The 55,845-nt window shown below is 73.3% G+C and carries 53 protein-coding genes and 2 pseudogenes (2 of these 55 only partly in view); 28 read left to right on the forward strand and 27 right to left on the reverse strand.

The annotated features are described in order from the left end of the window. The 3 genes in view from FE374_RS00965 to FE374_RS00975 are tightly spaced (each overlapping or abutting the next) and all read right to left on the reverse strand, a layout consistent with a single transcriptional unit that may run on beyond the window. Positions 1–630 carry the 5' portion of an ABC transporter permease gene (locus FE374_RS00965; protein WP_223173604.1) on the reverse strand. It extends 162 nt beyond the left edge of the window, so 630 of the gene's 792 nt are visible here — the first part of the coding sequence; it begins with the start codon at positions 628–630; the stop codon falls past the left edge of the window. Further along, positions 623–1,516, reverse strand: a complete 894-nt coding sequence (locus tag FE374_RS00970; RefSeq protein WP_139926831.1) for an ABC transporter permease — start codon at positions 1,514–1,516, stop codon at positions 623–625. Before FE374_RS00970 ends, FE374_RS00965 begins: the two co-directional genes overlap by 8 nt. After that, positions 1,516–2,622: a polyamine ABC transporter substrate-binding protein gene (locus tag FE374_RS00975; protein WP_223173605.1), complete on the reverse strand. Its 1,107-nt coding sequence runs from the start codon at positions 2,620–2,622 to the stop codon at positions 1,516–1,518. Before FE374_RS00975 ends, FE374_RS00970 begins: the two co-directional genes overlap by 1 nt. 206 nt (positions 2,623–2,828) lie before the next feature. Between FE374_RS00975 and FE374_RS00980 the strand changes: the two genes are divergently transcribed. Genes FE374_RS00980 through FE374_RS00995 form a run of 4 tightly spaced genes read left to right on the forward strand, consistent with a single transcriptional unit; the run spans position 2,829 to position 7,142 of the window. Continuing rightward, complete coding sequence (locus FE374_RS00980) at positions 2,829–3,464, forward strand: TetR/AcrR family transcriptional regulator (protein ID WP_139926833.1); 636 nt, start codon at positions 2,829–2,831, stop codon at positions 3,462–3,464. Between the two features lie 56 nt (positions 3,465–3,520). Beyond that, positions 3,521–4,864, forward strand: a complete 1,344-nt coding sequence (locus tag FE374_RS00985) for a glycosyltransferase (RefSeq protein WP_139926834.1) — start codon at positions 3,521–3,523, stop codon at positions 4,862–4,864. After that, positions 4,861–6,150 carry a hypothetical protein gene (locus FE374_RS00990; protein WP_223173606.1) on the forward strand — a complete coding sequence of 430 codons (1,290 nt, stop codon included), beginning with the start codon at positions 4,861–4,863 and terminating at the stop codon, positions 6,148–6,150. Before FE374_RS00985 ends, FE374_RS00990 begins: the two co-directional genes overlap by 4 nt. Continuing rightward, positions 6,147–7,142, forward strand: coding sequence for an SIS domain-containing protein (locus FE374_RS00995; protein ID WP_139926835.1), 996 nt, complete (start codon positions 6,147–6,149; stop codon positions 7,140–7,142). The genes FE374_RS00990 and FE374_RS00995 overlap by 4 nt, the downstream gene beginning before the upstream one ends. Positions 7,143–7,180: 38 nt before the next feature. Here FE374_RS00995 and FE374_RS19010 read toward each other — a convergent pair whose 3' ends face one another. Continuing rightward, positions 7,181–7,900, reverse strand: a complete 720-nt coding sequence (locus tag FE374_RS19010) for a hypothetical protein (RefSeq protein WP_168205532.1) — start codon at positions 7,898–7,900, stop codon at positions 7,181–7,183. A 190-nt stretch (positions 7,901–8,090) separates the two neighbouring features. Between FE374_RS19010 and FE374_RS01005 the strand changes: the two genes are divergently transcribed. From FE374_RS01005 to FE374_RS01025, 5 genes are all read left to right on the forward strand, one after another. Then, the gene (locus FE374_RS01005) at positions 8,091–10,022 is read left to right on the forward strand and encodes a histidine kinase (protein WP_139926836.1); all 1,932 of its coding nucleotides are present in this window, start codon (positions 8,091–8,093) and stop codon (positions 10,020–10,022) included. Next, a complete protein-coding gene (locus FE374_RS01010; protein ID WP_139926837.1) occupies positions 10,019–10,663 on the forward strand; it encodes a response regulator in 645 nt (214 codons plus the stop codon). Before FE374_RS01005 ends, FE374_RS01010 begins: the two co-directional genes overlap by 4 nt. A gap of 199 nt (positions 10,664–10,862) precedes the next feature. Beyond that, on the forward strand, positions 10,863–11,090 hold the full coding sequence (locus FE374_RS01015) for a hypothetical protein (protein WP_139926838.1): 228 nt from the start codon (positions 10,863–10,865) through the stop codon (positions 11,088–11,090). Positions 11,091–11,105: 15 nt separating this feature from the next. Continuing rightward, positions 11,106–12,281, forward strand: coding sequence for a winged helix DNA-binding domain-containing protein (locus FE374_RS01020; protein WP_139926839.1), 1,176 nt, complete (start codon positions 11,106–11,108; stop codon positions 12,279–12,281). A gap of 132 nt (positions 12,282–12,413) precedes the next feature. After that, positions 12,414–13,388 (forward strand): SDR family oxidoreductase, encoded by a 975-nt coding sequence (locus FE374_RS01025; protein ID WP_139926840.1) that lies wholly within the window; start codon positions 12,414–12,416, stop codon positions 13,386–13,388. Positions 13,389–13,429: 41 nt separating this feature from the next. Here the strand turns inward: FE374_RS01025 and FE374_RS01030 are convergent, their stop codons facing one another. From FE374_RS01030 to FE374_RS01045, 4 genes are all read right to left on the reverse strand, one after another. After that, positions 13,430–14,635 carry an AI-2E family transporter gene (locus FE374_RS01030; protein ID WP_223173607.1) on the reverse strand — a complete coding sequence of 402 codons (1,206 nt, stop codon included), beginning with the start codon at positions 14,633–14,635 and terminating at the stop codon, positions 13,430–13,432. 49 nt (positions 14,636–14,684) lie between these two features. Next, a complete protein-coding gene (locus FE374_RS01035) occupies positions 14,685–15,887 on the reverse strand; it encodes an MFS transporter (protein WP_139926841.1) in 1,203 nt (400 codons plus the stop codon). A gap of 69 nt (positions 15,888–15,956) precedes the next feature. Next, positions 15,957–16,613 (reverse strand): response regulator transcription factor, encoded by a 657-nt coding sequence (locus tag FE374_RS01040; protein WP_139926842.1) that lies wholly within the window; start codon positions 16,611–16,613, stop codon positions 15,957–15,959. Continuing rightward, the gene (locus tag FE374_RS01045) at positions 16,610–18,703 is read right to left on the reverse strand and encodes an ATP-binding protein (protein WP_139926843.1); all 2,094 of its coding nucleotides are present in this window, start codon (positions 18,701–18,703) and stop codon (positions 16,610–16,612) included. Before FE374_RS01045 ends, FE374_RS01040 begins: the two co-directional genes overlap by 4 nt. Before the next feature lie 177 nt (positions 18,704–18,880). Here FE374_RS01045 and FE374_RS01050 point away from each other — a divergent pair, with 177 nt between their 5' ends. The 3 genes from FE374_RS01050 (at position 18,881) to FE374_RS01060 (ending at position 23,815) form a co-directional block, all read left to right on the forward strand. After that, entirely contained in the window at positions 18,881–19,669 is a 789-nt protein-coding gene (locus FE374_RS01050; RefSeq protein ID WP_139926844.1) for a hypothetical protein, read from the forward strand. Between the two features lie 109 nt (positions 19,670–19,778). Continuing rightward, the gene (gene icmF, locus FE374_RS01055; RefSeq protein WP_139926845.1) at positions 19,779–23,120 is read left to right on the forward strand and encodes a fused isobutyryl-CoA mutase/GTPase IcmF; all 3,342 of its coding nucleotides are present in this window, start codon (positions 19,779–19,781) and stop codon (positions 23,118–23,120) included. A gap of 227 nt (positions 23,121–23,347) precedes the next feature. Beyond that, complete coding sequence (locus FE374_RS01060) at positions 23,348–23,815, forward strand: DoxX family protein (RefSeq protein WP_139926846.1); 468 nt, start codon at positions 23,348–23,350, stop codon at positions 23,813–23,815. 84 nt (positions 23,816–23,899) lie between these two features. Here the strand turns inward: FE374_RS01060 and FE374_RS01065 are convergent, their stop codons facing one another. Genes FE374_RS01065 through FE374_RS01075 form a run of 3 tightly spaced genes read right to left on the reverse strand, consistent with a single transcriptional unit; the run spans position 23,900 to position 26,099 of the window. Next, positions 23,900–24,436: an L-2-amino-thiazoline-4-carboxylic acid hydrolase gene (locus FE374_RS01065; RefSeq protein WP_139926847.1), complete on the reverse strand. Its 537-nt coding sequence runs from the start codon at positions 24,434–24,436 to the stop codon at positions 23,900–23,902. Beyond that, positions 24,433–25,263 carry a maleate cis-trans isomerase family protein gene (locus FE374_RS01070; protein WP_139926848.1) on the reverse strand — a complete coding sequence of 277 codons (831 nt, stop codon included), beginning with the start codon at positions 25,261–25,263 and terminating at the stop codon, positions 24,433–24,435. Before FE374_RS01070 ends, FE374_RS01065 begins: the two co-directional genes overlap by 4 nt. Then, positions 25,260–26,099: an ABC transporter substrate-binding protein gene (locus FE374_RS01075; RefSeq protein WP_168205533.1), complete on the reverse strand. Its 840-nt coding sequence runs from the start codon at positions 26,097–26,099 to the stop codon at positions 25,260–25,262. The genes FE374_RS01070 and FE374_RS01075 overlap by 4 nt, the downstream gene beginning before the upstream one ends. Positions 26,100–26,395: 296 nt before the next feature. Between FE374_RS01075 and FE374_RS01080 the strand changes: the two genes are divergently transcribed. From FE374_RS01080 to FE374_RS01095, 4 genes are read left to right on the forward strand one after another with little or no spacing between them, the layout of a single operon-like run. Then, positions 26,396–27,640 (forward strand): Zn-dependent hydrolase, encoded by a 1,245-nt coding sequence (locus FE374_RS01080; protein WP_139926850.1) that lies wholly within the window; start codon positions 26,396–26,398, stop codon positions 27,638–27,640. Between the two features lies 1 nt (position 27,641). Then, positions 27,642–28,415, forward strand: coding sequence for an amino acid ABC transporter ATP-binding protein (locus tag FE374_RS01085; protein WP_139926851.1), 774 nt, complete (start codon positions 27,642–27,644; stop codon positions 28,413–28,415). After that, positions 28,415–29,053, forward strand: a complete 639-nt coding sequence (locus FE374_RS01090; RefSeq protein WP_139926852.1) for an amino acid ABC transporter permease — start codon at positions 28,415–28,417, stop codon at positions 29,051–29,053. Before FE374_RS01085 ends, FE374_RS01090 begins: the two co-directional genes overlap by 1 nt. Beyond that, on the forward strand, positions 29,050–29,715 hold the full coding sequence (locus tag FE374_RS01095) for an amino acid ABC transporter permease (RefSeq protein ID WP_139926853.1): 666 nt from the start codon (positions 29,050–29,052) through the stop codon (positions 29,713–29,715). The genes FE374_RS01090 and FE374_RS01095 overlap by 4 nt, the downstream gene beginning before the upstream one ends. A 176-nt stretch (positions 29,716–29,891) precedes the next feature. Here FE374_RS01095 and FE374_RS01100 read toward each other — a convergent pair whose 3' ends face one another. Further along, positions 29,892–31,577, reverse strand: coding sequence for an alpha/beta hydrolase domain-containing protein (locus tag FE374_RS01100; RefSeq protein WP_139926854.1), 1,686 nt, complete (start codon positions 31,575–31,577; stop codon positions 29,892–29,894). A gap of 335 nt (positions 31,578–31,912) precedes the next feature. Between FE374_RS01100 and FE374_RS19425 the strand changes: the two genes are divergently transcribed. From FE374_RS19425 to FE374_RS19020, 3 genes are all read left to right on the forward strand, one after another. Further along, positions 31,913–32,782 carry an RICIN domain-containing protein gene (locus FE374_RS19425; protein ID WP_223173608.1) on the forward strand — a complete coding sequence of 290 codons (870 nt, stop codon included), beginning with the start codon at positions 31,913–31,915 and terminating at the stop codon, positions 32,780–32,782. Between the two features lie 25 nt (positions 32,783–32,807). Then, entirely contained in the window at positions 32,808–33,191 is a 384-nt protein-coding gene (locus FE374_RS01110) for a TipAS antibiotic-recognition domain-containing protein (RefSeq protein ID WP_139926856.1), read from the forward strand. A gap of 156 nt (positions 33,192–33,347) precedes the next feature. Beyond that, on the forward strand, positions 33,348–33,497 hold the full coding sequence (locus FE374_RS19020) for a hypothetical protein (protein ID WP_168205534.1): 150 nt from the start codon (positions 33,348–33,350) through the stop codon (positions 33,495–33,497). A gap of 55 nt (positions 33,498–33,552) precedes the next feature. Here the strand turns inward: FE374_RS19020 and FE374_RS01115 are convergent, their stop codons facing one another. Continuing rightward, positions 33,553–35,424: a DUF429 domain-containing protein gene (locus FE374_RS01115; RefSeq protein WP_139926857.1), complete on the reverse strand. Its 1,872-nt coding sequence runs from the start codon at positions 35,422–35,424 to the stop codon at positions 33,553–33,555. A gap of 341 nt (positions 35,425–35,765) precedes the next feature. Here FE374_RS01115 and rsgA point away from each other — a divergent pair, with 341 nt between their 5' ends. Then, entirely contained in the window at positions 35,766–36,869 is a 1,104-nt protein-coding gene (rsgA, locus tag FE374_RS01120; protein WP_139926858.1) for a ribosome small subunit-dependent GTPase A, read from the forward strand. Here the strand turns inward: rsgA and FE374_RS20355 are convergent. Then, a pseudogene (locus FE374_RS20355) lies at positions 36,866–37,428 on the reverse strand (DoxX family protein). The gene rsgA and the pseudogene FE374_RS20355 sit on opposite strands and share 4 nt — an antisense overlap. 143 nt (positions 37,429–37,571) lie before the next feature. On the opposite strand from FE374_RS20355, the gene cofD reads away from it, so the two are divergent. Both cofD and cofC read left to right on the forward strand, forming a co-directional pair. Continuing rightward, entirely contained in the window at positions 37,572–38,510 is a 939-nt protein-coding gene (gene cofD / locus FE374_RS01130; RefSeq protein WP_139926859.1) for a 2-phospho-L-lactate transferase, read from the forward strand. Continuing rightward, positions 38,503–39,168: a 2-phospho-L-lactate guanylyltransferase gene (gene cofC, locus FE374_RS01135; protein ID WP_230978415.1), complete on the forward strand. Its 666-nt coding sequence runs from the start codon at positions 38,503–38,505 to the stop codon at positions 39,166–39,168. The genes cofD and cofC overlap by 8 nt, the downstream gene beginning before the upstream one ends. On the opposite strand, the gene FE374_RS01140 is transcribed toward cofC, so the two are convergent. Both FE374_RS01140 and FE374_RS01145 read right to left on the reverse strand, forming a co-directional pair. Continuing rightward, the gene (locus FE374_RS01140) at positions 39,159–39,764 is read right to left on the reverse strand and encodes a nitroreductase family protein (RefSeq protein ID WP_139926860.1); all 606 of its coding nucleotides are present in this window, start codon (positions 39,762–39,764) and stop codon (positions 39,159–39,161) included. The two genes, cofC and FE374_RS01140, sit on opposite strands and share 10 nt — an antisense overlap. A gap of 67 nt (positions 39,765–39,831) precedes the next feature. Beyond that, positions 39,832–40,221 (reverse strand): VOC family protein, encoded by a 390-nt coding sequence (locus FE374_RS01145; protein WP_139926861.1) that lies wholly within the window; start codon positions 40,219–40,221, stop codon positions 39,832–39,834. Between the two features lie 69 nt (positions 40,222–40,290). On the opposite strand from FE374_RS01145, the gene FE374_RS01150 reads away from it, so the two are divergent. Together FE374_RS01150 and FE374_RS01155 are read left to right on the forward strand one after the other, a co-directional pair. Continuing rightward, positions 40,291–41,094, forward strand: coding sequence for a TetR/AcrR family transcriptional regulator (locus FE374_RS01150; protein WP_139926862.1), 804 nt, complete (start codon positions 40,291–40,293; stop codon positions 41,092–41,094). A 70-nt stretch (positions 41,095–41,164) separates the two neighbouring features. Beyond that, positions 41,165–42,778, forward strand: a complete 1,614-nt coding sequence (locus tag FE374_RS01155) for a S49 family peptidase (protein WP_139926863.1) — start codon at positions 41,165–41,167, stop codon at positions 42,776–42,778. Between the two features lies 1 nt (position 42,779). On the opposite strand, the gene FE374_RS01160 is transcribed toward FE374_RS01155, so the two are convergent. From FE374_RS01160 to FE374_RS20255, 4 genes and pseudogenes are all read right to left on the reverse strand, one after another. Continuing rightward, positions 42,780–43,607 carry a DUF4097 family beta strand repeat-containing protein gene (locus FE374_RS01160; RefSeq protein ID WP_139931198.1) on the reverse strand — a complete coding sequence of 276 codons (828 nt, stop codon included), beginning with the start codon at positions 43,605–43,607 and terminating at the stop codon, positions 42,780–42,782. 56 nt (positions 43,608–43,663) lie between these two features. After that, on the reverse strand, positions 43,664–44,194 hold the full coding sequence (locus FE374_RS01165; RefSeq protein ID WP_139926864.1) for a toxin-antitoxin system HicB family antitoxin: 531 nt from the start codon (positions 44,192–44,194) through the stop codon (positions 43,664–43,666). A 170-nt stretch (positions 44,195–44,364) separates the two neighbouring features. Then, the gene (locus FE374_RS20020; protein ID WP_269142052.1) at positions 44,365–44,496 is read right to left on the reverse strand and encodes a hypothetical protein; all 132 of its coding nucleotides are present in this window, start codon (positions 44,494–44,496) and stop codon (positions 44,365–44,367) included. A 38-nt stretch (positions 44,497–44,534) separates the two neighbouring features. Further along, a pseudogene (locus FE374_RS20255) lies at positions 44,535–44,888 on the reverse strand (alcohol dehydrogenase catalytic domain-containing protein); the annotation flags it as partial. A 128-nt stretch (positions 44,889–45,016) separates the two neighbouring features. Here FE374_RS20255 and FE374_RS01175 point away from each other — a divergent pair. Beyond that, complete coding sequence (locus tag FE374_RS01175; protein ID WP_139926865.1) at positions 45,017–45,715, forward strand: LysE family transporter; 699 nt, start codon at positions 45,017–45,019, stop codon at positions 45,713–45,715. Between the two features lie 6 nt (positions 45,716–45,721). On the opposite strand, the gene FE374_RS01180 is transcribed toward FE374_RS01175, so the two are convergent. Then, a complete protein-coding gene (locus FE374_RS01180) occupies positions 45,722–46,828 on the reverse strand; it encodes an App1 family protein (RefSeq protein WP_223173611.1) in 1,107 nt (368 codons plus the stop codon). 226 nt (positions 46,829–47,054) lie between these two features. Continuing rightward, positions 47,055–47,672, reverse strand: a complete 618-nt coding sequence (locus FE374_RS01185; protein ID WP_139926866.1) for a hypothetical protein — start codon at positions 47,670–47,672, stop codon at positions 47,055–47,057. Positions 47,673–47,831: 159 nt separating this feature from the next. Between FE374_RS01185 and FE374_RS01190 the strand changes: the two genes are divergently transcribed. The 3 genes from FE374_RS01190 to FE374_RS01200 all read left to right on the forward strand — a co-directional run bounded on the left by FE374_RS01190 (position 47,832) and on the right by FE374_RS01200 (position 50,535). Further along, positions 47,832–48,632, forward strand: coding sequence for an SDR family NAD(P)-dependent oxidoreductase (locus tag FE374_RS01190; protein WP_230978417.1), 801 nt, complete (start codon positions 47,832–47,834; stop codon positions 48,630–48,632). A 3-nt stretch (positions 48,633–48,635) separates the two neighbouring features. Further along, positions 48,636–49,907, forward strand: a complete 1,272-nt coding sequence (locus FE374_RS01195) for an enolase C-terminal domain-like protein (protein ID WP_139926868.1) — start codon at positions 48,636–48,638, stop codon at positions 49,905–49,907. Between the two features lie 70 nt (positions 49,908–49,977). Next, on the forward strand, positions 49,978–50,535 hold the full coding sequence (locus tag FE374_RS01200; protein ID WP_168205535.1) for an SGNH/GDSL hydrolase family protein: 558 nt from the start codon (positions 49,978–49,980) through the stop codon (positions 50,533–50,535). A gap of 4 nt (positions 50,536–50,539) precedes the next feature. Here the strand turns inward: FE374_RS01200 and FE374_RS01205 are convergent, their stop codons facing one another. The 5 genes from FE374_RS01205 to FE374_RS01225 all read right to left on the reverse strand — a co-directional run. Then, a complete protein-coding gene (locus FE374_RS01205; RefSeq protein ID WP_139926870.1) occupies positions 50,540–51,736 on the reverse strand; it encodes an MGH1-like glycoside hydrolase domain-containing protein in 1,197 nt (398 codons plus the stop codon). 6 nt (positions 51,737–51,742) lie between these two features. Continuing rightward, positions 51,743–52,669 carry a carbohydrate ABC transporter permease gene (locus FE374_RS01210; RefSeq protein WP_139926871.1) on the reverse strand — a complete coding sequence of 309 codons (927 nt, stop codon included), beginning with the start codon at positions 52,667–52,669 and terminating at the stop codon, positions 51,743–51,745. Next, a complete protein-coding gene (locus tag FE374_RS01215) occupies positions 52,669–53,628 on the reverse strand; it encodes a carbohydrate ABC transporter permease (RefSeq protein WP_139926872.1) in 960 nt (319 codons plus the stop codon). The genes FE374_RS01210 and FE374_RS01215 overlap by 1 nt, the downstream gene beginning before the upstream one ends. Positions 53,629–53,666: 38 nt before the next feature. After that, positions 53,667–55,076, reverse strand: coding sequence for an ABC transporter substrate-binding protein (locus tag FE374_RS01220; RefSeq protein ID WP_139926873.1), 1,410 nt, complete (start codon positions 55,074–55,076; stop codon positions 53,667–53,669). Between the two features lie 226 nt (positions 55,077–55,302). Next, a protein-coding gene (locus FE374_RS01225) for an SMP-30/gluconolactonase/LRE family protein (RefSeq protein ID WP_139926874.1) crosses the window boundary here: on the reverse strand, positions 55,303–55,845 show its 3' portion. Its footprint extends 309 nt past the window's final position; the window shows 543 of its 852 coding nt (coding positions 310–852); its start codon lies off the right edge, out of view; its stop codon occupies positions 55,303–55,305.

Consider the following 55,845-nt stretch of genomic DNA (forward strand, 5'->3'; position numbering starts at 1 on the left):
GGCCGTGAAGTAGGCGATGACGAACTCATCGAGCGAGAGCGTGAACACCAGCAGCGCACCCGCCACGACCGCCGGGGCGATCGACGGCAGCGTCACCCGAAGGAACGTGGTGGCCGCGTTCGCGCCGAGGTCGCGGGAGGCCTCCTCCAGCGAGGCGTCCGTACCGTTCAGCCGTGCGCGGACCACCGCGACGACGAAGGCGGTGCCGAAGACCGAGTGGGCGATGAGCACGCTCAGCGTGCCCGTGGGAATGGACGCGAGCGTGAAGAACGACAGCAGCCCGATCGCCAGAACCAGGTCCGGCAGGATCCCCGGCGCCATGGAGGCCGCCTCGAGCGCGGTGGAGCGCACGTGCCGGGCCAGGCCCACCGCGAGCATCGTGCCCAGCACCGTGGAGACGACCGTGGCGCCGACGGCGACGACGAGGGAGGTCCCGAGGGCCGCGATCAGGTCGCCGTTCCGCGCCAGCTCGCCGTACCAGCGGAAGCTGAAGCCGCCCCAGGTGAACGCCGTGCGCGAGGCGTTGAACGACATCCCGATCAGCACGACGATCGGCAGGTACAGGAACAGCCCGCACCCCGCCAGCGCGATCCAGAGCCGGCCCGTCCCGGTGGCCGACGTCCTACGCACGGCGACCACCGCCCTCGATGTGCCGCGCGATGCGGGACTGCACCAGGAACAGCACCACGAGCAAGATGATGAGGATCATTGCCAGCACCGCGCCGAAGGGCCAGTCCCGTGCCCGGAGGAACTGGTCGCGCACGAGCGTGCCCACCATCGAGACCTTGCCGCCGCCGAGCAGCTCGGGGATGACGAAGTTCCCCATGGTCGGCACGAACACGAGGATCCCGCCGATGAGCGCGGCCGGAAGCGTGAGAGGGAACGTCACCGTCCAGAACGTCCGGGCCCGGGTGGCGCCGAGGTTGGCGGAGGCCTCCAGCAGCTCGGGGTCGACCTTCGAGAGGGCGGCGTACAGCGGCAGGATCATCAGCGGCAGGTAGGCGTAGACCATGCCCACCACGACGGCGCCCCTCGTGTAGAGCAGCTCGACCGGCGCGTCGACCACGCCGAGCGCCACCAGGGCGTCGTTGACCAGGCCCTGGCTGTTGAGAAGGACGATCCAGGCGTAGGTCCGGATGAGGAAGTTCGTCCAGAACGGTACGACGACCAGCACGAGGGCCACCGTGCGCCACCGGGGCGGCAGCTTGGTGATCGCGTACGCCGTCGGGTAGCCGATGAGGAACGCGAGCACGGTCGCGAGCCCGGCTACGAAGAGGGAGTCGGCCAGGACCTTGAGGTAGATCGGCTCCAGCGCCCGGGAGAAGTTCTCGAGCGTGAAGGTCCACTCGACGCCTGAGAGACGGCCGCGGGTGGCGAACATGTAGGCCCCGACAAGCAGCACGGGGACCGCTACGAAGACCGTCAGGTACAGCAGGCCGGGCGCGAGGAGGAGGGTCGGCTCGAGCCGGGCGCCGCGACCGCGGCGGCGCCCGGGACGAGCTGGTGATGCGACCATCAGGACGCCGTGACCTCGGTGATGATCTTGGTGTACAGGGACGCAGCGTCACCGACGTCCGTCAACGCCTCACCCTCGAGCATCTCCGGACGGCGCTCGCCGAGGACGTCGTACGTCTTGAGGAGCTCGTCAGGGAGCAGGTCGAGGGCGGCCTGGTTCGGCACGTTGTAGAGAATGTTCTCGGCTGCCCAGGCGTGGTTCTCCGGCTTCAGCACGGTGTCGATGAACGCATACGCGGCCTCCTTGCTCTTGGAGGACTTGAGGATCGCCATGCCATCGACGAACAGGTCGGAGCCCTCCTCCGGGACGACGAACTTGATGTTGTCGTTCTCGGCGGTGCCGTAGTTGCACCAGCCGTCCCAGGCCTCCACCATGACGGCCTCGCCGCTGATGAGCCGCTCGTAGAAGGTGTTGTCGTCGTAGGCGAGCAGGTTGGGCTTGGCCTGCAGCATGAGGTCCTTGACCTCGGCCATCTCAGCCTCGTCCGTGGTGTTGGCGGAGAACCCGAGAGCCTTCTGTGCGGGCAGCACCGCCCATCGGTCGGTGCCCATCATGGTCACCTTGCCCTTGTACTCGTCCGCGGGCGTCAGCAGGTCGTACCAGCTGTTGGGGGCCTCGTCGACGAGATCCTCGCGGTAGCAGATCCCGGTGGTGCCCCAGGTGTAGGGCGCCCAGTAGGTCTCACCGTCGATCACGGCGCCATCGGTGGCCAAGGCGTCGAGCTCGCCCCAGTTCTCCAGGAGTGAGGTGTCGATCGGCTCAAGGAGGCCCTCCTTGGCGAAGGCCTCGAGGAAGGGTGCGGTGCCGAAGATGACGTCGAGGCCGTCGCCGCCGCCGGCGGTGACCTTGGCGACGAGGTCCTCGTTGGTGGCGTGGTGGGTGACCTTGACCGTCGCGCCGGTCTCGTCCTTGACGAGCTCGGCAATGTCCTCGGGCATGTAGGACTCCCAGTTGGACACCACGATGGTCTGCTGGGTGAGGTCGGCGTCGGGGTCGAGGGCGGCGGGCTCGTCAGCGGTGCCACCGCCGCAGGCGGTCAGCACGACCGCTGCGGTGGTCCCGAGAGCCGCGACGGCGGTGCTGCGCCGGAGGAGGGACTTCGTCACGGGGTTCTCCACATCATCGGGGTGGGGCGCGGCGCCAGTGCCAGGCCCTTGGCGCAAAGATTTGCATGTCGGTTCAAAGTTCGCAATGCCCTGACCGCCCCAATTTTTGCCCTTGGCGGGGAAGATCCTGAATTGCCCTTCAATTTCTGTTCGTCCCGTGCCATGCTCTGCGCCACGACTCATCCCCTCCAGAGATGGATCCGGTCATGCCCGTAGGCAGGAAGCAGCGCCGCGAGAGTCTCATCGCGGCGGCGCGGCGTGCCGTCGCGGAGCACGGTGCCGACGTGCGTCTCAAGGACGTCGCCCAGCAGGCCGGCCTCACCTCCGGGGCGGTCCTCTACCACTTCCCGGACATCCAGACCCTGCTGGTCGAGGCGAACCGGGCGGGCATGGAGCGGTTCTACGACGAGCGGCTGCGCACCGTCGCGGCGATTGCCGACCCCGCGGAGAAGCTCGTGGTCACGATCGCCTCCGGCCTGCCGCTCGACGCCGACGACGAGGCGGTCCGGCTGATGTGCGAGCTGGGCGGGTCCGCCGGGCGGTACCCCGTCTACGGCGCCATGCTCACGTCCCTGTACGACCGGCAGGTCTCGATGTACCAGCTGCTCCTCGAGACCGGCGCCGCCGCCGGGGCGTTCGTCCTCGCGCGGAAGTCCCTGGCCATCGCCCGCAACATCGTCGCCCTCGAGGACGCCTACGGCTACCGCATGGTCGCCCGGCATCCCATGATCGACCGCCGCGTCGCGACCGAGCTGATCCTCGACTACGCCCGGCTGGCCACCGGACACCCGCTCGACCGCCCCAGAGTCCGCGCCGACAAACCGACTCACGCCCTCCACTGACCGACCGCCCAGCCTCGCTACAGACCGACCGCCATCCCCACCGACAAGGAGCTCCGATGAAGAAGCTGACCGTCCTGTTCCTGCCCGAGTCCGCCTACGGGCCCACCAACCAGTGCATCGGCCTGGGTGACCTGCTCCTCAAGCGTGGGCACCGGGTGGTCTTCGCGTCCGAGTCCTCCTGGGCCGGCCGGCTGAGCCCGCTCGGCTTCGAGGAGCACCTGGTCGACCTCGCCGAGCCCGACCCGGACGCCGGGGACGAGGATGCCGGGCAGTTCTGGACCGACTTCATCGCCGAGACGGCGCCGGAGTTCCGCAAGTCCACGACCGAGCAGCTCGAGACGTTCGTGCGGCCCACCTACCAGGCGCTCATCGACGGCGCGAAGTACGCCGAGCCGGCCCTGCGCAAGATCATTGCCGAGACCCGGCCGGACGTCCTGGTCGAGGACAACGTGGTGGTCTTCCCCGCCCTCACCACGAGCGGCGCACCCTTCGTCCGGATCGTCTCGTGCAACCCGCTCGAGGTGTCCGGGCCGGACGTCGCCCCGGGCCTTTCCGGCCTCGCGCAGGACGATCCCGCCGCCTGGGAGCCGTTCCGCGCCGAGCTCGAGCGCACCCACCGCGAGATGTGGGGGGCGTTCAACGCCTGGGTCGTCGAGCAGGGCGCCGCGCCCCTGCCCGAGCTGGAGTTCATGCCCCGCGACAACGCGGCGAACCTCTACGTCTACCCCGAGGAGGCCGACTACACCGACCGCCGCCCGCTCGACCCCTCCTGGCACCGCATCGACTCCAGCGTCCGGCTCACCGACGACGCCTACGAGCTGCCCGCCGAAGTAGCCGACCGGCCCGAGGGCAGCGCCCTGGTGTACGTCTCGCTCGGCTCCCTCGGCGGAGCCGACGTCGGGCTGATGCAGCGCATCGTCGACGCGCTCGCGCAGAGCCCGCACCGCTTCATCGTCAGCAAGGGCCCGGTGGCCGAGAACATCACCCTCGCCGGCAACATGGTGGGTGCGGCCACACTGCCGCAGACGAACGTGATCCCGCAGGTCGACCTCGTCATCACCCACGGCGGCAACAACACCACCACCGAGGCCCTGCACTTCGGCAAGCCGATGGTGCTGCTACCGCTCTTCTGGGACCAGTACGACAACGCCCAGCGCATGCATGAGCTCGGCTACGGTGTCCGGCTCAAGACCTACGAGTTCACGCCGGAGGAGCTCAACGGCGCGGTCGAGCGGCTCCTCGCCGACACCGACCTGCGTGCCCGTCTCGCAACGATCGGCGAGCGTATCCGCGCCCGCGACGGGCTCCGCAGGGCGGCCGACATCATCGAGTCCGTCGGCCTGGAGCACGCGCGCGCCCGGGACGCCGGCCTCGAGCCTGCCGGCGTCGCCCAGACGTGACGACGGACCTCCGCGGCGCCGTCGAGCGCGCGTCCTGGGCGTTGCTCCTGCCGGCGCACCGGGCGGACGGCGACGACCAGCCGACCGGCGCCCCCAGGTACCTCGACGCCCTGGACCTGGCGCCCGGGCGGTGGCTGGCGCTCGTCGCCGACGGCCGCGGCCGCACCTATCCGGTGCCCCTGGTCGCGGCCGGCCCGGGCGTGCGGCGCGCCCGGGCCGGCGACGGCGCGGCCGAGGCTCTCGCGGGTCTGCTCGCCGGGGGCAGCCGGGACGTGGGGGCCTTCGCCCTGACCGGCTGGCACGCCGAGCCGGCGACGGGGGAGGCCCCGATCGACGTCGACCAGACGAACGAGTCGGTGGTGCTCGGCGGGCGCGCGGTGGTGAAGTGGACCTTCCAGGCCACGGACGGCCCGCACCCGGCCCCGACGGTCCTCGACCTGCTCGAGCGCGCCGGGTTCACCGGCACACCACGCCCGTGGGGGCTCGTGCAGTGGCGGCCCGCGCGCGAGGCGGCGCCGCGCCTGGTGGCGAGCGTCGCCGCGTACCTGCCGGGCGCCGCCGACGGCTGGACCTGGGCGGTGGCGGACCTGCGCCGGGCGTGCACCGACGGCCCGGCGGCCGTGCGCGCGCCTGGGCGACGGCTCGGTGAGCTTGTCGCGGACTTCCACCTCGCGCTCCTGCCCACGCGCCGGCCCGCCGACGCCGCCGACGTCGAGCGCTGGCAGGCGGAGGCGCTCGCGGACCTGCGCCGCGCCCTCGAGGTGACCACGGGCGCCGAGCACGCACTGCTCGAGCGCCATCGCGACGAGCTCACCGCGGCCGCGACGCTGCCGCTCGAGCTGGCGGGGACACCCATGCTGCGCGGGCACGGCGACCTGCACGTCGGCCAGGTGCTGCGCACGGGCGAGACGTACGCCGTCATCGACTTCGACGGCAACCCCGTGGTGCCGCCCGCGCAACGCAGCCGCGCGCACCCCCCTGCGCTCGACGTCGCCGGCATGACCCAGTCGATCCGCCACGCCGGGCTCGTGCTGCGCAGGCACGACCCCGACCTCGACGCCGCCCGGGTCGAGCAGGTGACCGGGGCGTTCGTGCAGGCGTTCCTCGACACCTACCGGGCGACGCTGGCCGCGGCCGGGCATCCCGACCTGCTGGAGGAGGCGCTGCTGCGCCCGTTCCGCCTGCGGCAGGTGTGCCGGGAGTTCACCTACGCCGCCACGCACCTGCCCCGCTGGGCGTACGTGCCCACCGGCGCGCTGCCGGAGCTCATGGAAGGAAGACGATGAAGCCCGAGGAGTTCCTCGCCGACCTCACCCGCAAGCCCGAGGTGCTCGCCGCCCTGGCCGGGTCGCTGCGCGCGGCCAACCCCTGGGACCACCTGCGCGCGCTGCCCGAGCGGGTAGTCCTGCTCGGGATGGGCTCCTCGGCCTACGCCGCCGGCGTCGCGGCCCGGCGGATGCGGGCGCATGGGCTGTTCGCCGTCGCCGAGCTGGCCAGCAGCGACCTCCTGCCGCGGTGGGGGCGCGGCACCCTCGCCGTCGCCGTCTCCGCCACGGGTGGCTCGAAGGAGACGCTCGACGCGCTCGGCCGGCTGGAGGAGAGCGCCACCGTGGCGGCACTGACCAACGTGCCCGGCTCGCCCCTCACCCGGTCGGCCGCGAGCACCGTGCACATGAGTGCGGAACCGGAGCTCGGCGGGGTGGCCTGCCGCAGCTTCCAGCACACGCTCGTGATGCTCCTGGCGCTGGAGGACCACCTGCTCGGCCGGCCAGGTGACCGGCTGGTGGCGACCGTGGAGAAGGCCGCGGAGGCGACCGCCCATCTGCTCGCGACCGAGGCGGACTGGCGGCCGGCGGTGGCCGAGCTCGTCCTGGGGCCGGTGGGCACGCACGTGGCCGCCCCGGCGCGGCGGCTGAGCTCGGCGCAGCAGTCCGCCCTCATGCTCCGGGAGGGACCACGGCGCGCCGCCGTCGCCTGCGAGTCCGGCGACTGGGCGCACGTGGACGTCTACCTCACCAAGAACACCGACTACCGGCTGCTGTCCTACGCGGGGTCCTCCTGGGACGACGGCATCCTGGAGTGGACGCTGCCGCGCCGCACGACCGTGGTGAGCGTGGGTGGTGAGCTCGAGGGCGCCGCCTACGCGCTGCGATACCCGCACGACGACGATGATGACGTCCGTCTGCTGACCGAGACGCTGGTCGCGGAGCTGGTCGCGGCGCGGGCGTGGCTCGCCGCAGAGGCAGAGGCAGAGGCAGAGGCGGTCGCGGCGGGCTGAAAGGCGTCGCCGCCGTCGTCCACCGGCACACGACGGCGTCATCCCATGTCGCCCGGGCGGGCGGCGCGGGATCGCAGGAGGACGGAGATCCCCGCCGCCGGCAGCCACAGCGTGAAGCCGTAGAGGCCGGCGAGGAAGAAGGCGGTCGAGGCCGCCTCCAGGTGTGCGGCGTGCAGGGCAAGGCTCAGGAGGTTCATGGGCACCAGTGCGAGCGCCGCCCACGCCACAGGCCGGTGCAGGAAGCGGCCTGTGAGCCCGGTCCAGCCCACCCCGGCGAGAAACAGCGTCTGGCCGGCCTTGCCGATGTCGCCGAACGCCTCCTGGAGCGCGCCGAGCGCGTACCAGCCGCGCGCCACCTCTGGGGTGACGCCGGCCAGGTCCTCCACGATCACGGGGATGCCGGTCACCGCGCCGAACATCCACCAGTCCAGCAGCACCATGGTGCCGCCGAGAAGCAGGACGGCCGGCAGGACGCCGTCGCCCAAGCTCCGGCGGGCCAGTGTCCACAGCGCGGCAAGGGCGACGGTGAACGCCACCAGCGCCGCGGCGGTGCCGTGCATGGCGAGGTCGCGCATGGCGAGGGTCTCCCCGAGGACCGACCGCGCCTCCTCGGCCGTGATGGAGCCGGCGGCGGGGCCCGGGGTGCCCCACATGGTGAACATGAGCCCGAAGGTGGCGAGCAGCGCCACCCCGGCGGCCACGTGGGTCGCCGGGCGGGGGAGGACGGCGGCGGGCGCCGTCGGCTGGGTCGTTGTCACGTCAGTGCCTCTCTGTCACGGGACGGTGGATCGCGTCCAACCTCGCCCACGCCGCGTCCCGGTGGGCAGGGCCGGGCGTCCCCGAACGCGCCCGCGAGAACACCACCGTGTCCCGGGACACCTGTCCGCTGACGACGGGACGCGCGGCCCGGCATGATGGCGCGCAAGTCCAGGCGTGCAAAGGAGCGTGATGAGGGCGTACGGATCCTTCACGGTGCGTCCCGGCCGGGTGCCCGGGCTCCTCGTGGCCGGCGCCTGCGGCGCTCTCGCCCTCGTCGTCGTGCTCGGCGACCGGCTGATGCCACCCGCGGAACGTATGGCGTGGACCGACCTGGTCTGGTTCGGTGCGCTGCTGCTCTACCCGCTCATGGGCGCCGTCATCGTGCATCACCGGCCCCGTCACCGGGTGGGTTGGGTCTTCCTGGCGGTGGGGCTGTGCATCACGGCGGCCCCGCTCCTCGAGGGTGTCTCGTTCCTCGTCGACGAGCCCCTGGCGACGACGACCGCGGCGACGTCGCGGGTGCTGTTCGGCGGGGCGTGGGCCCTGGCGACCACGGTCGCCCTCCTGTACTTTCCGACCGGGTCGTTGCCCTCGCCCCGCTGGCGCGGCGTAGCACAGCTCGCCGCGCTCGGCGCCGGGCTCGTCACGGCCGGCGCCCTTGGCGTCCCCGGGCTGGAGACCGCCGGGCTGCTGACGCTCGGCGCGGTGACGCTGGCGTCGCTGATCTCTCTGGTGGTGCGATGGCGACGCCACGACGACGTCCGGCAGCTCTCCTGGGTCATGCTCGCCGTCGTCGTCATCGTGACCGCCGCGGGCGTCCTCGCGCTGAACACCCTGGCCGACGGTCCCGCCGCGGTGGGTGTGATGTGCGAGGCGCTCGCCCTCGCCGCGCTGCCGCTGGCGACCGGGGTCGCCATCGTTCGGGACCGGTTGTTCGACATCGAGCTCGTGCTCAACAGGTCGCTCGTCTACCTCACCCTCGTGGTGGGCGTGCTCGCCGTGTTCGCCCTCGCGGTGCTGGTGGCCACCCAGCTCGTCGGCGCCGCCGCGGGCCAAGGTGCGGCGCTGGTCGCGGCGGTCGTCGTTGCGGTGGCCTTGGGGGCGGTCAAGGACCGCCTGGTCGCCGCGGTGGACCGACGGCTCTACGGTGCGCGCTCACGCCCCTACGCGGTCCTCGCCGGCGTTGCCGCCCGGCTGGAGGGCACCCTGGCCGTCGACGAGCTGCTCACGACGGCGGCCGCCGCGGTGGCCGAGGACCTTCGGCTCCCTCACGTGACGATCCAGCACCACCCCCACGCCCTCGACGCTGACGGGGGCGTCGAGGTGTTCGACCTGCGTCACGGCACCGTCAGCGAGGGGATGCTGGTCGCCGGGCTGCGCCGCGGTCAGTCGGCGTTCTCCCAGCGTGAGCGGGCGCTGCTTACCGCGATCGCACGGCACCTCGCCGTCGCCGTGCGGGCGGTGCGGCTGACCGACACGGTCGAGCAGGCACGCGAACGCCTCGTGCGGGCGCGGGAGGAGGAGCGGCTGCGGATCCGGCGGGACCTGCACGACGGCGTCGGCCCCACGTTGGCCGCGGTCCGGCTGCAGGTCGACACCCTCGGCGACCGGCTCGCCCCGGCCGACGGCGCGGCGCACGCCCTGCTCGGGCGCATCCAGGCACACCTCGCCGACGCCGTCGGGGACGTCCGCCGGGCGGTGGAGGGCCTGCGCCCGCCCGCGCTGGACCAGGTCGGCCTGGCGGGCGTGGTCCGCGGGCGGGCCGACGACCTGCGCGCTGCGGGTCTGGAGGTGCAGGTGGTGTGCCCGGACCGGCTCGAGATCAGGTCGGCGGCGGTGGAGGTGGCCGCCTACCGGATCGTGACGGAGGCCCTGACGAACGTGGTGCGCCACGCCTCGGCGCGCCGGTGCACCGTGCGGCTGGCCGTCGAGCGTGGCGTGCTGACGGTCGAGGTGGCCGACGACGGCACCGGCCTGCCCGTCGAGGTCCGGGCCGGCGTGGGTCTGGCGTCCATGGCGGAACGTGCCGCCGAGCTCGCCGGGCGCTTCGAGGTGAGCGCCGGGCCGGCGGGCGCTGGGACGGTCGTGCGGGCCGAGCTGCCGCTGCGGGCGGACGCATGAGCGCCACCCGCGTGCTCCTCGTCGACGACCACCCCATCTTCCGGGAGGGGCTGCGTACCGCGCTGGCGGGGGCGGCCGAGCTCGAGCTCGTCGGGGAGGCCGCCGACGGCGCGCAGGCGCTCGAGCTCGTCACGGCGCTGCGGCCCGACGTCGTCCTCATGGACCTGACGATGCCCGGGATGTCGGGCCTGGAGGCAACCCGCCAGCTGCGGGCGCGGGCGGACGCGCCGGCCGTGCTGATCCTGACCATGCACGAGGATGACGAGTCCCTCTTCGCGGCCGTCCGGGCCGGGGCGGCGGGCTACCTGCTCAAGGACGCCGGCCGCGACCACCTCGTCCGGTCGGTCCTCGCGGTGGCGGCCGGGGAGGCCGTGTTCGGGCCCGGGGTGGCCCAGCGGGTGCTCGCGGCGATGCGCGGCCCGGCGGCCCCTGCCGCGCCGTTCCCGGTCCTGACCGACCGGGAGCGGGAGATCCTCGACCTGGTCGCGCACGGCCAGGGGAACCAGGCGATCGCGCGGCGGCTGTACCTGTCGGACAAGACGGTGCGCAACACCGTCTCCGTCGTCCTGGCGAAGCTCCAGGCGGCCGACCGTGGCGAGGCGATCGCGCGGGCGCGGGCCGCCGGGCTGGGACGCGGCTGAGAGGGCGTGAGCGCTGCCTCGGTGCCATTCGTCAGGAGGTGAAGGAGGGAGCCGCGCCGGTCCCCGCGGGCATGATGGTCGGGTGAGGATTCGTGCCGCCGCAGCCGCCGCGCTCCTGGTGACCGGGGGTGCGGTGGCATGCGCAGGTGTCGGTAGCCCGCCGGTTCGGGAACCCGATGTCACCGGCGTGGTCGCGCTCGTGAGTGCACGGGAAGGTCCGGTCCTCACCGACGCGTCCGACGGCTACTACGACGGCATGCGGCTCTTCCCTGACGACTCGGTCACCCTGAGCGGAACCCGCGGTGAGCGCCTCGAGCCGAGCGAGCTCGCAGAGGGCGACCGCGTCGAGGTGTGGGTCGGGGACGCCTGCGCGGAGTCCTTCCCCGTCCAGTGCCACATCGAGGCCGTGCGGCTGCTGGGGCCGTGACGACTTGAGGGGCGCATGACGGTCCGGCAATTCGATGCGACCGAGCGCCGCGCCCGGCTCGTGACCCGGCACGGGCTCGACCCGTCGACGCGCGCCGACGACCCGGTGGGTGCCGCCCGTTACGTGGTCGCCCTGCACGCGACCGATCCGCTGACCGTGTTCCTCTCGGTGCGGGCCCGCACCAACGGTGTCGGGCCTGAGGACATCGAGCACGCGGTCGTCGAGGACCGGTCGCTCGTGCGGTGGATGGGCTGGCGCCGCACACTCTGGGCCGCACCTCGCGAGCTGATTCCCGTCATCCACGCGTCGGCCACACGGGCGGTCGCCGCTCGGGAACGACGCTCCCTGACCGCCGTCGTCGCGAGCAGCGGCATCACGGACCCGGAGCGCTGGCTCGACGACGTCGAACACGCCGTCGTCGAGGCGCTGGCCGCTCGCGAGGAGGCAACCACCAGCGAGCTGATCGAGGCGGTGCCAGCCATGGCCGCACCAATGCGCACGGCCGTGGGCACGCGATGGGAGCGGACGCACCGCGCCGGCGCCCTGGTCCTTCCACTCCTGGCGATGCAGGGGCGGCTGGTGCGCGGCCGGCCGCGCGGCACCTGGGTGAGCTCGCAGTTCCACTGGGCGACCACCGAGTCCTGGCTCGGCGGCCCGGTCGACGATCAGGATCCGGCGGCGGCCCGCGCCGAGGTCGTGCGCCTCTGGCTGCGGACGTTCGGTCCGGGCACGGAAGCCGACCTGCGCTGGTGGACCGGCTGGCCCGCCCGGGACATCCGGGCCGTTCTCGCCGCGGTGCCGCACGCGCAGGTCGACCTCGACGGCGCCGTCGGTTACGTGCTCGACGACGACCTCGAGCCCACACCGGTCCCCGAGCCCGAGGCCGCGCTGCTACCCACGCTCGACCCCACCACGATGGGATGGCGTGACCGTGACTGGTACTTCGGCCAGCCCGACGGGCTGGTGGACAGCGTCGGCAACGTCGGCCCGACGGTGTGGTGGGCGGGACGCGTGGTGGGCGGCTGGGCTCAGCGCCCCGACGGGGTGGTGGTGACCGGGCTTAAGGAGGACGTCGGCGCGGACGCCCGCCGGGCGATTGCGGAGGAGGCCGACCGGGTTCGCGACTGGCTCGGCTCCGTGCGCCTCGCACCACGCGTGCTGCCGCCTTACCAACGCACACTCGTCGACTGACCGCGCGCGGAGCCTATCCCGGGGCTCTCCTCGGGCGTCTGCCCGACCGGGCGGTTATCGTCGGTCGCCCGTGGGTGCGCCTCATCGGTGCTCGCCCGGGACAGTTCTGGCCGCCTGACTCGAGGAGGCGTTATGCGCATCAAGGGCTCCGTCGTCGTCATCACCGGGGCGTCGAGCGGCATCGGCCGGGCGGCGGCGCTGCGCTTCGCCAAGGAGGGGGCCGACGTCGTGCTGGCCGCCCGGCGAGCCGAGGCGCTCACCGCGCTCGCGGCGGAGTGCGAGAAGGCCGGCGTCCGCGCCTTGGCGGTCCCCACGGACGTGAGTGACGTCGCGGCGGTGGACCAGCTCGCCGAACGTGCCGTGGCGGTTTTCGGGCGCATCGACGTCTGGCTCAACGACGCCGCCGTCGGGGTCTACGCGCGGTTCGACGACATCCCGCCGGCAGACTTCCAACGCGTGATCGACGTCAACGTCATGGGCTACGTCAACGGCGCCCGGGCCGCGCTGCGCCAGATGCGCCGCCAGGGGAGGGGCGTGCTCATCAACGTCGCCTCCGTCGTGGCCGAGATCCCCCAGCCCTGGTCGACGGCGTACACCGTCTCCAAGGCCGCCGTTCGCGCGCTCTCCCTGGCGCTGCGCACCGAGCTTCGCCTCGACGGCGACAAGCGCATCCATGTCTGCACCGTGCTGCCCGCGACGGTGGACACCCCCTGGTACCAGCACGCTGCCAACTACACCGGGCACCGCGTGGGCACGGTGCCGCCTGTCTACGGCGCCGACCGGGTAGCCCGGGCGATCGTGGACCTCGCCCGGTCGCCGCAGCGCGAGGTCACCGTCGGCGCCATCGGCAAGGCCGCGGCCTGGCAGCACCGCGCCGCCCCGCGGGCGGTCGAGGCGACCTTCGGCACCCTGACAGACAAGCGCAGCATCAGGCGCAGCCGGAGGGCGGCGCCGTCGAGCGGCAACCTCTACCGGCCCTCGGCCGACCCGGGCACCGCCGCCGTCTCCGGCGGCTGGGGCGGCGGCAGGAAGACGGCGGTCCGGCGGCTCGCGTCCGTGGGTGCCCTGGCGGCCGCAGGTCTGGCGATCCGTCGCGCCCTGCGTTGACTTCCAACCATCGCCCCATGCCCCCGACGGGGCGACGAGACTCAGCCTTCCTGGCGGTCCGGGAAGGACTGTGGACCGGGCTCGGCACCGGCTGCGCCATCGTCGTCAGTCACGACCGCGGGCTCTGCCGCTGCCCCGGGCTTCTCCACCGCCGCGGGCTTCTCCGCCGCCGCGGGCTTCTCCGCCGCCGCGGCGGTGACCAGGAAGGCGTCCACCCATCGGGCGTCCGGGTGGGCGTCGACGAGGACCGCCTTGAAGAAGAGGGTGAGCGGCACCGCGAGCAAGGCGCCGAGCGGCCCGACGACGAGTGCCCAGAACACCAGCGAGAAGAACGTGACCGTCGGGCTCAGGCCGACGACGTCACCGGTGATCTTGGGCTGGATGATGGACTGAATGGTGAAGTTGATGACGCTGTAGACGGCCACGACCCACAGCATCGAGCTCACGCCGCCGTCGAGGAGCGCCACGAGCGCGGGCGGGACGAGGCCAAGGACGAAGCCGATGTTGGGGATGTAGTTCGTGACGAACGCCAGCACGCCCCAGGTCACCGCCAGCGGAACCCCGATCACATAGAGGGCGACGACGTCCACGGCGGCGACGATCAGGCCGAACACGGTGGCGACGATCCAGTACCGGCCCACCGCGACGAAGAAGCCCGACAGGGCGACGGAGAGTCCGGGCCGCGCCCGTGCCAGCAGGGCGCGCCGGCTGGTCGTGTCGGTGGAGTCGAGCGCGAGGAAGAACATCACCACGACGAGCAGTGCGACCTGCGCCCCCACGGCACTCAGGCCGCTCGCGGCCTGGCGCACGACCCCGAGGATGCTGTTGAAGTCGACGACCCCCAGGAGCTGGTCGACGTCGGCGACCTGGACGCCCAGCGAGGTGAGCCAGTCGGCGACGGTCTGGTAGAGGCCCTCGAACTCCGGCCCGTACTGCGGCAGCGTCGTCGAGAGCTGGGCGATCGACCAGCCGAGCGCGAAGGCGAGCACCACGAGCACCAGATAGAGCGCGAGGAGCACCAGGAGGGCGGCGAGCATCCGGTGAATCCCGAGCCGCACGAGCCGGCGCTGCACCGGCCGGCCCGCCACCACGAGGGTCAGGGCGAAGAACGCCGGGGCGACGATGCTCTGGGCCGCGTGCATCCCCGCGGCGACGACCACCAGGCCGGCGAGCGTGAGGACAAGGGCCAGGGTAGAGGGGACCCGGCCGGCCGCCGTGGCGGGGGGTTCCGGGTTCGGGACGGCCACGGCGCCATCATGCCACCGCAGGGCGCACCGGCCCGCTGGACTGTGCGGGCTACCGCGCCGGCTGGGGGGCCCGGGCGGCCAGGGCGGCGCCCACCGCGCCGAACGTGTAGGCGATGGTCGCCACGAGGACCAGTGCGAGGGGCGCCGCCCACCCCCCGGTCACGGAGTTCAGCGCGCCGGCGAGCGGCGGACCGAAGGTCGCGGCGATGTACCCCCCGGTCTGCACCCGGGCGGACATCGAAGCGGCCTCGCGGTCGCTGCGGGTCACCCGCGCGATGATCGACAGGATCGCGGTGAACCCGCCGCCCTGCGCGACGCCGCCCACGATGGACCAGAGAATGTAGGCCTCCGGTGCGACGAGCAGGCCGACCGGCAGCGACATCCAGAGCAGGCCGATCACGCCGGCGGGCACCCAGGCCGGTGTCCGGGCCGCCAGGGCCGGCACCCCGAACGCGCCGACGATGGCGGCGATCTGGAACAGGGACGCGGTGGCACCCGAGGCGGCGGCGCCGAGGCCGCGGGTGTCCGCGAGGATCGTCGGCAGCCAGGTGGTGACCGCGTAGTACGCGGTGGACTGACCGCAGAACGCGATGAGGAGCAGCCAGCCGATCCGTCCGATGTGCGCCCCGCCGGCGGTCGGGTCACCGGCGGACGGTGCCGCCACCGCGCCGCCCCGGAGGCGCTGGGCCAGCCATACCCAGTACAGCGCCCCGCCCAGCGCCAGCACACCCCACGTCGCGAGCGCCCAGCGCCACCCGACCGCGGCGGCGAGCGGCGCCGTGCCGAGCGAGGTGATCATCGAACCGACGTTGAGCGCGGCGGTGTACGCACCGGTCACGGCGGCCGCGCGCTGCCACGGCACGTCCCGCCGGATGATCACCGGCACCACGATGTTGCCGATCGCGATCGCCACCCCGATGACCACGGTGCCGGCGAACACCACGGGCGCCGTCCCCGCCGAGCGGACCACCGTGCCCAGCAGCACCCCCAGCAGGCAGGTGATAACGGCTATCTCGGGGCCGAAGCGGCCGATGACCCGGGTCGCCAGCGGCGTGGCGAGCGCGAAGCACAGGATCGGCAGGCTCGTGAGCAGGCCGGCCGCCGTCGCCGACAGACCCAGGTCCGCCTGGATCTCGCCCAGCACCGGGGCCGGCGCGACGATGGGGCCGCGCATGCTCAGGGCGACGATGACGATCCCGGCGACCACCGCCCAGGGCAGGGTGGTGCGCGCGGCAGAGAGGGGGGTGGGCATGGATACCGATGCTAAGCGCGACCGGAATCGCGTGGCGGCCCTGTCCTCCCCGCGAGAACAGGGTGCGATTCAGCGACCGTGACGGCCGACCCCCGCGTCGCGCGCCCGGGCGACGGCGGCCGCGCGGTCCGGGGCGTGCAGCTTGACGAGGATCGTCGCGATGTTGTTGCGCACGGTCTTCTCGGAGAGCGTGAGGCGACCCGCGATCGCGTGGTTGCCAAGGCCCTCCGCCACCAGCTCGAGAATCTGCTCCTCGCGCGGCGTCAGCTCGGGAAAGGGTCGGGAGGTGGGGTCCGGCCGCTGCGTGAGGAGCTCGCTCACTCGCCGGCCCACCTGCGCCCCGTAGACGGTGCCGCCACCGGCCACCGTGAGGATGGCTCGGACGATCTCCTCCCGTTCGGCGCCCTTGAGCAGGTAGCCGCGTGCCCCGGCCCGCAGCCCGCCGAGGACGGCGTCGTCGTCGGCGTGCATGGTCAGCACGAGGACGGGCAGGTCGGGGAACCGGGTCAGGACGTCGCGGATGGCCGTGTACCCGTCGACGCCGGGCATGTCGAGGTCGGTGAGCACGACGTCCGCCGCCGTCCGTTCGACGAGCGCGACCAGCCCGGCGCCGTCGCTAGCCTCGCCGACGACCTCCACCTCGGCCGCTCCCTCGAGCGCGGCGCGCAGGCCGTACCGGAACATCGGGTGGTCGTCGGCGATGACCACCCGCAGCTGGGCGCTCACGGCACCCTCACCGGGGACCGGGCGGGCTGTGCCTGGACGTACGGGTCCGAACCGGTCGTCCCTGTCGCGGTCGTGGCGGTCGTGCCGACTACCGGAACCTCGAGGACGACGGTCGTGCCGCCGGGTGTCGTCGTCGTGCTGAGCTCGCCACCCAGGGCGTCGGCCCGTTGCCGCATCGAGGCCAGGCCCAAGCCGGCCGCGGCGTCCGGTGGGAACCCCGCCCCGTCGTCGGCCACCCGCAGGACGACCCGCGCGCCGGCGACCCGCACGTCAACCGTCGCCCGCGTGGCCGCGGCATGACGGCGCACGTTGGTGACCGCCTCGAGCGCAACCCGGTACACAGCGTCCTCCACTGCGGGCGGCATCGGGGGCAGGTCTCCGACGGTGACCTCGACGGCGAGCGATGAGCCAGGCGTAGCCAAGCCCCGGACGAGTGCCGCGGCGAGACCATGCTCGGCGACCGGCGCCGGGCGGAGGTCTTGAAGGATCCGGCGCACCTCCGTCACGGCGGCGGACACCTCGGTCTCCAGCACGGACGCGATCTCCCGGGCGCGTGCGGCGTCACCCGTCTCGACGGCGTCGTCGAGCGCTCGCAGGCCAAGCCCCACGCCGGTGAGGGAGGGCCCCAGGCCGTCGTGCAGGTCCCGGCGCAGCCGCTCGCGTTCCGCCCGCCGCGCGTCGACGACGGCGTCGCGCTGGGCCTCGAGCGCCGCGGCGAGGTCGAGCGCGCGCACGACGACGGCGACCTGTGGTGCCATTGCTGCCACGAGGCGCTCGTCGGGCGGGGAGTACTGCTCGCTGGGCGCGCGCGGCGCGAGCTGCAGCGTGCCGACGGGCTCGCCGCTGACGGTCAGGGGCACGGCGAGCGAGTCCGGCGGCATGTCGGGCGGGTCCGGCACGCGGGGCGGCCCCGGCGCTGTGGCGCACGAGCCCGCGACAGCGAGCACCGCGCCGTCGGACCCGAGAATCCGTGCCCCGGCGGCCCGCACCGCCGTGCGAACTCCCTCGAGGACGGCGTCGAGCAGGTCCCGTTCCCGCGCGGCGGCCACCCGGTCCCCGAGGTCCGCCACCGCGCGGACCGGGTCCGACCGGTGCCCGTAGAGCAGCCGGTCCACCCCGCGCTGCAGCCGTACCCGCACCGGGGTCAGCCCGACGGCGACGACGGCGGCCGCGACCACCCCGGGCAGGGCGCCGCCGGTGAGACGGGCCCCGGTCACGAGCGCAACGACCGCGTGGAGGGCGACGATCGCGGCCGTCAGCGCCGCGTACACCAGGCCACGGCGCAGCACGAGCTCGATCCCGAGCAGCCGGTACCGCAGGATGCCCACGGCGACCGCCGCGGGCAGCAGGTACAGACCCGCCGCCTGCGCCCACAGTGCGGCGGTGGAGTCGCCCAGCGACTGGGTGACCAGAATGACCACGACCGCCGTGAGCAGCCAGGACAGCTGCTGACGCTCGGGGCGCCGCGCCCGCACGAGCCGCGCCACGCACCCGGTCCACACCGCGAGCGTCGCCGCGGCGTACACGGCGGTCGGCGCCCACACCAGCCAGACCGGCTGGGTGGAGTGCGGGGCGGCCGAGAACGGCCACGCCCACGCGTCGTCGAGCGCGGCGAGCAGCCACTGCACCTGCATCAACGCCGCCGCGGTGAGTACGGCGACCGTCGGGGCGCGCCAGCGCGGGCCGGGCAGCCGGCCGGAGGGGTAGAGCACGGGCAGCAGCCCGAGGAGCGCAAAGATGAGGAAGCCGCCGACGATGGTGAGGGCGAGCCCGGCGCCGCGCCCGTCCCAGGGGTGTGCCGGGTCACCGCCCAGCACGCCGAGGCGGGCGAGGGACTCCTCCGCCAGGGCCACCTGCGTCGTCGTGCCGACGACGAGCATGAGCCAGCCAAGGACGTTCCGCGGTCGGAGCCAGGTCAGGACGGCGCCGATCGCCGCCCAGCCGAGCCCGACGAGGGACAGGGCGACCTGGACGAGCGCGATCGAGGTGGGCTCGCCGGCCCGGTGCTGCCACTCGGCCCAGCCGCCCCACACCGCGGCGACCAGGCTGACCAGCAGCAGCCCGGTGCCGACCGCCCGTTGTGCCCGCATGTTGCACAGTGTGGGGCATCGGTGCAGGTGATCGGTGCGGGTCGATGTCCCGAGGTCTCGGGCAGGTTGCCCGGGTCCTCGGGACACCGACCCCTGCCGCCCGGCCCGCCGGGCGCCGAAGGATCGCGGTGCGGCCGGCGCCAGCGGGGCGCCGACCAACCTCGACAGGAGCACCTCATGGCCTCGACCTCCGTCGACCAGGTCGTCCCCGGCAGGGTCCGTGCCCGCCGTTACCTGCTGTTCCGGATCTTCGCTGTCCTCGTTGCGCTCGTGTTCCTCGTCCTGTTCGGGGTGTGGCAGTCGATCCTCACCCCGTGGGTGCTCTTCCCCGACGCCACGGACCACGGCTGGGTGCGCACCGCGGAGCTGCACCGGTACGCCGACGCGGCTGCGGCGGCCGGGATGGGCGCGGCCGGAGTGGGCGCGCTGGTGGCGGCGCTGCGGCCCGCCCGGCGTTCCGGCCTGGTCGCATGGGTCGGCGGAACTCTGACGATCATCGGCCTGGGCAGCATCGCCTCGGTGCTCCTCCAGCAGCACACCGGTCTGCTGGGGGCGCTGGTGCAGGGGCTGGTCACCGTGGCGGTGACCGCGGTGCCCCTGGTGCTGCTGCACCCCGAACGCCGGACGGTGCTGCGTGGGGGCGCCGCGGTGGTGGGGGGACCCGCGGGAGCCCGTGCGTCGAGGGGCACGGATGTGCCCGCGGGGGCCGCACGGATCGGTCTGCTCGCGCTCGGCGGTGCCGGTGTCGTGCTGGCGGTCGGGATGCTGATCTGGCGCCTGACGGGCGGAGTCTTCGAGAGCCCCCGTGAGGACGACGTGCTCAGCTTCGTCATCCTGGGCCTGTCCGTCGCCCTCGGCAGCCGGCTGTGCCTGACCGGCCGGGAGGGCTGGCGTCCGCTCGTGGTGATCCTCGCGGTCGTGGGTGCCTACGCCGTCGTCGGCGGGCTGTCGCTCGCCCTGGGCTAAGGGCCCCGGTGCGCGGTGTGCGCCGGTCGGCGGAGTTGCCGGGGGCTGATCTACCGGTGGTAGACGCTCCTGCGGTGGTCGATGCGGACCGGATGTCTATGCTCGAAGCATGTCCAACGACGGGCAGGGCACCCAGGGCAGGCTCGCGCTCGCGCCGGGGAGCCCGGCCGAGGCGACGGCGGACCGGCAGGCCGAGCTCGAGGACCGGCAGGCCGAGCCCCGGACGGAGCGCGGCCCCGCGCTCCACGTGCCCGCCCACCCGGTCCGCGTGGTCACCGCCGCCAGCCTCTTCGACGGCCACGACGCCGCCATCAACATCATCCGCCGCATCCTGCAGGCCCAGGGCTGCGAGGTCATCCACCTCGGCCACGACCGCTCCGTGGCGGAGGTGGTCGCCGCCGCCGTGCAGGAGGACGCCCAGGCCGTCGCGATCTCGTCCTACCAGGGCGGGCATGTGGAGTACTTCACCTACCTCGCCGACCAGCTGCGCGCGCACGGCTGCGGCCACGTGCGGGTCTTCGGCGGCGGCGGCGGGGTGATCGTCGCGGACGAGATCGCCGCGCTCGCGGACGTCGGCGTGCGGATCTTCTCCCCGGAGGACGGCCAGCGCCTCGGCCTGGCGGCGATGGTCAACGAGGTGGTGCGCGAGGCCGACGTCGACCCCGTCGCCGCCGCCGGCGGCCCGCCCGCCGACCTCGCCGCGCTCGGCGTCGGGGACGTGCGCGCCCTGGCCCGCACCCTCACCGCCCTCGAGCTCGGCCGCCTGCCCGAGCACCTGCTCGCCGAGCTGCGCCGGGCCGCGGAGGCGAGCGCCGCCGTCGTCCTGGGGATCACCGGCACCGGCGGGTCGGGCAAGTCCTCCCTCACCGACGAGCTGCTGCTGCGGGCGCGGCTGGACCAGGGCGACGGGCTGCGCATGGCGGTGCTCGCCGTCGACCCCACCCGCCGGCGCGGCGGCGGGGCGCTCCTGGGCGACCGGATCCGGATGAACGCCCTCACCGAGGGCACGTTCTTCCGGTCCGTCGCCACCCGCGGCGCGGGCGGGGACCTGCCCGCCGCGCTGGACGAGATGGTCGCGGCCGCCAAGGTGTGGGGCGCCGACCTGGTGATCGTCGAGACGCCGGGGATCGGGCAGGGCGACGCGGGGATCGTCGACCACGTCGACGTGCCCGTGTACGTCATGACCCCGGAGTTCGGCGCGGCCACCCAGCTCGAGAAGATCGACATGCTCGACCTCGCCGAGGTCGTCGTCATCAACAAGTTCGACCGGCGCGGCGCCGAGGACGCCCTGCGCGACGTGCGCCGCCAGGTGGCCCGCAACCGCCTCGCCTTCGCCGCCGCCCCGGAGGCCCTGCCAGTGTTCGGCACGGTCGCCTCCCGCGTGCACGACGACGGCGTCACCGCCCTCTACCTGCACCTGCGCCACCTGCTCGCCGGGCACGGCCTGCCGGTGGGCAACGGCGCCCTGGCGCCCGTCGACCACATGGTCTCCACCCGGGTCGCGCCCCTGGTGCCGGTCGCCCGGGTCGGCTACCTCGCCGAGGCCGCCGAGGCGGTGCGCGCCTACCACCGCCGCACCGCCGAGCAGGCCGCCGCGGCCCGCGAGCTGCAGCACCTGACCGGCGCCCGCGAGATCCTGGCGGGCCGGCTCACCGGCGCCCCCGCCGGCTTGGACGACGCCGTCGCCGAGGCCGAGGCGCACCTGACCGAGGAGACGCGCGTCCTGCTCGCCGAGTGGCCCACCCTCGCCACCGCGGCGGGCGCCGTCGCGCCGGCCGTGTCGCTCTCCGGCACACCCGTGCCGCGGCTCGCCCTGCCGCGCCTGCACGACGACGGCGACCTGCTCACCTGGCTGCGCGGCGAGCACCTGCCGGGCCACTTCCCATACACCGCCGGCGTTTTCACCCGCCGCCGCACCGACGAGCACCCGGCCCGCATGTTCGCCGGCGAGGGGGACCCGGCGCGCACCAACCGCCGCTTCCACCTGCTCGCCTCAGGCCAGCCCGCCGTCCGGCTGTCCACGGCGTTCGACTCGGTGACGCTCTACGGCTCCGACCCCGACACCCGGCCCGACATCTACGGCAAGGTCGGCAACTCCGGGGTCTCCATCGCCACGCTCGCGGACATGAAGGCGCTCTACGCCGGGTTCGACCTGTGCGCGCCGAGCACGTCGGTGTCGATGACCATCAACGGCCCCGCGCCGACCATCCTGGCGATGTTCCTCAACACCGCGATCGACCAGCGCCTCGACGCCTTCGCCGCCGCGCACGGACGGCCGCCGTCGGTCACCGAGGCCGCGGACCTGCGCGCGGAGGCGCTGCGGACCGTGCGCGGCACCGTGCAGGCCGACATCCTCAAGGAGGACCAGGGGCAGAACACCTGCATCTTCTCCACCGACTTCTCCCTCAAGGTGATGGCGGACATCCAGGAGTGGTTCGTCGCCCACGAGGTGAAGCGGTTCTACTCGGTGTCCATCAGCGGCTACCACATCGCCGAGGCCGGGGCGAACCCCATCAGCCAGCTCGCCTTCACCCTCGCCAACGGCCTGACGTACGTGGAGGCGTACCTGGCGCGGGGCATGGCGGTGGACGACTTCGCGCCCAGCCTGTCCTTCTTCTTCTCCAACGGGATGGACCCGGAGTACTCCGTGCTGGGCCGGGTGGCGCGGCGGGTGTGGGCGATCGTGCTGCGCGACCGGTACGGCGCGACCGCCCGCAGCCAGCGGCTGAAGTACCACATCCAGACCTCGGGCCGGTCCCTGCACGCCCAGGAGATGGCGTTCAACGACATCCGCACCACCCTGCAGGCGCTCATCGCCCTGTACGACACCGCGAACTCGCTGCACACCAACGCCTACGACGAGGCCGTCACCACGCCCACCGAGGAGTCGGTGCGCCGCGCGCTGGCCATCCAGCTCATCATCAACTCCGAGTGGGGCCCGATGAGCAACGAGAACCCCAACCAGGGCTCGTTCCTCATCGCCGAGCTCACCGACCTCGTGGAGCGCGCGGTGCTCGACGAGCTCGACCGCCTCTCCGCCCGGGGCGGGGTGCTCGGCGCCATGGAGACCGGCTACCAGCGCGGCCGGATCCAGGACGAGTCGATGCTGTACGAGCAGCGCAAGCATGACGGGTCGCTTCCGATCGTCGGCGTCAACACCTTCCGGGCGCCCGACGGCGACGACGGCGACGACGGCGGCGGCGCGGCGAAGGGGCCGCTGCGGCTGGCACGGTCCACGGAGGCGGAGAAGCGTGGCCAGGTGGAGCGGCTGCGCGCGTTCCAGGCCGCGCACGCCGAGGAGCGGCCGGCCGCGCTGGCGCGGCTGCAGTCCGCGGCGCTCGCGGAGGAGAACGTCTTCGACGTCCTGATGGACGTGGTGCGGGTGGCCAGTCTGGGGGAGATCACCCAGGCGCTGTTCGAGGTGGGCGGGAAGTACCGGCGCAACGTGTGAGCGAGCCGACCCAGCTCTTAGTTGATGTATCAACTAAATCCGGGTTAGGGTGCCCATGGCTGGCCAGCACCGGGGGGCGCGCGGCGAGATGCGCCAAGCCCCCGTGCGCAGCCGAGCGCACGACATCGGTCGGCTCCAGCATCCTTGCTCGCGGTCGGTGGTCGTGCCCTGACCTCTGACCCGCACGGGGCCGCGCGTTGGCCGCCGACGACACCAAGGAACACTCCATGACCCTGACCACCCTTCCCCGCGCCCTCCGTGACGTCCTCCTGCTGCTGGCGCGGGTGGGACTCGGCGCCGTCTTCCTCGCGCACGGCCTGCAGAAGTTCCTCAGCTACGGCATGGCCGCCACGACGGAGAGCTTCGCGGCCATGGGAGTGCCCGCACCGGGCCTGTCGGCCTGGGTTGCCGCCCTCGTGGAGACCGTCGGCGGCGTGGCCCTGATCTTCGGGGTGCTCACCCCGGTGTTCGCGCTGCTGCTGGCCGCCGAGATGATCGGCGCCCTGCTCATCGTCCACCTGCCGTTCGGCATCTGGGTGACCGAGAACGGCTACGAGCTCGTCCTCGCGTTGGCCGCGGGCGCGCTCGCCCTGGCGGCCGCCGGAGCCGGGCGCTTCAGCGTCGACGGCGTGCTCGCCACGCGGCCCGCGGCCCAGGCCGAGCCCGCCCGCGAGAGCGTGACCGCCGGGCGCTGACCCCTCCATCCGCACGAGGCGAGGCCACCGACCCCTGGTCGGTGGCCTCGCCTCGTCCCGATGCTGGCCGAGCGCACGCGCCGGTTACGCCGTGCCGGCCGTGCTGCCCGTGCGGACGGCGCCCCGCCGGACGTACCGGAAGTCGCAGTGGGAGGCGCCCTCCATGACGGTCTGGGTGCGCGTGAGCTCGACGTCCGGGTCGTACCCGTGGATGAACTCGAAGTCCCGCACGCACGAGAGCAGGTAGCCGATCTCGGCCAGCCCCATGGACTGGTACATCTCCGCGTACGCGCAGCGGTGGACGTCGTAGGAGTAGACGTCGTCGGACTCGACGTTGGTCTGCGTCGTCAGCGCGTCGTCCTTCTTCCACAGGTCCTGGATGTCGATGAACGTGCGCAGGTTCGCCCCGCCCGGCTCCCGGGCCGCGAACCGCGCGCCGGACTTCCGGGCGTCCTCGGTGATCGCTTCCTCGATGATCCCGGCCGCACGCTCCTGACCGAGCTCGCGCTTCAGGATGGTGTAGATCGGGGCGATGATGTTCGCCTCGATGCGGCGTCGCTGGAGGATGCCGATCTCGTCGTCGGCGTCCTCGGGCCCCGCCTGCTGCGTGGGGAGTGTCATCGCGTCTCTCCTGTCCTGACCGGCTGCTCCGCACCGGCCGTGGTCGGTTTCTGGTGGCTCACGTCGTCGGGCCGGGCGCCGGCCAGCCCGTGTCCGTCGAGGAAGTCGGTCAGGCTCTCGGCCATGGCGCGGTTGCTGCTCAGCACCGGTAGCCCGATCCGCCGCTCCAGCTCCTCGTGGACGACGGCGGTACGCAGGTTGGTGCAGCTGAGCATCACCACGTCGGCACCGTCCTCGGCACCAGTGGTGGCGAACCGGACCAGCTCGTCGGCGCCCACGCGCGCGGTCTGCTCGTCCTCGGTGATGCCGAGCCCCTCCGCACTGACCACGTCGAGGCCGTACGACTCCAGGTACGCGCGCTCGGCGTCGACGATGTCCTGGGTGTAGGAGGCGCGCAGCCGCACCCGGCTCCCGCGCCGGCGCAGCCCGGCCGCCATGGCCTGCGCCGTCAGGATCACGGGTGCGCCGGCGGCCTCGGCCAGCCGGGCCGCCAGCTCGGCCTCGTTCGCGCGGCCCCGCACGAAGGAGGCGCTCGTGCAGCCGAGCACCAGTGCCACGGGCCGGATGGGTGCCAGGGCGGCTGCCTGGGCGACGGCGTCGTGCTCCATGGCGAGCAGGTCGGCCACGGTGACGGCGTCGAGGCGTGCGCGAGCGACGTGGATGCTGGCCCGGCCGGCGACCAGGCCGGGCAGCTCGATCTCGACGCCGGTGTCCGTGGCGGGCACGATCACCGCGACGCGTGGCGGCTCTCCGGCGGGCACGGGTGCGAGCCCCGCGAGGACGGCAGTCGCCGCCCCCGCAGGGCCCACACCCTCGCGGCGGGTCACAGGTAGCGCGGCTCGCCGACCTCCGCGGCCGACGGGTCGAGGCCGACGGCCTCGAGGATCGGCGCGATGGCGTCCTCGTCGTGGAGGGTGGCGATCACGTCGTTGAACGCCTTCGTGAGGTCGGTGCTCTCCGACTTGACGACGAAGCCGACCTGCCCGGGGTTCGTCGCGGCCGCGATGCGCTCGTCCGGGGGCAGCACCTTCACCTGGAAGTCGGTGCCCTCGTAGAGGTAGAGCGCCGTGCCGTAGCTGTCGATACCGACGTCGAGGCGCCCGGCCTCGAGGTCCTGCTTGAGCTCGACGGATGAGGGGTACTGGGCGAGCTCGCCGCCGAGCTCGCGGTCGACGTCCTCGACCCAGTTGTAGCCCTGGATGGTGCCGACCCGCTTGCCCACGAGGTCGTCGACGCTCGAGATGTCGTCCTTGGAGATGAAGCTACCCGGCTCGATGTAGATCGGGTCCGTGAAGTCGATGACCTTGTCACGCTCGGTCGTGCGGAAGATCGAGCCGATGGCCACGTCGATGCGGCCCTGCTGCACAGCCGGGATGAGCGCGGAGAACTCGTACGGCTCCGCGACCACGTCGAGGCCGTAGTGCTCGGCGATCTCGTAGATGACCGCACCGTCGGGGCCGACGATTCGCCCGTCCTCGATGCTGGAGAAGGGCGGGAAGGTGGGCACGCCCACGGTGATGGTGCCGGCGGTGACCGTCTCGAACGGGGCGTCCGCGGAGGCCCCGTCCGACTCGGCCGCCTGCGAGGAACAGGCGGCGGCGGCGACGGCGAGGAGGCCTGCCGCAGCGATGGCGCCCAAGCGAGAGCGAGTCCGTGTAGCCATGGGTGTTCCTTTCACAGGGTCTGCGCGATACCGGGGACTATCCCTGCCTGCGCCGAGACACCCGCTGAACGCCCAGTCCGCAAGATAACGGACAAGTTTCCGCCACAATCTGAGACGGTGCGGGCCCCGGTACCGGGCCGTGATGGCATCACCGGTAGGTGCCCTGCGTGGGACTGGTGTGCCCGCGGTCGCCGTCACCAAGGTCAACGACGGGCCGCGCGCCGTCACCACCTGCACAGAGCTGCGAGCGCGTGGCCCGGGCCCCCGTGCGGACGCAGACGAAAGGACAGCGACCGATGACCAACGCATCGTCATCGCCCGCGATCGACCCAACGCGGCTGTGGGCCAGCCTGACGGAGATCTCGCGCTTCGGTGCCACGGTGCGGGGCGGGCTGGACCGGCTCGCCCTGGGCGACCACGACCGGGCCGCACGTGACTACCTCGTGGCCCAGGCCCGCCACCACGGGTACGACGTGATCGTCGACGCCCTGGGCAACATCTTCATCACGCGCGCGGGCGCCCGACCGGACCTCACGCCGGTGCTGCTCGGCTCGCACCTGGACTCCCAACCGAGCGGCGGCCGGTTCGACGGCACCTACGGCGTCATCGCCGGCCTCGAGGTGCTGCGTGCCTTGGACGACGCCGACGTCACCACCCTGCGACCGGTGGTGCTCGCGAACTGGACCAACGAGGAAGGGGCGCGGTTCAGCCCGAGCATGCTCGGTTCCGCCGTCTACGCCGGCCGGCACGACGCAGGGGCGGCCCTGGCCCGCAGCGACGCCGACGGTGCCACCATCGGCGCCGAGCTCGCGCGCATCGGCTACGCCGGCACCGGTGCCGGCCCCGCACGGGTCCACCGGTCGCTGGAGCTGCACATCGAGCAGGGGCCCGTCCTCGAGGACCGCGGCCTGGACATCGGCGTGGTCACCGGCGTGTACGGGATCCACTGGCTCGACGTCGTCGTCCGTGGCCGCAGTGGGCACGCCGGCACCACGCCGGCCGGCTCCCGCCAGGATGCGCTGGTGGCGGCCAGTCGCATCGTGCTCGCGGTCGACGAGCTGACGGCCGCGGAGCCGGAGCTGCGTGCCACCACCGGCGAGGTCCGCGTCTGGCCGAACTCCCGCAACGCGATCCCGGGCGAGGTCCGCCTCGCGCTCGACCTGCGCCACCCGGCGGAGGAGACCCTGGCCCGCGTGGAGCGCGCCCTGTCCGAGCAGGTGGCCGAGATCGCCGCCCGCTCGGGCGTGACGGCGACGGTCACCCCCGTGCTGTCGCAGCCGCCCACCCAGTTCGACGGCGGCACCGTCGCCCTGGTGCGGGAGGTTGCCGCGGAACGGGGCTACTCCGCGACAGACCTCGTCTCCGGAGCGGGGCACGACTCGGTGCACCTGGCCCACGTCACCCGTGCGGGGATGATCTTCATCCCATGTGTCGGCGGCGTCAGCCACCGCGAGGACGAGGACATCCGGCCCGAGTGGGCCCTCACCGGCGCCGACGTGCTCCTCCACGCCACGGTGCGCGCCGCAGCGGAGGAGAGCTGACATGTCCGAGCACCCCACCCCGGCCGAGGCCGGCTCCGTCACCATCACCGGGCTCGCCAAGTCCTTCGGCGACACCGCCGTGTTCGCCGACGTCACCTTCGCCGTGCCCGCGGGCACGGTGACCGCGATCATCGGCCCGAGCGGCTCGGGCAAGAGCACGCTGCTGCGCTGCATCAACCGCCTGGAGACCCCGGACGCCGGGACCGTCGTCGTCGACGGCACCCGGTACCCGGCGGGTGAGCCGCTGACCGGCGCCGGCCGCCGGACGCTCCACACCGCCGTCGGCATGGTGTTCCAGTCCTTCAACCTCTTCCCGCACCTGACCGTGCTCGGCAACCTCACCCTCGCCCAGGAGCGGGTGCTGGGGCGCTCCCGGGTGGAGGCGACGAGCTACGGACGCGAGCTGCTCGCCCGCGTGGGCCTGCAGGAGAAGGCCGACGCCCGGCCCGCCACCCTCTCCGGCGGCCAGCAGCAGCGCGTCGCGATCGCCCGGGCGCTCGCGCTCGACCCGCACGTGCTCCTCTTCGACGAGCCCACCTCGGCGCTCGACCCCGAGCTCGGCGTGGAGGTGCTCGGGGTCATGCGCGACCTCGCCGCCGAGGGACGCACCATGCTCGTGGTCACCCACGAGATGAAGTTCGCCCGTGAGGTCGCCGACCAGGTCATCGTCATGGCCGACGGCGGCATCGTCGACGCCGGCGACCCGGCGACGGTCTTCACCACGCCCGCCCACGAGCGCACCCGCCGGTTCCTGCACTCGGTGCTGTACCGCTGATGGACATGCTCGCCGCGATCGCCCAGGGCATCCCGCTGACCATCGGGGTGACCGTGGCGTCCTTTGCGCTCGCCGCGGTGGCCGGCGTCCCGCTCGTCCTGGGCCTGCGCTCACCCCGGGCGCTCGTCCGAGTGCCTATCCGGGCGGTGGTCGACCTCGTCCGAAGCATCCCCATCCTCGTCTGGATCTTCCTGCTCTACTTCGGGCTGTCGGTGGGCGGGTTCCGCCTGGACAACCTCCAGGCCGCGATCCTCGCCCTCGGCGGCGTCTCGGCCGCCTACCTCGCCGAGGTCTACCGCGGGGCCATCGAGTCGGTCGATCCCGGCCAGTGGGAGGCGGGGCGAGCCCTCGCGCTGAGCCCGACGGAGACGTTCACCAAGGTGATCGCCCCCCAGGCGGTCCGGGTGGCGCTGCCCAGCGCCACCACGTTCGCCCTCACGCTGCTCAAGGACTCCTCGATCCCCAGTGTCATCGGGGTCGCCGAGATCTCCCACTTCACCCTCGCGGAGTCCCGTGCCACCGGGCAGGGGCTGACCGCGTTCACCACCGCCGTCGTCCTCTACATCGTCCTGAGCGTGCCGATCGCCCTGCTCTCGCGCTATCTCGACCACCGGATGCGGCGAAAGGTGGCGCGATGAGCGGCGAGCAGCTCCTCGACCTCCTCGGGGGCCTGGGCGTGACCCTGCAGCTGGCGGCGGTGAGCATCGGTGCCGGCCTCGTGGTGGCGCTCGGCCTTGCGCTGCTGACCTCCTCGCCGCGGCGCTGGCTGTCCTGGCCGGGCATCGTGGTCGTCGAGATCGGGCGCGGCGCACCGGTGATCGTGCTCCTGCAGCTGGTGTACTTCGGCCTGCCGAGCGCGGGCATCACTCTCGACGCCATGCCGGCGGCCTGGGTGGCCATCGGGTTCAGCGTGGCCGCCTACGGCAGCGAGATCATCCGGGCCGCGCTGCAGTCGGTGGCGGCCGGACAGGACGAGGCCGCCCGGGCGCTGGGCCTGGGCCGGGTGGACACCCTGCGGTTCGTGCTGATCCCGCAGGGGCTGCGGGTGGCGGTGCCGCCGCTGATCGGGCTGGCGGTCCAGATGTTCCAGGCCACGTCGCTGGCGTTCGCGCTGTCGGTGCCCGAGCTGCTCAGTCAGGCCTACAACCTGGGCTCGGTCACCTTCCGGTACGTGGAGTTCCTCGCGGTCGCCGGGGTCATCTACGCGGTGGTCGCCCTGCCGCTGATGCGTCTGGCGGGCCGGCTCGAGCGGAGCACGGGCGGCGCCGGGACGGGGCTGCGGGGCATGACGCACGCCTGAGCAGCCCGTCTTCACTACCGAGCGCTGTCGTTCGCGGCTAGCGCGGGTGGTGCACCATGCGCGCGAGCCGCGAACGGGCGCGCTCGGCCAGAGCGGCCGCCCTGTGCACGCGGCACCGGGCGCGGTGAGGCCACCGACCGGTGGTCGGTGGCCTCACGCGTGCTCATCCCGACGGGCTACTTCTTGGCCTGCCCCGGCGCGGTGCCGCCGTGCCCGGGCGCGGTGCCGCCGTGTCCGGGCGGGGTGCCGTCGTGTCCGGGCGGGGTGCCGGCGGCGTCGTCGTCAGCGGATGCCGGGACCCCGATCCGGTCCAGCAGCGTGTTCGCGACCCCCTGGAAATACTCCGCACCCCACTCGGTGAGGTACCCGGCCTCGATCTGGCCGGCGTCGAACTCCGCGATCAGCTCGAGGTAGGCCTCCCGCGTGCCGTAGGTCCGCGCGAACTCCTCCGCCGAGATCAGGTCGGCCGAGCCGTACACCGCACCCGGAGCGGCGGCGCCGAGGTACCGACCCAGCGGGTGCTCGATGAGGCCGTAGCGCACGCCGCCGGTGACGTTGCCGTGCTCGTCGCGCACCAGCGCGCCGCCGGCCTGGTCGAACCACTGCGACGGTGCGGCCTCGTGGCCCTTCTTCGCCCAGGAGACCAGCGACTCCGCGGCCGCGATGATCGTCGGCTCGAGCGGGTAGGGGTTGAGCGCCTCGCGGAACGCCGGGTCCTTGACCTGCGTGTTGGGCAGGCGGCCGGCCTGGTAGATCTCCTCGTCGGCCGGGATCACGGTCGAGAGCAGGTCGGTGTGCGGGGTGCTGGGCACCTGCCAGTGGCGCCGGTTGTCGGGCAGATCCTTCTCGGCGAGCGTCGCTGCGCCGAACAGGCCGGCGTCGCCCTCGGAGGTGACGGTGATGAACGGGACGTCCAGCCCGGGCTCCGAGCCGGGCACGGTGACGAACCCGTCCTTCTCCGCCTGGCGCAGCGGCCGCTCGAGGACCGCGCCGACGGTGTTGAGGTAGCCGTCGAAGACCGGCCCGCGGTTGGCCTCGGTGGCTGCCTCGTGGAAGTTGCTGGCGTAGGTGTTGAGGTAGACCCCGGACTGGGACTGCCCCATGAGGAGCACCGTCTTGGCCTTCTGCCCACCCAGGACCTCACGGCCCTCCTTGCTGTCCAGCAGCGTGCCGACCTGGGTGAGGATGTCCCACGCCAGGCCCTCCTCGGCGCCGGGCACCACCATGAACGGGTTGAAGGAGCCCGGGTTCGCCGGGTCGGCGACGATGGGCTCGCGCTCGACATCCTCGACGTCCCACGTGAGGTCCGCGTAGCGCTCGGCGTCGAAGTTCTTCAGCGCGTCCACCTGGATCGGCTTGGAGGTGACGCCGATGACGGTGTGGCCCTCTTCCATGGCCCAGTCCCACATGCGGCGCCAGTGGTCCTCGCCAGGGAAGCCATTGGAGGCGTTGAGGATGTCGACCAGCACGACGCCGGAGGAGTCCGACTTCTTGGCCGGGCGGCGCACCAGGATGTTGTTGACGTACGGCACGTCCTTGGTGACCACCGACAGCTCGCCGCCGGCGTTGTCGTAGACGTTCGCGGTGCCGGAGAGGAAGAACTCCTCCTCCACGTACCCGCGCTCGGCGAGGTCGAGCGGCACCCGGGCGCGGTCCATCGTCGACCACATGTGACTGCTCCCGGACTCCGCGACCGGGCCCTCGACCTCCGGGACGGCGGTGAGGGACTGCGTGATCGGGCCCCTCTGAGGCGGCCCGGGCTTCGCGGTCGCCGGGGCGGCGGCCAGCGTCAGCCCCAGTGCCCCCACGCATGCCGCGGCCAGTGCCGCGCGCGTCGAACGATGGCGTAGCAGGTTCGTCATCGATTCCCCCCTGGAATCTCGTTGTCCGGCGCGCGACGTCGCGCACCTGTCGGCTGGACGAACCCCCGAGGTCGCCGGTGGCATCTTGAGAAGGTCGTCCCGCCATATCGATCATGCGGTGGACATCTGAGACTCTGGCATGGTTGCCACTTGTTGCCGTCCGGAAGGGAGAGGGCGGCTTCGATGTGCTCAAGGGAGGTGGCGCCCGAGTAATGCGCCGGTAACGCCGGAGCGAGGATCCTTCTCCGGGCAAGTACGTGCCCATGGCGAGCCACAGGTGCCCCGGGGTCGACCGTGCACTGGGCCGGCAGCCGCTGGCGAGAGGAACGGAGCACATGACCGTTACCTTCGGCGACCTGCTGTTCGGCGTACCGCTGACCGGGACGGCGATCCAGCTCCACATCAACCAGCACCGGGCGGCGCTGGGCCTGCTGCCGGTCTTCGTGGACCCAGCGCTCTCGACGGCCGCCGCGCGGCACACGGCCGACATGTCGACGAACCCATGGGTCTACAAGACCGCCGGCCGTGACGCGCACCAGGGCTCCGACCTGAGTACACCGACGGTCCGCATCGAGGCCGCCGCGGCGGCCAATGGCTGGCGCCCCGACCGGACGGGCGAGATCCTCTACTGGGGCGGCCCGCTCCTCAACGGCGACGCGCCCTTCAACTGGTGGATGGGCAGCCCCGGGCACCGGCAACGCATCGAGGACGGCGCCTACACGCACCTCGGCTTCTCTGCCAGCCACACCAACAGCGCCAACGAGTGGGTGTACGGCGTCACGTTCGCCCGCGCCCCGGCCCGCGCGATCTTCGCCCAGCACAGCGGACGGGTCATCGACGTCAAGGACATCTCGACGGCGAACGGTGCCGCCATCATCCAGTGGGACTGGTGGGGCGGCGGGAACCAGCGCTGGGTGCTGGAGCCTGTGGGCGGCGGCTACGTGCGCATCGTGGCCGTCCACAGCGGCAAGGTGCTCGACGTCGCCGGCATCTCCATGGACAACGGCGCGCCCCTCACCCAGTGGGACTGGTGGGGCGGCGACAACCAGCGCTTCCGCCCCGAGGTCTACGGCATCGGCCAGCTCAAGCTGACGGCCAAGCACAGCGGCAAGGTGGTCGAAGTCGCCGGGATGGACGAGAACAACGGCGCACGCGTCCAGCAGTGGGACTGGTGGGGCGGCGCCAACCAGCTGTGGAAGTACTGACACGGTCGAGGGATGGTGTGAGGCCATGGCACGCGAGGTGCGACGTCCGGAAGGGCTCCTGGACCGGCTGGCCACGGCGTACCGCGGCGAACGTCCGCAGGAGTGGCCCGAGGAGCTCCGCCGCGAGGAGAGCGACGTGGCCGACCGGATGGTCCGCCTCGCCGAGCTGATGGTCGCGGGCACACCCCCGACCGACCCGGCGGCCATGGACGCGGTCGACTGGTACTACCGCGCGGCCAACCAGTACGGCGGCGTCGACACCGCCGTGTTCACCGCGCTCGGCGAGGCGCTCGCGGCCGAGGACGACAAGCGTGCCCTCTTCGACGACGTCGTCCCGGGGCTGGCCGGCTATCAGCGCGAGGCGATGACCGCGTACGCGCGGACCCGCCTCGCCGCCGGCGGCGCCTGAAGCCAGGGCGTCCCGAACGCGCTTGGGTGCCGCGCCCACGAGCAGCGCCGTGCCCGCTGAGCGTCGCGAGGACACGCCGGTGAGCTGTCGCCCTCGGCAGCCCCGGCGCGGCAGCATGTCGCTGCCGCGCTCGGAGCGCGGGTCGAGGGAGACAAGGTGGTAGAGGCAGCGGTGCACGATGCGCCGGCCGAGCCGGTGGGGGACGCCGGCCGGTCAGCACACGCCGTCCCCATGGCGACGCTCATGGCACTGTGCTCGCTCCTGGCGTGGGGAGCGGCGTCGGTGGGGCGGCGGCTGATCCGCTGAGCTCGCGGCGGTCACGACCGTGGTCGCAGCCTGCTTCGAGCCGAGGTCTCCCGCGTCAGTCGCGGAGCTTCGCCAGCCGGGCACGGAGCGCGTCCCGCCGTCGGGCGTTCCCGTGCAGCTGCACGTACCGGTCGCCGAAGACCCCCAGCAGCGCGTCGTCCAGCCGGCGGACCGCGCCGGGCGCGTACCGGTAGCCCATCCGCTCGCTGATCACGGCGCTGTCGACCGGCCTCAGCAGCTCACCGAGCTCGAGCAGCGACGTCACACCGAGCTCGAGCAGCAGACCGGAGACCCACGCGTAGTGGTCCGTGCGGGACCAGCCGGCGTCCGTGAACCGCCCGGCGAGGAACGCGGCCAGGTCCTGGGCGCTGATCCGCGGGTCGGTCTCGTCCGACTGTGGCTCCTGATCGGGCATGCTCTCCTGCAGCCGGTCCCGGATGGTGGAGAACTCCCGGTCGGCGAGGTCGAGCAGCCCCGCCGCCAACGTGAAGCGCCGGTCCAGGTCCGGGGCGACCTTCTCGGGGATGCTGCCCTTGTAGCGGATGTCGTGCTCGAACTCCGCCCACGCGTGCTGCAGCACGGTGCGCACCTGGACGGAGGCGGTCCGGTCTCGCAGGCGCGCGAGCTCCGGCTCGCCCGACCGGCCGGCGTCGAGAGCCACGAGCACGTGCCGGCTGGCGTACCCGAACCGGCCCTCCTGCGCCGTCTCGAGGCCCATGTCCCGGTCGCCGAGCATCACCAGCTGGTCGGCGAGCAGCTCCACCACGGCCTGGACGTCGCTCAGCACGTACGTCACGATCCGCAGCCCGATCTGGTCGGTGATCTCGCGCAACGGGTCGGAGAAGGCGGGCCTGCCGTCGACGGTCCGCGCCGCCTTCCCGGCGAACGAGGCGACGCTCTTCGTGCGGCCGGTGACCGCGTGGTAGTTGATGCCCGCGTCGTCGAGCAGGCCCGTGATCAGGGTGACGTACTGCGCCGTCGTGCGTTCGAGCTCGGGCCGCTGCGCCGCGTAGGCCTGCACCGCGCGCTGGACCGGGTCGGTGGCCGGCTGGGCCACGGTGGGCGAGCTCGGGGTGGCGGGCCCGGCGTCCGTCTCGGACGCGGCAGCCGGCCCGGCCGCCTCGGACGCGGCAGCCGGCTCGGCCTCACCCGCGGCAGCCGGCCCGACGGCGGAGGCCCGGGGAGTGGGGACCCGACCCTCCGGCAGGGTCGGGGTGATGATGTACCCCGTCGCCAGGTCGCCGTAGGTCGTCATGCGCTCGGGATGAGCCACCGCGAACCGGGCGACGTAGGCGCACAGCACCGCGTCGACCTGGTCCTCCGCCACGCGCAGCTGGCTCTTGCGGGTGGCGGTGCGCACCGCCGTCGCCAGCTCGCGCCAGCCCGCGTGCTCCGTGACCACCATCGCGGGCTCGGCACCTGCCAAGGCCTCGACGTGGTCCACCAGGGTCTGCAGGGCCTCCCGGAGCTGGGTGAGGTCCCGGCCGCCGCGCTGCTTGTACTTCAAGGTCCGGCCCAGGCCGAAGAGCACCACGGTAGCCGGGTGCGGGTAGACCTCGATGCCGCGCCGTTCACGACCCGAGGCCGGGTTGATGTCGAGCCCGAGGGCCTTGGCGAGCCGGGCGCCGCGGGGGGTGCCGGCGAACTCGGGCTTGCCGGTGTTGGCGGGGTGCGCGCCGGCGTCGAACGCGGCGAAGTCGCGGTTGAGCGCTGCCTCGCACGGCCGGTTGCCCGTGGCGTTGGTGACCACCAGCGGGGCGTCGATCCCCGCCAGGACCGGCCCGTCGCGATACGGGGCCAGCGCGGTGAGGATGGACTCGTCCGTGGTCTCCGCGGAGAGGTGGACCAGCTGCCCGCCGGCGTCCAGGACGGCCACGCCGGTGGGGCTGCGCTCACCCCACGCGAGGTCGATGCCGACATAGTGCATGGGAACACTCTGCCGTGCCGCGCCGGTCACCGGTGCACGGCAGGGCGGTGCTGAACCTGCCTGTTGCGCCGAGACCTGCCTCTTGCGCCGAGACCTGCAGGCGGAACGGCAGGTATCGGTCGGAAAGTGCAGGTGTCACCGCGCCGCGCCGAAAAAGCCTCGCACCGGCGTTGGCAGGGCGGGTACGGTCACGTCGCACAGGCACCAGCTGAAACGACATGGGAGGTGAGGAGCATGCGGGTCCTTCCGCTCCACCCCTGCCCCCCGACAACCACCTCCCGGATGCCCGTGCCCCGCTGACGCACCTCGTGCGGCATCCCGCCTGACAAGGATGCTCACCGTTGCTTGCTGACCTCAGCCTCACCGATCTGGGCTGGGACGACCGGTTCGCCGAGTCCCTGCCCGCCGACACCCTCCCGGCCCGCGTGGTGCGGGTCGACCGCGGCGCCGCCCTCGTCCACACCGCCGACGGCGTCACGCACGTCCGCCTGAGCGCCCAGCTGCGCCGGACCGGCGCCCAGGATCCCGTCGCCCTGCCCTGCGCCGGCGACTGGGTCGCCCTCCACCCGCTGCCCGGCGGCGGCCACGTGGCCGACGTGGTGCTGCCCCGGCGCACCGCCGTCGTCCGCGGCGGCGTCGCCCGCCTCTCCCGCGGCGGCCTGTCCGGTGACGGTCAGGGCCAGGTCCTCGCCGCCAACGTCGACGTGGTCCTCGTCGCCGAGCCGGCCCGCCATGCGGTCGACCCCGCCGACCTCGGCCGGATCGAGCGGCTCGTCGCCCTGGCCTGGGAGAGCGGCGCCGTGCCCGTCGTCGTGGTCACCAAGGCGGACCTGCTGCCCACCGGGCTGGGCGACCTGCTCGACGACGTCGCCGCGGCGACCCCCGGCGCCGAGGTGCACGCCGTCGCCGCCCTCGACGGGCAGGGTCTCGACGCCGTCCGCCCGCACCTCGGCCCGGGCCGCACCGCGGTGGTCCTGGGCCCCTCCGGGGCGGGAAAGTCCACCCTCGTCAACGCACTCGCCGGGACGCCGGTCATGGCCACACAGCAGGTCCGTGCCGCCGACGGGCGCGGCCGGCACACCACCGTCCATCGCGAGCTGGTGGTGCTGCCGAGCGGCGGGCTGGTCATCGACACCCCCGGGCTTCGGCGCGTGAGCCTGTACGAGATGAGCGAAGGCGTGGACCGGGTCTTCGCCGACGTCGAGGACCTCGCCCAGCGGTGCCGGTTCACCGACTGCGGGCACCGCACCGAACCGGGCTGCGCGGTGGTCGCCGCGGTGGACTCCGGTGCGCTGCCCCGGCGGCGCCTGGAGAGCTGGCGGCTGCTGCAGCGGGAGGCGGCGTGGATGGCCACTCGCACCGACGCCCGGCTGCGCACCGAGCAGACGAAGGCGTGGCGCAGCGAGACCCTGCATCGACGGCGGACCGGTCAGAGCCGGCCTTAGAGCGACTCCGAGCTGCGTCGCCGGCGCGGGCGCCGCGAACGCGGGCGCCGCGAAGATGCCGCCGCCTGCGCCCGCGCGCGCCGCTGCAGGATCACGCCGGCCCCGGCGATCGAGCCGACAAGGCCCGCGCTCGACATCCATGGCTGGTTGAACCGGTGTCCCAGGACCCTGTCCACGGACCACTCGCCCGGCCCGGTCAGCGCGAGCGCCGCGGGGGATAGGCCGAGCAGGGCGGCGTACTCGTACCCGCCCTTCTGCGCGACGAACCCGGACGGGTAGTTCACGGCCGTCGCGGCGATCATCGTCCCGGACGCCGCGGCCCCCGCGAGCGGCGTCCCCAGGCCGAGCACGAGGCACGCGCCGCCGCCCGCTCGCCGACCCCGCCGGCCACGGCGTTGGGGATCCCGGGCGCGAAACCGATCGACTCGAAGTAGCCGCCGGTGCCCTTGAGACCATGGCCGCCGAACCAGCCGAAGAGCTTCTGGCACCCGTGCGCGATGAGCACCCCGCCTACGCCCGACCTCAGCGCGAGCAACCCGGCGTCCGTCAACGCAGCCATGAGCCGTCCCTCGCCGCCGAAAGGACCGGCCGGCACGCGGGTCCCGGTCGGCCGCCTCCAGGGTTTCACTGCGGTCGGTGCTCGGCAGAACCCTCGAACGACGGCGCGGGTGGTTCTCGCGCGTGGCCGCCTATGCTGCGTTCGTGTCCTCGACCGACCCGCGCGTGACCGTCCTGTCCGGCGGGGGCGGCGGCGCCAAGCTCGCCCACGGCTTGGCTCGTGCGATCGCGGACCTCACGGTGGTGGTCAACACCGCCGACGACGCCGTCGTGTACGGACTCTCTGTCAGCCCGGACCTGGACACGGTCATGTACACCCTCGCCGGCCTGGCGAACCGGGAGACCGGGTGGGGCGTGGGCGGCGACACGTTCACCACCCTCGACGCCATGACGCGGCTCGGGGAGGACACCTGGTTCCGCATCGGCGACCAGGACCTGGCGACCAATGTCGTCCGGACCACACGGCTGCGCGCCGGCGCGCAGCTCTCGGAGGTGACGGGCCAGCTCGCCGCCGCGCTCGGCGTGCGAGCCAGCCTGCTGCCGATGACCGACGACTGGGTGGCCACCGTGGTCGACACCGACGTCGGCCGGCTCGGCTTCCAGGAGTACTTCGTCGGCCGGCGCCACCAGGACGAGGTCCGCGGGATCGTCCTCGACGGCGTCGAGGAGGCCCGGCCCGCGCCCGGCGTGCTCGAGGCGCTGGCGGCGGCCGACGTCGTGGTCGTCGGGCCCTCGAACCCGTTCGTCAGCATCGGGCCGATCCTCGCCGTGCCCGGGGTGCGCGACGCGCTCGCGGGCACGTCGGCCCGGCGGGTGGGCGTCAGCCCCATCGTGGGCGGGCGGGCCCTCAAGGGGCCGGCCGCCGCGATGCTGACGGCCCTCGGCCACGAGACCTCCGCGCTCGGCGTCGCCCGGCTGTACGCCGGCCTGCTCGACCTCTACGTGATCGACGAGCAGGACCGCCACCTCGCCCCGGAGATCGAGGCGCTCGGCCTGCCCGTGGCGGTTCTGGCCACCGTCATGGACGACCCCGACGACCGCGAGCGGCTGGCGCGCGAGCTGCTCGACGCGGCCCGTGGCTGAGCGTGAGCCGGTGGTCGCCGTCGTCCCGCTGCGCGACGGCCGCTCCGGCAAGACCCGGCTGGCGGGGGTGCTCGGCGCGGACCAGCGCACCCGGCTGGTGGCAGTGCTCGCCCGGCGGGTGGTGGACGCGCTCCTCGCGGCGGGGCCGGTCACGCGCGTGCTGGTCGTCACCCAGGACCCCGACTTCGCCGCCGGCGCCGTGCCGGCGGACCCGCGGGTGGAGGTGGTCCGCCAGGGACGGAACCGGCCGGGCCTCAACCCCGCCGTGGCGCTGGGCCACGAGCGTGCCCGCGACGGCGGGGCGCGCCGCGTCCTGGTCGTCCACGGCGACCTGCCGCTGCTGACGGCGGCGGACGTCCGCGCGCTGCTCGCGCCCACCGCGGCGGTGGTGGTGGCGGCGGACCGGACCGGCCAGGGCACCAACGCGCTCGTGCTCGACGCCGGCCTGACGTTTGCGTTTCGGTTCGGGCCGGGCAGCCGTGCCGCGCACCAGCGCGAGGCCGACCGCCTCGACCTCGGCGCGGTGGTGGTCGACCGGCCGGGAACGGCGATGGACCTGGACAGCCCCGCCGACTGGGCCGCCCTGCCGGGCGCGGCTCGGGACCGGCTCGCCCGCGCCGTCGGCCCGGCGGTCGCCGTCGGCCCGGCTCACCACTGACCGCGGTGGACCACCTCCGCGGCCGGCCGGCGCCGGCGGGTGGCCGCCGAGCCGCGTGACGGCGACCGTGCGGGGTGGCCGACCGTGATCGCGCCGACGGGCGCGTGGTCGGCCGGGATGCCGAACGCGGCCCGCAGCGGCGCCAGGCCGTCGGGAGGGACCCCGAAGAAGCACGCCCCAAGCCCCTCGTCGACGGCGGTCTGCAGGATGAGCAGCGCCGCCATGCCTGCGTCGACGTGCCAGTACGGCACCGGCCAGTGCGCCTCGTCCCGGTCGGTCCACCCCTTGTCGGGCTCGGCGTAGCGGGCGAGGTAGGCGTCCTTGGACGACGTCGGGACGATGACCACGGGAGCGGTGCGCATGCCGCGCAGCCAGGGGTCGGGCCGCGCCGCCCGCGCCGGGGGCGTGGTGGCGTCCCAGAAGCGGGCGACGTCGGCGGGCCGGTCGAGCACGAGGAAACCCCAGCCCTGGCTGAACCCCGCGCTGGGCGCGCGGACAGCATGACGAAGCATGCGGTCCACCGCGGCCGGGTCCACCGGGTCGGCGGTGTAGCGGCGCACCATGCGGCGCCGGCGGACGACCTCCTGGAACTCCATGGGGCGATCATGGCGTGGCGGGGAGCCGACGACGGCACGGCGAGCGGGCCGCCGCGTCGTGAGCGTGTCAGCCCTGCGTCGGCCCGTTCCAGTCGACGAGCTGGACGATGACCCCGTTGGGGTCACGCACCTGGAAGGCGCGCTCGCCCCACTCCTCGACGGTCAGGGGCATCGTGATGGCGACCCCCTCCGCCTCGAGCCGCGCAAGCTCGCCCTCGAGGTCGTCGACGACGAACGCGAGGATGACGCCGGCGGCGTGCTCGTCGCGCTGGTCGTCCGGGAGTGTGGGCAGGCCGACGTCCAGGAAGGCGATGTTCATGCCGGCGTCGTCCCGGGTGAGCGAGGCGAAACCGTCGGCGGCCATCTCCTCGCGGAATCCGAAGTGCTTGACCAGGAACGCGCTCGACGCCGCGGCGTCCTTGACGTTGAGGGAGACGGCGGAGGCGGTGATCTTCATAGGTGTGCTCCTCGGGGGAGTGGATGCGGTGGCCTGACGACCCTCACCGCGTACAGCGTACGGCGTACGATGTATGACGTTCAACGCGCTCGCGGGCAGAATGTTCCCGTGGCCCTCGACCGAAGCAGCGCCGGCGACCCGTCGCGGACCCTGGCGCTGCTGTGGCGCGACCCGCAGGCGGTGCCCCGCCGGGGCCCGCAGCGGGCCCTGGACCTCGACGCGGTGGTCGGCGCCGCCACCGAGCTCGCCGATCGCGACGGGCTGGACGCGCTCTCGATGCGCAACGTGGCCCAGGTCCTCGGGGTCGCCCCGATGAGCCTGTACACCTACGTGCCGGGCAAGGCCGAGCTCCTGGACCTCATGCTGGACGCGGCCTACGCGCGGATGGACCGCACGGACACCACCGGACGGCCGTGGCGCGAGCGGCTCACCGCCGTCGCCGAGGAGAACCGGGCCCTGTTCCGGGGGCACCCGTGGGCTGTCAGCGTCTCGACGCTGCGACCCCCGCTCGGTCCCGGTCTGATGGCCAAGTACGAGCACGAGCTCGCGGCATTCGACGGCCTCGGCCTGACCGACGTCGAGATGGACGACTGCCTGACCTACCTGCTGACGTTCACCCAGGCCGCCGCCCGAGTCGCTATCGATGCACGGGCCGGCCGGCGGGAGAGCGCGATGGACGACGCCGAGTGGTGGGCCGCCGTCGGCCCCCTCCTCGATCGGGTGCTCGACCCGGCCGCGTACCCGCTGGCCGGCCGGGTGGGCGCGGCGGCCGGAGAGGCGCACGGCAGCGCCCTCGACCCCGAGCACGCCTACCGGTTCGGGCTGGCGCGCGTGCTCGACGGGCTTGCCCCGCTGATCGAGCGGAGGGGGTAGCGCCGTCGCGGGCGCAGTGGGCATTTCGGCCCCGGCGCGCCGTCGGTCCCGCGCGGCTACGTTGGGCGTCATGGCCCGACTGCCCGAGCGGCTCCGCCTCGCCCTCAGCCCCGACCACGCCGACAGCGCCGGCCCGGACTGGGTGGTGCTCGACCTGCACGGCAGCTACCCCACGCACCGCACCGCGCCGCTCCAGGCGATGCTGCAGCGCACCGAGTCCTTCGAGGCGCTCGCCGACCGGCTCGACCGGATCGGCAAGGCGTCCTGGGTGCGCGGCGTCCTCGTCCGGGTCGGCGGGCTCACGGTCGGGCTGGCCACCGCGCACGCCCTCGGCGCGCTCCTCGGCCGCCTGGCGGGGAAGAAGCGGGTGGTCGGCTACCTGCCCCAGGTGTCGATGCGCAGCCTGCTCGTCACTGCGGCGCTCGAGGAGGTGGTGGCGCCGGAGTCCGCCGAGGTGTCGGTGCCGGGCTTCGCCGCCGAGCAGCTCTACCTCGGCTCCTTCCTGGGCCGCCGCGGCATCGCCTTCGAGAACCTGCGCATCCGGGAGTACAAGTCCGCGCTCACTCGGTTCTCCGACGACCGGATGGACGAGTACAACCGCGAGCAGCTCACCGCCTACCTCGACTCCGCGGAGACGGGCTGGGTCCGAGAGGTCGCGCGCACCCGCCGCCTCGACGAGGCTCGCATGCGTGCGGTGCTCGACGCCGACCTCACCAACGCGGCCCAGCTGCTCGACGCCGGGCTCATCACGCGCATCGCGTACGACGACGAGATCGTCACCCCGGTCGACCAGCACTGGGGCCGGGCGCTGGAGCTGATCCGGCCGCAGCTCTCGGCCAAAAAGCTCACGCGCAAGGTCGACGGCGTCGCGATCGTCCCGGTGATCGGCGCCATCGTCAGTGGCCGCAGCCGTGGCGGCCCGCCCATGCCGTTCGGCACCGGGCCGCTGGCCGGCGCGGACACAGTCGTGGCCGCCCTGCGCAAGGCGCAGCGCGACGAGCACACCAAGGCGATCGTGTTGTTCGTGGACTCCGGCGGCGGGTCCGCCCTGGCGTCGGACCTGATCTGTCGGGCGGTCGCCCGCAGCGACAAGCCCGTCGTCGCCGTCATGGGCGAGGTCGCCGGATCGGGCGGTTACTACGTCCTCGCCCAGGCCCGGCACGTGGTGGCGAGCCCGTTCACGATCACCGGCAGCATCGGCGTCGTCGTCGGCAAGCCCGTGCTCACCCAGTTCAACGAGCGCCACGGCCTCAACCCCGAGCTCGTGGGCCGCGAGAAGGCCCTGTTCGCCAGCCCCGCCCGCAGCTTCTCAGACGACGAGCGGGCCTGGGCCGAGAAGATGATGCGCGAGGTCTACGACCGGTTCGTCGACCGGGTGGCCCGCGGACGCCGACTCACCGCCGCGCGGGTGGACGAGATCGGCCGCGGCCGCATCTGGAGCGGCGCGGACGCCCTCGAGATCGGGCTTGTCGACGAGCTCGGCGACCTCCAGGCCGGCCTGGCCGTCGCGCGCCGCCTCAGCGGGCTGCCGGACGACGCACCGGTGCGCACGGTCGGTGCCGGGTTCACCGTCCCCGGCACGCCGAGCTTCGCGAAGGACCCGGCCGCGGCGCTCGCGGCCCTGTGGCCGTTCGGGCAGGAGCGGGTGCTCACGTGGCTGGACCGGGCGGTGACGATCCGCTGAGTCAGGTCAGCTGCTCGAGGTAGACGCCGCCGCTGACAGTCGAGGCGTGGATCTCGATGTACTCCTGCCCCGGGCGGGGCCGGCCGGCGCCCTGCAGCGTCGAGACGACCTTGCCACTGATGCTGTTCACGTCCGTCCACACCGGGACTCCGGGCGTCACGCCCACCCGCACGTCTCCCGAGACAGCCTTGGCGCGCAGCTGCCCGGCGTGCAGCGCGGCGACGTGGACGTCCCCGGAGGCCGTGGTCAGGCGCAAGCCGGTGCGGGCGTTGGCCACGTGGAGCTCGCCGGAGCCGGACTTGGCCATGACGTCGCCCTCGGTGGTGCCCAGTGTGACGTCACCGGAGCCGGTGGAGATGCCTACCGAGCCGCCGCACCGGCCCACGCGGACGTCGCCCGAGCCCGACCGCACGCGCAGGTCGGACAGGGCCGCCGTGATCTCGACGTCGCCCGAACCGGTCTCGACGACGGCGTGCCGGGTGAGCTCGTCGACGCGAAGGTCCCCCGAGCCCGTGCGCAGACGGGCCGCGCCGAAGCTGCCGGTGGCGACCATGTCGGCGGAGCCGAGCCGGGTCACCAGCGTGCTGGCGGTCGGGACGGTGACGTCGACGGTCAGATCGTGGAAGCTGCCGAAGACGTCGAACCAGCGCCGTGGGGCGAGGAGCACCACCTGGGGGCCGCGCTGCTCGACGGTGACCTGCGCGGCCTCCGTGCCTTCGACGTCGACGGTGGTGGCCGTGGCGCCATCATCGGCGCGGACGGTCAGGCGGCCGGCGCCGAGCTCGACGTAGAGCTCGGTCGGGCCGGGGGTCTCGAATGTGTAGTGCATGACTTCTCTCCTGCGTTCCCCGGCCGCGGGGGCCGGTGGTGGGCGATGTGGGTGACTCAGACCCAGCCGGACATGCGCCGGCCGCGGGGCGGGTTGTTGCCGCGCCACATCTGGCCGAGATCGGCGAGTCCGGAGAGGTCGACGTCGATGACCCGCTCGCGGCTGGCGGTGCGCAGTGCGCCGACGATCCAGCTGTTGAGCGAGCGCCCGCTCTTGGCGGCGAGCTCCTCGACGCGGGTCTTGAGGGACTCCGGGATGCGCAGCGTGATGCGGGCGACGGCGTCGTCGCCGTCCTCGTCCTCGGCGTCCATCGCGGCCTCGGGGCCGGGGTGGCTCGGCGTGGGCGGCGGAACCTCGACGACGAACTCGGGCTCCCGGCCCCGCAGCCGTACCTCGACGGCGCCGGCGGGCATCTTGCTGGTGATCTCGGCCGCCGCCTGAGTGAGGGCGTCCATGAGCGCGAGGCGGACCGCCGGGTCGAGGCTGAGGAGGAGACGGTCGGCCGCGGCGCGAGCCTCCTCCCCGCCGGCCTCGGCGGCAGTGAGCAGGTCTCGACGAAGGGCTTCGACATACGGCGTGACGTCCATGCGCACCAGTGTGACGCCACAGTGGTGTCACGTCAAGGGTTTCGTGGTGTCGCCGTGACGACGCAGGTGCTGTGGTGCACCCCGCGACGCCGGCCGAAACCGAGCCGGCGCCGTCGCCTCGGCTGCCCAGTCCCTGCAGGGCTGGGCAGCCGATCATTGACCGAACGTCGTCAGGGGTGGACGTCGATGACGACCTTGACCGCGTCGTCCTTGTCCTGCAGCGGGTGCAGGTTGAAGTCGATCGCGGCGTCGTGGAGGCTGACGTACTGCGTGAGGCCGCCCGCGGAGTCGGCGATCTCCACGGGGAGCGACCCTCACCCTGGCGCTTGGAGTTGACCGGGTTGACCCACACGCGCAGGCCCGGCGCGATGGCGGGGGCCACCTCGGCACCGACCTGGTGGACCACCGAGACGAACTCGTGCCCGATCTGGTTCCCGGGGAAGATGCCGACGTCGTCACCGCCGCGAAGGTAGGCACCGATGTCCGTGCCGCAGATCCCGGCACGCATGTTCTTGACGACGACGTCCCTCGGACCGATCTCCGGCATGTCGGCGTCCTCGACGGCGATCTCTCCGATGCCCTTGTAGATCACGGAGCGCGTATCTGCTTCATCCCTCTCGACTGCAAAAGTGTCTAGATCGACCGTAACCGCGGGATCTGGCGCGCCCCCCGGGACCTTGGGCTCCGGGACCATCGGCCCGACGGCGCGCGCCACGCGGTCGCACGAGAAGCGGGGCCTGTGCCTCGAGCCGGCGGCCGGCGGGGCATGCCGCCTGCTATAACGGCCCGCATGTCACCTGCTGCCCGGCGCCCCGGCCGGTCATGAGCGCCGCCCTCTCCGGCGGCGTCGCGGCCGGCTACGCCATCGCGATCCCGGTCGGCGCGATCGCGGCGTACCTGATCACGCTCGGCGCGCAGCACGGCTGGCGCACCGCGACGGGTGGTGCGCTCGGCGCCGCGGTCGTGGACGGGCTCTACGCCGCCGTCGCCGTGTTCCTCGGTGGCCTGGTGGCACCGGCGATCGCGGCGGTCGCCGAGCCGCTGCGGTGGAGCTCGGCCGCGGTGCTGCTCGTGCTCGCCGCCTGGCTGGTGCGGCCCGCGTTCGTCGCCGCGCCCGCTCGACCCGGCACGACGGACGCCGGCCCGCCCGCCCGCTCACCGGCCGATAGCCCGGCGGCCGTCACGCCGGCCGGTACACCGCCCGCGCGCCCGGCGACCGTCGTCTCCCCGGCCCGGGCGTTCGCGGTCGTCCTGGGGCTCACGCTGGTCAACCCCACCACCGTCGTGTACTTCGCCGCGCTGGTCACCGGTTCGGTGGTCAGACCGTCCGCGGGGCCGGCCGAGCGGCTGACCTTCGTACTCGGTGCGTTCCTCGCGTCCGCCAGCTGGCAGCTGCTGCTGGCCGGGGCCGGCTCGACGGCGGGCCGGTTCCTGGCCGGACCCGCCGGCCGGCGGTGGACGGCCATCGTCGGCGGGGGCGTCGTCGCGCTGCTCGCCGTGAAGGTGGCAGTGGGCGTGTGACGGGCGTCAGCTACCGTCGCTGCGCGCGGCCTCCTCCGCGAGCCGTTCCTGGCGCCGGGCCACCAGCACGTCCGGCAACGACTCGGCCAGCGCGAACCCGTCCTTGCCCTTCACCGTCGGGACGCCGTGCTCGGCGTTGGCGTTGCGCAGCGGGTTGGGCTCCTCGATCGCCTCTGTCGTGCCGTGGGAGAGCACCTGCTCGGCGGGGCTCAGCTCGCGGATGGCGATGGCGGCCACATGGCGGGGATGCTCGCGAGCGACCTCGTCGTAGATCATCGGGTCGTGCTGACCGTCGTCGCCGACCAGCAGCCAGCGGATGTGCGGGAACGTGATCATGAGGTTGCGCAGCTGGGTGCGCTTGTGCTCGATGCCCGAGCGGAACAGACCGGTGTTGGTCGGCCCCCAGTCGGTCATGAGCATGGGACCGTCGGGAAACCGGTGCTTCCTCATGAAGGCCCGCAGCGTGGGCACCACGTTCCACGCGCCGGTCGACAGGTAGAACACCGGCGCGGCAGGGTGGTCCGCGAGCACCGTGTGGTACAGCTCGGACATACCCGGCACGGCGTTGCGGGCGCTGGTGTGCCGCACGAAGGTGTTCCACGCCGCGAGGAGGGCGCGCGGCAGCATCGTGACCATGATCGTGTCGTCGATGTCGGAGACGATGCCGGCGCGCACCTCGGGGTCGACCACCAGCACCCGCGCCGTGACCGGTTCGGCCGCGCGGGCCTCGATGGTCACCTCGTGCCAGCCGGGCGGCAGGCCGTGGTGGCGCACCATGACGTCGATGTACCCGCCGCGGTCCGTGGTGGTGCGCACCTCCTGCCCGCCCGCCCGCACCACCACGGGCAGGAAGCCCACCTGTGCGGTGAAGAAGGAGCGCCAGCCGCGTTGCGCCTCGGCGGCGAGGTTGATCGGGCCGACCGGGGTGACGTCGTCGTCCACGGGCGTCTCGGGGTCGCTCATCACCACGCGACCCAGCACGTGCAAGGACTGCACGGATCCGTAGCCGGTGAACCCGATCGTGCGCGGGCGCCAGCCCTTGCTGCGGAGGTAGACGACGCTGCGGCGGTTGATGGCGTCGTCGAGGACGAGGCCGACACGGGACAGTGGCACGGCTCACACCCTAACCGCGGCACGACGGCGTAGCCCGGGCGGGCACGGTCCGGTGCACGCGATCCTCAGACGGTGCCGTCCGGCCCGTGCACGTGACGGTCGTCGCGCCGCTCGACGTACTCCGTGTGGCTCGTGTTGGTGCGCTGCCGGTTCATGACCAGCGCGATGGCTGTTCCTTTCCGTCAGGGCCTGCCGCGCAGGCCGCTGCGGTCAGTGTGGTGCGGGGTCAGCCGTCCGCATCCCGAGGCGGCGCCACGCCCCAGCGTGCGAGCTCCAGACCGGCCAGCCGGCGGGTGGCCTTCGGGTCGCCGTCGCGCCAGGCGCGCGCGGGCGCGCCAGCGGTGGCGGCGAGCATGGCCGGTGGCCGGTGGGCGAGGGCGCGCAGGGCGAGCAGGTCCAGGCCCGCGGGGTCGGCCGCGAGACGCCGGACCTCGTCCGCGCGCCGGACGAACCGCAGCCGCGCCACCAGCCACGGGACGAGCACCACCAGGGCGGGCAGGGTCGTGAGGAGCACGCCGACCACGACCGCGAGCGTCTCGACGAGGCCGGCGCCGTCCAGCCCGGCGCGCTGTAGCCGCTCGCCGGCCACGGCGACGCCGTCGAACGGCCCAGCCAGCCGGTCCCCGACGAGGGGCACGCCTCCGGCGGTGGCGCTGGCGGACGTCATGTTTGCCTCGATCCCGCCGCCCACCTCGGCGACCTGCCGCAACGGGCCGGCGACGACGGCGATCGCGCCGCGCACCGCTGCTCCGGCGGCCACGCAGAGCCCCAACCACACCAGGACGAGCACGTCCCCGGTCACCTGCCGTACCCGGCGGGCCGGAAGATCCGCGTAAAGCCGCATGCGCCGGTTCTACCGCATCGGGTCGGCAAGCGGCGGCTACAGATTCCGTGCGGCACCGCACCGCCTTGTCACGGCAGATCGTCGGTGGCATCGTCACGGGGAGCCGACGGCGGGTCAGCCCGCCGCGCGGCCATGCCGACGTCGCTCGAGGAGGAGCCCGTGACAGGCAGCTGGGACGGCCGCGTCGCCCTCGTCACCGGCGCGGGCGCCGGCATCGGTCGCGGCGTCGTCGAGCTGCTCGTCGGGCGAGGTGCCGTCGTCGTCGGGGTCGACCGCGACGGCGGGGCCCTCCAGGACGTGGCCGGTGCTGTGGCGGGCGCGCCCGGACGGCTCGAGCCGGCCGTGGCCTCGGTGACCGACCCCGCCCGCCTGGCCGCCGTGGCGGAGGAGATCCGCGCCGGCCACGGCGGCGTCGATGCCGTGGTGTGCGCCGCCGGCATCCAGCGGTACGGGTCCGTCGACACCACCGACCCGACCACCTACGCCGAGGTCATGGACGTCAACGTCGGGGGCGCGTTCAACACCTGCCGGGTGGGGGTCCCGCTCCTGCGGGCCCGGGGCGGCGGCGCCGTCGTGCTGGTCTCGTCCGCCCAGGCGTACGCCAGCCAGCGTGCGGTCGCCGCGTACACCGCCAGCAAGGCGGCGCTGCTCGGCCTCGTGCGCGCGATGGCGGTGGACCACGCGCGGGAGGGCATCCGCGTCAACGCGGTGTGCCCCGGCTCGGTCGACACCCCGATGCTGCGATGGGCGGCCGAGAGGTTCAGCGGCGGCCGGCCCGCGGAGGACGTCGTCGCCGAGTGGGGGCGGGCCCATCCGCTCGGCCGGGTGGCCAGGCCCCGCGAGATCGCCGAGGCCGTGGAGTTCCTGCTGTCGGAGCGAGCCTCGTTCATCACCGGAGCCGACCTCAAGGTCGACGGCGGCCTCACCGCCGGGCTCGCCGCCGCCCTGCCGAAGGACTGACCGATGCCGATACCTGGAAGCCCCCTCCGGATCGCCGACGTGCGGGCGACCACCGTCACCGTGCCCCTCCAGGCGCCGCTGCGACACAGCAACGGCAGCCACTGGGGCCGGTTCGTGCGCACGATCGTCGAGGTCGAGACGGCCGACGGGATCGTCGGGCTCGGCGAGATGGGCGGCGGCGGCGAGAGCGCGGAGGCTGCGATCGCCGGCCTGAAGCCGTACCTCCTCGGGCACGACCCGGCCCGCCTGGAGGCGCTGCGGTTCATGATCGCCAACCCGACGGCGAGCCTGTACAACAACCGCACCCAGCTGCTCGCGGCGATCGAGTTCGCGTGCCTCGACATCCTCGGCCGCCACACCGGGCTGCCGGTCCACGCCCTCCTCGGTGGCGCCGTGCGCGACCGGGTCGAGTTCGCCAGCTACCTCTTCTTCCGCTACCCCGCCGCCGACGGCACGGGGGAGGTACGCACCCCCGAGCAGCTGGTCGAACATGCCCGCGAGCTGAAGAGCGCGCACGGCTTCCGCGTCCACAAGCTCAAGGGCGGGGTCTTCGACCCCGACTACGAGCTCGCGTGCTACCGCGCCCTTGCCGAGGCGCTGCCCGGCGACCGGTTCCGGTACGACCCCAACGGGGTGCTCAGCGTCGAGGGCGCCATCCGGTTCGCGCGGGCGATCGAGGACCTCGACAACGACTACATCGAGGACCCGTGCTACGGGCTCAACGGGATGCGCCGGCTTCGGGAGAACACGACGATCCCGACGGCGACCAACACCGTCGTCGTCAACTTTGAGCAGCTGGCCGCGAACGTCCTCCAGCCGGCCGTCGACGTCGTCCTCCTCGACACGACCTTCTGGGGCGGCATCCGTCCCTGCGTGAAGGCCGCCGGGGTGGCCGAGACGTTCCAGCTCGGCATCGCCGTGCACTCCTCGGGCGAGCTGGGCATCCAGCTGGCGACCATGCTCCACCTGGGGGCGGTGGTCCCGAACCTCGCCTTCGCCGCCGACGCCCACTACCACCACCTGCTGGACGACGTCGTCGTCGGCGGGAAGCTGCCCTACGCCGGCGGGTCGATCGCCGTCCCGGAGGCGCCCGGTCTCGGCGTCGAGCTGGACCGGGACAAGGTCGCCGAGTACGCGGAGCTTTTCCGCGAGCTCGGTCCCTACCCGTACGACCGGGACCCGGGCCGGCCCGGCTGGTACCCGCTCCTGCCGAACACCGACTACGCGGACCACGAGGCCGAGGGCCGGCCCGCGGCGCTGGACCAGCCCTCCTGACCCCCCGGCCGTGGCGGGCAGGGGCGGCCGTAGGCTGGGACCGCCAGCGCCCGCCGTCCCGGAGGCTCCCGTGCCCGTCCTCGCCGCCTACGGGCACTCGTGGATCGCGGGCGACGGCGCGTCCCGGCCGGACCGCTGCCTGGTGGCCACCGCCGGGCGTGCCCTGGGTGCCACGGTCCTCAACCGGGGCGTCGGAGGCAGCCTCAGCACGGACACCGCCGCCCTCGTCGCGGCCGCCGCCGTGCCGCGCGCCGACGCGTACCTGCTCATGACCGGCTTGAACGACGCCCGGCTCCACGGCGCCGCCCCCGCTGCGCTGGGCGAGTATGCCGCCGCGCTCGCCACGGTCCTCGGCGCCTTCGGCGATGCGAGCCCGGACGCCGCGGTGGCGATCATCGAGCAGCCCCGGCTCGTCGACTACACCCGGCACGAACCCTACGACCGGGGGTCGGACGAGCTCCTCGACGCGTACAACGACGTCCTGCGGACGGCGGCCGCGGCCGCTGGTGCGCTCGTGGCGGCGCCGTCGAGCTGGGACCCGGCCACGATGCTCGCCGAGGACACCGTCCACCCGAACGATCGGGGCCACGCTTACCTGGCGCAGGTGGTCGTGGGCGTGGTGAGCTGAGCCGTCACGCCCCCATCGCCAGGACCAGGCCCGCCCACGTCTGCGGGACGGCGCCCAGGCCACGGCCGTCCTCGGGGTTCCAGTACTCGGCGAAGCCGCTGCGCCAGGCCGCGCGGATCGTCCGGGCCCGCAGCCCCGCCGCGGCGTCGTGCAGGCCGAGACGGGCGAAGGCCACCCAGAACAGGTAGCTCAGCGGCGGCCAGGCCGGTCCGCGCCAGTACATGTCCGGGTCGTACGCGGGGTGGGTGCGGGTGACGTTCGCCGGCCCGAAGGGGGCGCCGAACCGGTCGGGGTCGTCGAGCTGGCGCAGCGCGGCGAGGGCCCGGGCACGGTCGGTCGTGACGAGTGCGGGCATGACCCCCTCGCTCGTCGGGCTGCGGGCGGAGGCGCCGCCGCCGACGACCGCCAGGTCCGCCCAGAGCTGCTCCTCCTCGTCCCACAGGTGCTCGTCGATCGCCTCGGCCAGGGCGGCGGCGCGTCCGGCGAGCACGGCGTCGTCGAGCAGCTCGGCGAGCTCGGCGAGGTTGAACGCCACGTAGGCGTTGAAGCCGGCCGGGCAGGCGACGAAGCTCGACGACCACTCCGCGGAACCGTCGGCCGCGAACGTGACGTCGTGCATGCGGGCCTTGTTCCATGCCGTGCGCGCCGCCCGGTCGTAGTCGGCGCGCGTGCGTCCGGGTGCGCCCCAGTCGTCCCAGCGCGGGGCGTGGTCGTTGCCCGCCTCCCAGGGGTGGACGACGTAGACGAGCCCGAGCTCGGTGCGCCGCCGCTCCCACAGCCAGTCGAGCCCTCGAACGGCCCGGGTGAGCAGCTCGTCGGCGGGGCGCGACCCACGGTCGGCGAGCACCCGTGCGGCGTGGCCGTACATGGGCGGCTGGGTCAACGACGAGGTGCGCTCCAGCGGGCCGAGCCAGGTGTCGGGGCCCGCGTCCCCGTAGCGCATGTGCGGGACGAGGCCCGAGGCCAGCTGCCCGTCCAGGGTGGCCTCGAGCTCACGCAGCGCCCGTGGGTCGTCCAGCGCCGCCCACACGATCGCGTGGAAGCAGGAGTCCCACAGCCACAGGTGGGGGTAGATCGACGGGTTGGGCACCGAGTAGCCGCGCGCCTCGTCCCAGTGGGCCTCGAGCAGTGCGGCGACGCGGCGACGCAGACCCTCGGCGTCGTTCTCGACGGCGTCGGCGCCCCTCGCTGCGTGCGCCATCGCGCCTCAGCCCTTCTCGGCCCCGGCGGTGAGCCCCTCCGTGAGCAGCCGCTGCGTGGCGAAGAAGCCGATGACGATCGGCAGCGTGAGGATGACCGAGCCCGCCATGAGGACGGTCGTCGGGATCTCGATGCTGCCCGCGAGCTGGGACAGGCCGAGTGAGACGGTCCAGTTGTCCCGGCGCTCGATGAGGAAGAGCAGCGCGAACAGGAACTCGTTCCACGCGATCATGAAGATGTACAGGCCGTTGGAGACGATGCCGGGCATCGCCAGCGGCAGGCTGATCCGCCACATGACGCCCAGCCGGGTGCACCCGTCGATCGCGGCGGCCTCCTCCAGGCTCACCGGGATGGTGTCGAAGTAGTTGCGCAGCATGTAGATCGTGACCGGGACGACCTGGGCGATGTAGACGAACAGCAGCCCGAGGAGCTCCCCGCGCAGCCCCAGCCGCGTGAAGATGATGAACAGCGGGATCGCCAGCAGGATGCTCGGGAAGAGGTAGACGCTGAGGAACAGCGCCCCGATCTTGCGGCGGCCGAAGAACTCCAGCCGGCTCACGGCGTAGGCGCCGGGCAGCGCGATGGCCAGGGTGGCGAACACGGTGCCGACGGCCACCAGCGCGCTGTTGGCCATGAACCTGACGAAGCCCTGCCCGCCCTGCGACTGCGGTGTCAGGACGGCCTCGTAGCTGTCGAAGGTGACCTCGTCCAGCCCGACCCACAGCGCCCCGGGGTCCTGCAGCACCGCGTCCAGCGGGCGGAAGGAGAGCAGGATCATGTAGTAGAACGGGAAGATCGTCACCACGACGATGCCGGCGATGATGAGCCAGCGCAGCACGCCGAACCCGACCGTCTCCACCCGGTCGCGGCTGAACCGCCGGGGCGGGGCGTCGGGGGCCCGGCGTGGACGTGCCTCGACGTCGACGGCGGCCATCACAGCTCCTTCCCGCCCCGCGTGAACACCCGCAGGTAGATGCTCACCAGGACCGCGAGGATGAGGGCGAGCACGAGCGCCTGGGCGGCCGCCGCCCCGATGTCCCCGCGGGCGGTGAGGAAGTTGAACACCCGCACTGCGACGACCTCGGTCCCCGCCCCGCCGCCCGTGAGCAGGTAGATGTCGTCGAAGCTGTTGAAGGTCCAGATGAACCGCAGGACCGAGAGCATCGCGATGATCGGCAGCAGCTGGGGAAAGATGATGTACCGGAACCGCTGGCTCGGCGTGGCGCCGTCGACCATGGCCGCCTCCTCCAGCGTGGCGTCGACGGCCTGCAGCCGGGCGGTGATGAAGAGGAAGGCGAAGGGGAAGGACCGCCAGCCCTCGAAGACGATCACGCTGACCAGGGCGATGGGGAGGGTGAGCTCCCAGCCCAGGAACGTCACGTCCAGGTCCCGCTGGCTGAGGAACGCGATCGGCTCGTCCCAGCCGAGCAGCCGGGTGCCCCAGTAGTTGACCACCCCGAACTGGGGGTTGAGCATCGTCGTCCAGGCGAAGGTCGCCGCGACGATGGGGGCGACGTAGGGCAGCAGGACCGCGGCGCGGACGAGGCTGCGGCCCGGGAAGGGCCGGCGCAGCGCCAGCGCCGCGACGAGGCCGGCGCCGATCGCGAGCGCCGTGCCGCACACGGAGTAGATGAGCGTCGTCACCAGGGCCTGCAGGAACCCCGGGGAGAGGATGACCTCGGTGATGTTCGACAGCGTGAAGTTGCCGACGAGGCCGGCCGTCTGGATATTGATCAGCCGCAGGTCCTGGAAGGCGAGCACGATCGTCCACAGGATCGGCAGGACGACCATGACCAGGACGATGACGAGGGTCGGGGAGATGAGCGTCAGCCCCGCCCGGCCCTCGGCCCGCTGCGACGGGGACCGGCGTGAGCGGCGGGTCCTGGCCGTCATACCGGGCGCCACCCCGGTACCAAGCCCGCTGGAGCCGCTCACCCCAGGGAGTCCTGGATCGACTGGAGCGCCGCGGCGGCATCCTCGGCCGCCTGCTGCGGGTCCGCCCCGCCGGTGGTGACCTCGCTGACGGCGGCGGCGACCGGCTGCTCGCCGGCTGCCGCACCGATCAGGTCGCCCTGGCCCTGGGTGATGGCCCAGCGCTGCATGTTCTCGGGCCCCGCCTGCAGCGGTTCGAGCACGTCCTCGCTGTAGAAGTCGGACAGCGGTGCCTTGGTGTCGACGCCCACGGGCAGGGTGGCCCAGGTGTCGGCGAACTCCGTGGGGTTGTCCTGCGTGCCCAGACGCACGGGGACCTTGCCCTCGGGGGCGATCGCGGTCCAGTCGACGTAGCCGTCGCTCATCATGTAGGTGACGAACTGCTGGGACGGGTCGGCGTCGGCGGTGGCCGTGATGACCCAGTTGGTGATCTCGCCGAACTGGGCCGGCTCGTCGCCGTCCGGCCCGAGGATGGCGGGAACGACACCGGTGTTCTTCGCGAGGAAGGCGGGGTCGTCCGCGCACTGCGGGCAGCTCGGCATGGCGTCGTTGCGCAGCCCGGCCATCTCGTCGAGGACGAACGTCGACCAGATGAACATCGCGGCCTGGCCGGCGAAGTACGAGGCGCGGACGGTGTCGACGTCCTGTCCGCCCTGCACCGAGTAGTTGTTGAGGAGGTCGCCGTAGAACTCGAAGGCCCCGACGCACACGTCGCTGGCGATGGTGATCTCGCCCGACTCGTCCACCATCTCGCACCCGTTGCCGAGAGCCACGTGCTCGAAGGTCTGCTGGGTGAACGCCTCACCGGGCTTGTTCGCGCCGACGAAGCCCACCACCTCAGGGGTGTTCAGGGCCTCGGCGGCGGCGAGGATGTCGTCGTAGGTCTCCGGGGCGTCCAGCCCGGCCGCCTCGAACAGGTCGGTGCGGTAGAAGAGGAGCTGGGCCCAGAAGTCCGACGGCACCGACAGCTGCTGATCGCCGTCGCGCGTGAGCTCGAGGGCTCGCGGCACGAACGTGTCCTCGCCCAGCTCGTCGATCACGGCGGCGTGCGCGTCGTTGTTGGCGAGCTCGTTGGCCGCCAGGGTGCGGGTCTGCGCCAGCGAGATCGAGCCGATGACGTCCGGCAGGTCGCCGGCCGCGGCGGAGGAGGTCAGCACCTGGTTGAACTGGTCCTCGGGCACGCCGACGAGCTCGACCTCGATGCCCGTGGCCTCGGTGAACTTGGCGATGATGTCCTCTGTCGCGGCGACGCGGTCGGGCAGCGTGTCCGTCGTCCAGACCGTGATGGATCCACCGCCCGTCGAGCCGGACGTCTCCTCGCCGCCACCGTCCCCGCCGCCGCTGCAGGCGGCGAGAAGCGTCACGCTCGTCGTGGCGGCCAGGGCGGTCCAGATCCTTCTCCGGTCCATCACGATCTCCTCGCCAGGGCGCGTGCGCCCCTGCTTGGGGCGGCCCGCGGGCCCTCGCACGTGAACGTGCGCGCCGGGGCGTGGGACGGATCGTGGACCGCCGTTGGCCGTGTCGTTCCTGTGCGGCGACGGTAGCGCTAAGTCGCACTCGGCGCACTCGGCCAGGACGCCAGGACGCCGCGGTCATCGGGACGACCCGCGCCGTCGTCGACCTCGTCTTCCGGCCTCAGCCGGCGAACGCCCGCACGGGCAGGCCCGGGACGTCCGATCTGGTGACGAACAGCGCTCCGGCGCCGGGCGGCGCGTGCTCCCCGGCACCTCCTCTCGAGGTGGTGATGTAGAGCTGCCGCAGGTCGGGACCGCCGAACGTGCACGCGGTGACGTGCGGCACCGGGACCTCGACCACCTCGAGGAGCCTCCCGGCGGGGGAGTAGCGGTGGACTGCTCCGGCCCCGTACACGGCCACCCAGATCGTGCCCTCGCTGTCCACGGTCAGGCCGTCGAGGTCGCCGATGTCCCGGGACAGCGTGACGAGGGGGCGCCGCCTCGTCAGCGCGCCGCCGACGACGTCGAAGGTGTCCATCCGTCCCGCGCCGCTGTCGACGTAGTAGGCGTGGTCGAGACCCGGGGAGAAGTCGAGCCCGTTGGAGATGGTGACGTCGGCGAGGACGGTCTGTACCTGCAGGTCCGGGGTGACGCGGTAGAGGTGGCCTCGCTCCGGGGCCTGGTCCCAGGTGGTCGAGCCGACGTAGAGGCTGCCGTCCGGGGC

Source organism: Georgenia yuyongxinii, assembly GCF_006352065.1.
Taxonomy (GTDB): Bacteria; Actinomycetota; Actinomycetes; order Actinomycetales; family Actinomycetaceae; genus Georgenia; species Georgenia yuyongxinii.

Excerpts from the sequence above, each read along its gene's own strand:
- FE374_RS00970 (WP_139926831.1), bottom strand. The coding sequence starts at position 1,516 with ATGGTCGCATCACCAGCTCGTCCCGGGCGCCGCCGCGGTCGCGGCGCC.
- FE374_RS00980 (WP_139926833.1), top strand. The coding sequence starts at position 2,829 with ATGCCCGTAGGCAGGAAGCAGCGCCGCGAGAGTCTCATCGCGGCGGCG.
- FE374_RS00985 (WP_139926834.1), top strand. The coding sequence starts at position 3,521 with ATGAAGAAGCTGACCGTCCTGTTCCTGCCCGAGTCCGCCTACGGGCCC.
- FE374_RS00995 (WP_139926835.1), top strand. The coding sequence starts at position 6,147 with ATGAAGCCCGAGGAGTTCCTCGCCGACCTCACCCGCAAGCCCGAGGTG.
- FE374_RS01005 (WP_139926836.1), top strand. The coding sequence starts at position 8,091 with ATGAGGGCGTACGGATCCTTCACGGTGCGTCCCGGCCGGGTGCCCGGG.
- FE374_RS01010 (WP_139926837.1), top strand. The coding sequence starts at position 10,019 with ATGAGCGCCACCCGCGTGCTCCTCGTCGACGACCACCCCATCTTCCGG.
- FE374_RS01020 (WP_139926839.1), top strand. The coding sequence starts at position 11,106 with ATGACGGTCCGGCAATTCGATGCGACCGAGCGCCGCGCCCGGCTCGTG.
- FE374_RS01025 (WP_139926840.1), top strand. The coding sequence starts at position 12,414 with ATGCGCATCAAGGGCTCCGTCGTCGTCATCACCGGGGCGTCGAGCGGC.
- FE374_RS01035 (WP_139926841.1), bottom strand. The coding sequence starts at position 15,887 with ATGCCCACCCCCCTCTCTGCCGCGCGCACCACCCTGCCCTGGGCGGTG.
- FE374_RS01045 (WP_139926843.1), bottom strand. The coding sequence starts at position 18,703 with ATGCGGGCACAACGGGCGGTCGGCACCGGGCTGCTGCTGGTCAGCCTG.
- FE374_RS01050 (WP_139926844.1), top strand. The coding sequence starts at position 18,881 with ATGGCCTCGACCTCCGTCGACCAGGTCGTCCCCGGCAGGGTCCGTGCC.
- icmF (WP_139926845.1), top strand. The coding sequence starts at position 19,779 with ATGTCCAACGACGGGCAGGGCACCCAGGGCAGGCTCGCGCTCGCGCCG.
- FE374_RS01060 (WP_139926846.1), top strand. The coding sequence starts at position 23,348 with ATGACCCTGACCACCCTTCCCCGCGCCCTCCGTGACGTCCTCCTGCTG.
- FE374_RS01065 (WP_139926847.1), bottom strand. The coding sequence starts at position 24,436 with ATGACACTCCCCACGCAGCAGGCGGGGCCCGAGGACGCCGACGACGAG.
- FE374_RS01075 (WP_168205533.1), bottom strand. The coding sequence starts at position 26,099 with ATGGCTACACGGACTCGCTCTCGCTTGGGCGCCATCGCTGCGGCAGGC.
- FE374_RS01080 (WP_139926850.1), top strand. The coding sequence starts at position 26,396 with ATGACCAACGCATCGTCATCGCCCGCGATCGACCCAACGCGGCTGTGG.
- FE374_RS01085 (WP_139926851.1), top strand. The coding sequence starts at position 27,642 with ATGTCCGAGCACCCCACCCCGGCCGAGGCCGGCTCCGTCACCATCACC.
- FE374_RS01090 (WP_139926852.1), top strand. The coding sequence starts at position 28,415 with ATGGACATGCTCGCCGCGATCGCCCAGGGCATCCCGCTGACCATCGGG.
- FE374_RS01095 (WP_139926853.1), top strand. The coding sequence starts at position 29,050 with ATGAGCGGCGAGCAGCTCCTCGACCTCCTCGGGGGCCTGGGCGTGACC.
- FE374_RS01100 (WP_139926854.1), bottom strand. The coding sequence starts at position 31,577 with ATGACGAACCTGCTACGCCATCGTTCGACGCGCGCGGCACTGGCCGCG.
- FE374_RS19425 (WP_223173608.1), top strand. The coding sequence starts at position 31,913 with ATGACCGTTACCTTCGGCGACCTGCTGTTCGGCGTACCGCTGACCGGG.
- FE374_RS01110 (WP_139926856.1), top strand. The coding sequence starts at position 32,808 with ATGGCACGCGAGGTGCGACGTCCGGAAGGGCTCCTGGACCGGCTGGCC.
- FE374_RS01115 (WP_139926857.1), bottom strand. The coding sequence starts at position 35,424 with ATGCACTATGTCGGCATCGACCTCGCGTGGGGTGAGCGCAGCCCCACC.
- FE374_RS01140 (WP_139926860.1), bottom strand. The coding sequence starts at position 39,764 with ATGGAGTTCCAGGAGGTCGTCCGCCGGCGCCGCATGGTGCGCCGCTAC.
- FE374_RS01145 (WP_139926861.1), bottom strand. The coding sequence starts at position 40,221 with ATGAAGATCACCGCCTCCGCCGTCTCCCTCAACGTCAAGGACGCCGCG.
- FE374_RS01150 (WP_139926862.1), top strand. The coding sequence starts at position 40,291 with ATGTATGACGTTCAACGCGCTCGCGGGCAGAATGTTCCCGTGGCCCTC.
- FE374_RS01155 (WP_139926863.1), top strand. The coding sequence starts at position 41,165 with ATGGCCCGACTGCCCGAGCGGCTCCGCCTCGCCCTCAGCCCCGACCAC.
- FE374_RS01160 (WP_139931198.1), bottom strand. The coding sequence starts at position 43,607 with ATGCACTACACATTCGAGACCCCCGGCCCGACCGAGCTCTACGTCGAG.
- FE374_RS01165 (WP_139926864.1), bottom strand. The coding sequence starts at position 44,194 with ATGGACGTCACGCCGTATGTCGAAGCCCTTCGTCGAGACCTGCTCACT.
- FE374_RS01175 (WP_139926865.1), top strand. The coding sequence starts at position 45,017 with ATGAGCGCCGCCCTCTCCGGCGGCGTCGCGGCCGGCTACGCCATCGCG.
- FE374_RS01185 (WP_139926866.1), bottom strand. The coding sequence starts at position 47,672 with ATGCGGCTTTACGCGGATCTTCCGGCCCGCCGGGTACGGCAGGTGACC.
- FE374_RS01195 (WP_139926868.1), top strand. The coding sequence starts at position 48,636 with ATGCCGATACCTGGAAGCCCCCTCCGGATCGCCGACGTGCGGGCGACC.
- FE374_RS01205 (WP_139926870.1), bottom strand. The coding sequence starts at position 51,736 with ATGGCGCACGCAGCGAGGGGCGCCGACGCCGTCGAGAACGACGCCGAG.
- FE374_RS01210 (WP_139926871.1), bottom strand. The coding sequence starts at position 52,669 with ATGGCCGCCGTCGACGTCGAGGCACGTCCACGCCGGGCCCCCGACGCC.
- FE374_RS01215 (WP_139926872.1), bottom strand. The coding sequence starts at position 53,628 with ATGACGGCCAGGACCCGCCGCTCACGCCGGTCCCCGTCGCAGCGGGCC.
- FE374_RS01220 (WP_139926873.1), bottom strand. The coding sequence starts at position 55,076 with ATGGACCGGAGAAGGATCTGGACCGCCCTGGCCGCCACGACGAGCGTG.